Origin of the sequence: Methylobacter psychrophilus, assembly GCF_025583945.1 — a bacterium.
In the GTDB taxonomy this organism is placed as follows: Bacteria; Pseudomonadota; Gammaproteobacteria; order Methylococcales; family Methylomonadaceae; genus Methylobacter_C; species Methylobacter_C psychrophilus.
Window position 1 is genome coordinate 1 of sequence record NZ_JAOEGU010000022.1, and the last position, 57,671, is coordinate 57,671.

Sequence of the window (57,671 nt, forward strand, 5' to 3'; positions counted from 1 at the left end):
AAGTATATGGGGATTATAAATTGGGGGCTTATTGATTGCGAGTTGCCTAAAGGCCGGAGTACAAACCTAGGTTTGTACTCCAAATTATCAAGGTGTCAGGTATTGTCACTGCCATTAAGTTAAGTATATGGGGATTATAAATTGGGGGCTTATTGATTGCGAGTTGCCTAAAGGCCGGAGTACAAACCTAGGTTTGTACTCCAAATTATCAAGGTGTCAGGTATTGTCACTGCCATTAAGTTAAGTATGTGGAGACTATAAATTGGGGGCTTATTGATTACGAGTTGCCTAACCAGGCAAATCGAAGTATCTGTAACTGGTTACGGCTAGCGCCTAAACTGACTTACCCGGCTGATTTTGTAAAAATTATAATCGTTTTATTTCTTCTGCAAGCACCTGAATGGTTTTCTCAATTTGTGCTTCAGTATGTTCACAGGATATGAAAAAACGCAGGCGGGCAGATTTTTCGGGTACTGCCGGATAGAGTATGGGTTGTACGTTGATGCCTCGTTCAAATAATGCCGTCGATAGACGCACAGCCTTGATAGAGCTGCCGGTAATCGCAGGAATGATGGCCAGACCGGTGCTGGGGCCGGTCTCAATGCCTATTGCTTGTGCTTGTTCCAGAAAAAATCGTCCGCGCTCTTGTAGTGCAGTGACACGCTCAGGTTCCTGTTGTAAGGTCTTTAAAGCTGCCAACGAAGCGGCAGCAACCATGGGTGACATACCTACGCTATAGAGGAAGCCGGGAGCAAGAAATTTGAGGTTTTCAACTAATGCCATTCCTCCGGCGATGTAACCACCACAGCCGGCAAGTGCCTTGCTCAGCGTACCCATCCAGATATCTACGTCATTGCCTTTGAGATTAAAATGTTGACGGATACCCAGACCGGTCTTGCCCATCACTCCAAAGGAATGAGCTTCATCTACCATCAAAAATACCTTGTGTTTGTTTTTGATATCAACAAAAACAGGTAGGTCAGGATAGTCGCCATCCATACTATAGATACCTTCTATTACGATTAGTACCCGTTCAAAGTAAGGCCGTTGTTCGGTAAGAATAGCATCCAGCGTAGCGCTATCGTTGTGTGGAAAAGGCAGGCGCTTGGCACCCGAAAGCGTTATTCCTTGTAAAATACTGTTATGAACAAGTTCATCGTGAAGAATGAGATCTTTTGGTCCGAACAAATAGCCAATTGATGTTACGTTGGTGGCATGTCCGCTAACCAAAACGATCGCATCCTCAACGTCATAGACTTTGGCGATAGTTTGTTCAAGTTCTCTATGAATGGGGCGTTCGCCAGATACCAGTCGACTTGCAGAAACTGAGGTGCCGTATTGGTCGATGGCTGTTTTAGCGGCTTCATTAGTCGCCGGATGGCCAGAAAGTGCCAGATAGTTATAACTGGCGTAGTTGATATACTCTTGGCCGCCAATTTGGGTCGTTGCTCCGGCAATACCTTCGTGTAGTTTAAAAAAAGGGTTACCAATACCCAGCCGCGCTGCGCCATCATTCATGATGCGAATTTGCTGGTAACCTTGATGTAGATGGAATCGGTAATGTTGTTCGGGGGTGTTAACCACCTTGGCAGATATGGCTATGGGGGCTTCGGGAGTACTGCTACGCTCTACCTGACGAAGCCTGCGTTCAAGAGCCTGTTGGATAAGTTTGTCTTTTATTTGGGCGGTCAGGCCGGGAAGTCCTTTTTGAGACATATTAATTAATTATCCTGTCAAGTGAAGTCGCACTTTGAGTTTGTATATCATTTACCAAATTTGTGATTAATTGGGTAGGATTCTCGGCCTCATGTTGTGAAACTATTTGTCGGGTTCGCGCAAGAAGTTCGGTTTTATCCGAGACTGTTTCCAGTTCACTATTACCTTTTAGCTGTTGAATAATACGTTCCGCCAATTTTGTGATTGTTGGGCTTTCACTCAATGCCATAACGGGGAGTCGGGTACCAAAACGCGATTCAAGGGCAACAATTAACTCAACTCCCATTAGAGAATCCAGACCCATATCGTAAATTGATCGGGTTGGGTCAATCTTGTCCGGTGAAACCCGAAGAATTTCACCGACTTCGCTTTTGATCATGCCTGTCAATGTTGTCAATAGATCGGCGTCAGAGAGTTCTAAAAGCAACTGTTGAATATCTTCAGCGTTATCATGTTGACCATCGCTGTCATTAGTATGTCGGGCTAGTTCGCTAAACTTTGGGCTGTTTGCACTGGGCAGAAAACGGGATAGCGCTTTCCAGTCAAGTTCCATTACGCCAAGATTGGAACGATCTGTCATTAACATACTTTCCAGAACATCAAGAGCGATGCCAGAGTTGAGCGCTGATCCACCCATGCGGTTTTGCAAGGCTTCCTTGATTTTTTTATTACGAGCCAAAAATCCGACATCATCAATAGCACCCCAAGCTATGCAGGTAGCCGGTAGCCCGTTAATCCGGCGCTGCTGTGCCAAAGCTTCCAGGCAAGCATTGGCAGCCACATAATTACCTTGGCCAGGATTACCGAACAGAGTGGTTGCAGATGAAAACAGAATAAAGAAGTCCAGAGGCATATCAATAGTCATTTCATGCAGATAATAGGCCCCTAATGCTTTTGGTTCGAGCACGCTTCTAATCTGCTTCGCGTCCATATTACGTATCAATCCGTCATTGATAACGGTGGCGGCATGGACAATGCCTTTTATTGGTGGAAGGCTATTTGCTATTTCAGTGAATAATACTGAAATAGCCTTTTTGTCAGTAATATCGCATGAAGTGGCGTAAACTTTTACGCCTTGTTTCTCGAACAGGTCTATGGCGATCTTGGCTTCATCAGAACTGGGGCCGCTACGGCTGATTAAAACGAGGTTACGAGCACCTTTACTGACCAGCCATTGTGCCGTTCTAAGTCCAAAGCCACTTAATCCTCCTGTTACCAGATAAGATACATTAGCCGGGAGTACCAGTTCTTTCAGGGTTTCTTGATTTGGGGTATAAACATTGTTAATACCATTTCGATAGGTAATGACTATCTTGCCAATCTGCCTGGCCTGCTGCATGTAGCGAAAGGCGTCAACAATATCATCGGCTTCAAAGGCATGATAGGGCAAAGGATGAAGAATACCTTCGCTAAACAAGGCCATGAGTTCAGTAAATAATCGATGAGTCAAGCCGGAATGTATCTGTAATAACTGGTCAGCATCAATACCAAAGTAGCTAATGTTATTACGAAAAGGGCGCAGGCCTATTTTGGTGTTTTCGTAAAAATCCCGTTTACCAAGTTCCAGAAAACGGCCAAAGGGTTTAAGTATCTGAAAATTTCGATTGATGGCTTCCCCAGCCAGAGAATTAAGTATGACATCGATGCCTTTTCCGTCAGTCTGAGCCATAATTTCATCAGCAAAGGCTAGCGAACGAGAATCAAAGATGTGCTCAACACCCAATAGTTGAAGGAAATCACGTTTTTCATCTGAACCTGCGGTAGCGTAGATTTCCGCACCCATCCATTTGGCGATTTGAATGGCTGCAATACCGACACCACCGGCTGCGCCATGGATAAGTATCTTTTCACCGGGCTGCAATCTAGCCAGATGATGCAGCGCATAATAGACAGTGAAAAAGGTACTTGGAATGGTTGCCGCAGCTTCAAATGAGATGCCTGGTGGTATAAGAGAAATAGCATTGGCTTGGGTAATTACCCGGTTACCGAAGCTGGAGGGGCCAAAGCCAACAACCCGATCTCCCAATGAAAATTCACTGGTTTTACTGCCGACAGCTTGTACAATCCCGGAAAATTCCAGGCCCAAGGTAGGGCCTGAAAAACCATTTTCTATGGCTTCGTCGGAAAGCAGGCCAAGGGCGTACATGACATCACGAAAATTAAGGCCGGAGGCATGGACTTCAACTTCTATTTCATCTTCAGAGGTTATGCGGCGTGGCTGTGCTTCCCAACGCAGATTACGTAACTGACCGGGGAATTGAAAGCCAAGATTTATGGTTGGGGATTCAATTTCCTCATGTTCTCGGGAGTCGGGTCCTGGCTCAAGATACAGTCTTGGCGCATAGCGTGCACCACAGCCGGTCAGAATAATTTCCTGTTCATCGTCCGGTATATCAAATTCTTTAGCTAAAGAGGTGACAACAGTATCAATAAGCAGGGGATTTTCCAGATCAATCAGACGGACATTAGTGGTTGAAGCTTCGTTAATCAACGTTCGACCAAATCCCCATAGTGCAGCATCTACACAGATGATAGCGGATGCCGGAACCTTGGAGGAGCTACGCTTGGGCAGTAAATTGGTGGCAGCACCAGTAGTGATTAGCCAGCAGGTCGTGTTGGTTTGAGTATTTTCACAAGCCTGAATAATGTTGGCGGCAGTGGTGCATCTACTCACCTGCTGATCAAGAATGGCTTCAGCCTTGATCAGGTTTGATTGGGGTACAAGACCTGCCAGATAAATGATGCCATCGAGTAGTCCGTAGTTGGCTCTGGTATTTAACAGCAAGAGCTCAATAGTGTCAGTATCGTCAGGACATGCTTGTATGACCAGATCACCTTGCACTTGTAACTTCGCAGTTAAGTGATTTGATAGTTCTGCTGAATAACCGTTTTTATCCGCCAGTATAATCCAGCTACGTGGTGTTATCTCAGGTAACAGGCTTGTCGGCAGCACACTTTCATCGCGTTGGGCTACCAATAAACAGGAGCCGGAAAAGGTGTTTGGCGAGAGTTCAAAGGTTTCTATATTGGAAAAATTGAGTTGTTGTAGCTGTAATTCCCAAAACAGATTTGTACGTTGATTAGATAACCAACTGTCATTTTTTGCCGGATACCAGTGGTTATATTGCCCGCCAAAAACAAAGTCAATCCACCGTGAAGGTTGATTTGCAACGATAATTAAGACGCCTCCAGGAAGGAGAGAAGCGCGAGCGTGTTCTAATGCTTTTATTGCGCATTCGAGTGCATTGAAATCGAGTGTAATGATGGCGATCTGGCAAGTAGCTGCTACGATTGGTTGTTCTGTGGCATTATCGATGAGGCGAGTGTCGATGCCGGGAAATTGTTCCTTGATCTGGGCAATATCTTCCAGTGTCGTTACCGAGGTACTGGCAAAAATGTAATCACAGCAGCTAGAGTCCATAGCTATGCAGGCATCCATGGCAAATGAAGGAGAGCCATCACTGATTTCAATGAGCCCCAAACGCTGGCCTTCAGACAGTTTATTTATGCCCTTGGTAATTAAATCGCGCAGAACCAAACCGATTTTTTGTTTACACTTGGCACCGAGTATCTGGCGTGTCAGTGTTGTTAGTGATGATTCCTGAGGGCAAATTTTAGCTAGTGTCAGGCTACCATCCAAAAGTGATTTCAGATGCATCCCGATACGTCCTACCGAGTGTATTATTTGAAAATAGTCAGGGTAGTCTGCAACCAGGCTGTTCCAAATGTCTTGGGCTGAGGCAAAAGTATCCTCATCGGGCAAAATTTCCCAGCCGTTATGGTTTAAGGCAATAACTTGATCTTCCTCGGCCATGGTTAGTAAATGACTAAGAAACGGTACTATTTCAGGATTAGTATTTTGACAGTCAAAAATATCCTGAGCGGATAGTTTTTTGCCATCTGCCGATAATAACTGTAATGCTTGTCGGGTAAATCGACTGCAAAGGCTATCCAGCAAAGGCTCTACTTCTTCTGTGTAGCGACGATAGGTACCTTTAAGTGTTGCACGTCTTGCCAAATCATCAATAGCTAACTTAACGTTTTCGAAAGTGATAACAGAAGTCGCATCCGGCGTAAAAGCGTGGGGTATTGGTATGCTGTGATAAGTCAGAAAACGTAAATGATCTGCTGCATTTTTGCTAAGGCGAATACTGCGAAACTGTACGCCTTTGAGAACAGCTATGGCTATACTGTCAGTATCAAAAATAGTAAATTCTGTAGTGAGTGAACGTTGGGTTTGACGTAATAAGGTGGCACGGGCAAATCCCGGCTTTGCCTTGCTGCTGCGGAAGGCAATTCTGCTTATTTTGGTAGGGACAAACGTAATGTCGGCATGAGTGCTGATATTGTCTTTCAATAACTGGAATATTAATTGAAAGGTACAATCCAGCAGGGCCGGATGAAGGTGAGTATGTTCCAGTTCCGCTTCAATACTGTCCGGTATTTTAAGGGTAGCCAGTACAGAATTACCCTTTACCCAGCCATAGTCAATACACTGAAAAGCCGGGCCATAAGTTAGTCCGTTTGCATCGGTAAGTGCTTTGTGGCTGGCACCGTTAAAGTCGGGTTGGTCAGCGGGTAACAAGAACTTTTCCTGGCGCAGTAAAATGTCTCCAGGCTTCGTAAGTATACGGCCTACAGCATGCACCGTCCAAGGTTCTGTACTACCATATTCTCTTGCCTTTATGGTTAAGCTACCATCTTGCGCTTCAATCTTAAGGCGAACGACTTTGGTGTGATCGGCGCTTAGCAATAACGGTGAGTGTATTTCTAAATCCTCAATTTCGGCGTAATCATCAGGATGCCAAGCCAAGGCAGCAGCCAGAGCCAGTTCAGAAAAGCCTGCGCCCGGAAAGACAATAGCTCCTCCGACCACATGATCAGCCAAGCTTGGATTAAGTTTTGTATCGAGTTGGTTTTCCCATGTGAGGTCATGTTGTTGTAATGGGTAGCCCAGCAGAGGGTGAATTTTGTGGCGATAAAGCAAGCCAATTGATTCGGGTGTTACCGGGTGCCAATGACGCTCACGTTGCCATGGATAGTTTGGTAGTTGGATAAATTGACCTGGCGTTGAAAAAACAGGCGACCAGTCGAAATTTATACCGGCAATCAGTGCTTGGCTACCTGTTTTCCAGACCAGTTCCGGGTTATCATTGTTCCGGTTAATTGTTGACAGAATTCGACTTTCTGTCTCCAGGTCTTTTACGCAGTCATTGATATAACTGCGTAAGACGGCATGAGGACCGATCTCAATGAAAATATTGATATCATTGCTCAGGATGCTTTTGATGGCTTGCTCGAACAATACGGGTTTGCGAATGTTGTGCCACCAGTATGTTGCATTAAGCTCTGTTCCGTTTAACAGTGCTCCGGTTACCGTCGAGTAAAAGGGGGTGAGGGTTTCCTGCACGTGGAGTTCTGCCAGCGTCTGTTTGATACCGCTTTCGATTTCATCCATGATCGGGCTGTGAAAGGCATAATCAAGATCCAGTCGCCTATTGAAGATGTTACGTTCGTTTAAAGCCGATTCAAGGCAACCAAGCCGTTGTGGACTACCGGCGATGGTCACCCCACGGGAGCTATTGATTCCTGCAATGGTCAATGTTGAAGCAAGATTTAGTTCGTCAAGCAATTGTTGAGTCGCTTCATGGCTTAGCGCTACAGCAGTCATTGCTCCTTTGCCTTTGGTCATTCCTTGTAGCTCGCTACGGTGATAGATAACTGCCACTGCCGCCTCTAGCGATAATGCACCTGATGCCCAAGCTGCAGCAACTTCGCCTACACTGTGACCGGTTACAGCGACAGGCATAATACCCTGGCGCTGCAACATTCGTGTAATTCCAACTTGAAGCGCGAACAGGGCAGGTTGCGCAATTTCCGTATATTGGTAACGATCTTCGCCATTCCTGCCTGCCAGCTCATCTTCCAGTGAAAAATCAGCATAGCGACTAAATATGGCATCAATTTCCCTGATCGTATCCCTAAACAAGGAATCTTCTTCCAGAAGTCGCTTGCCCATTCCTGCCCACTGGGAACCATTCCCTGAATAGATAAAAGCCGGGCCGGAAGGTGCTTTTAAGGCTGATCCTGATACTACCAAGTGTTGTCCTGGTTCATCATTGGCAAAATCAAGCAGTTCTTTGGCGAGATTTTTTGTTGTGGTGCCATAAACTATTGCACGGTGCTCATGCCATTCTCGACTAAATACGGCATTGTAGGCAATGTTGTAAAGTGCAGACTCGGGTTGGTTCTTTAGAAAGTTGGAAAAATCGAGGGCTGCAGCTTTTAGCGCGAGAGGATCTTTGGCCCAGAGAATGATCGGCAGAAGGGAGGTGTTGGTCTGTTCGGGTGAGGATAATTTAACTGGTTCATGACTTTCCAGAATTACATGGGCATTGGCACCACCAAAACCAAAGGAATTTATACCAATAACAAGTTTTCCGGTTTTTTTAAGAGACTGTTTTTTGGTAATAACTTCAATGTTCAGCTCATCAAAAGGAATATTTGGGTTGAGATTTTTAATACCGATAGTTGCCGGGACTAACCGATGCCGTATGCAATAAAGTGCTTTTACCAAGCCAGCTACAGCCGAAGCTGCTTCAAGATGACCTAAATTGCTTTTTATCGAACCGATACGTAGCGGGTTATTAGACGGTCGTAGCTTTCCCAGTGCTTCGCCAATTGCGCGTACTTCAACCGGGTCACCTACTGCCGTACCCGTGCCATGGGCTTCGATGTAATCTATCGTCGCAGGATCAATTCCGGCCTGACTGTATACCTGATTTAGTAAGGCAGCTTGGGTTTTGGAATTAGGTAAGGTAAGTCCTGATTTTTTGCCATCCGTGTTAATCGCAGAATTTGCAACAACGGCCAAAATAGGATTGCCATCGGCTATCGCTTGATCATAATCTTTAAGAAAAAAGACCCCTCCGCCTTCGGACCGTACATAGCCATCAGCATCAGCATCAAACGGATTGCAGCGTCCTCGAGGGGACAGCATGGAGGCTTTGGCAAAGATAATAAAGCCATAAGGATGCATATGCAGGCTAACGCCACCGGTCAACGCCTGGGTACTTTCACCTGACAAAATAGAGCGGCATGCCTGGTGAAAGGCCACCATGGACGATGAGCAGGCAGTATCAATTGCCATGCTGGGGCCTTGCAAATCAAGAACATAAGAAATGCGATTAGCAGCAATGCTTAAGTTGTTACCTGTAGCGACTGATGCATCAATGGCGGCAAGATCATCGGCTGACCGATAGGCGTGATCTGTGCCGGCAATGCCGATAAAAACGCCACATTGACTGCCACGAATAGTGGAAGGCTTAATGCCTGAGTTTTCCAGTGCCTCCCAACTCATTTCCAGTAATAGCCGTTGCTGGGGATCCATCTGTATGGCTTCTCGTGGAGAAATGCCAAAGAATCCTGCATCGAACGTTGTAATATCTCCGATAGAGCCGGCAGCGAAGGTGTAGCTGGTTCCTGGGTGATTTTTATTGGGATGGAGGAAGCTGTCCTTTTCCCATCGACCTGAATTAACTTCTGTCACCAGATCGCGTTCGTCAAGCAGATCTTGCCAATAATCGCTGTTGGTTGTGCCTGGGAATCTGAATGAAAAGCCGGTAATTGCAACTCGTTTTGTCATTGTTCTTGTTTATTTTTATTATGCTAAAAGCCTCAGACAAAGCCGGAGACTTGAAAAGTGAATCGCTCAATGCGAACCGATTATTGTACCGCGAAAATCATAGTGGTTTCTGAAAGATTAAATTTGATGTCCACGTTCTCGGTTTGGTAATTGTGATCAGTAATTTGCCAAATGACATGATTTAATCTCCATAATGACTCAATATAATCCCGCGAAAATGAAAAGTTAATTTAGCCTTTATCCAGTTCTTGCAAATGCCTTAGCTTTTCCTTGATTTTTATTTCCAGGCCTCGATCGACAGGTTGGTAATAACGGGTTCCGATAAGCTGATCGGGGAAATAATTTTCACCGGCGGCATAGGCTTCCGGTTCATCATGGGCGTAACGGTATTCTTTACCATAATCCAGCGATTTCATGAGTTTGGTGGGTGCATTTCTTAAATGCACAGGTACACCCAGACTACCGCTTTGTCTGGCATCGCGCATGGCGGCATTATAAGCTTTATAAACGGCATTGCTTTTGGGGGCACAGGCTAAATAGACAATGGCTTGTGCCAGAGCCAGTTCACCTTCCGGACTGCCCAGACGTTCCTGCGCTTCCCAGGCATTAATGGCGATTTGCAAGGCTCTGGGGTCGGCATTACCGATATCTTCGGAGGCCATTCTGACGACACGTCTGGCCAAATAGGCCAAGTCACAACCGCCATCCATCATGCGACACAGCCAGTAGAGCGAAGCGTCAGGCGAGCTGCCTCTTACTGATTTATGCAGGGCTGAAATCTGGTTATAAAATTCTTCGCCCTGATTATCAAAGCGTCTAACGCCACCAGATAGGACTTCTTTGGCACAGGCTTCATTAATAATGTTGCTATGCTTTGCGGCGGCAAGCTCTACTCCGATTTCCAGTAAATTTAACAGCCTTCTGGCATCGCCATCAGCGGCTTCGGCAAATTGTCGTTTAATATCCTCGGCCATTTCAATGCCAAGACTACCCAGTCCTTTATGACTATCTGTCAGTGCCTTGTTTAAAACATCTTGTAAGTCTTCACTGGTTAAAGCATTAAGCACATAAACGCGAGCTCGTGACAACAGCGCATTGTTGAGGGCAAATGACGGGTTTTCAGTTGTTGCACCAACAAAATAAACCGTGCCATCTTCAACATGGGGCAGGAAAGCATCTTGTTGTGATTTATTAAAGCGATGGACTTCATCGACAAATAAAATAGTGCGCTTATGCTGTTCAAGTTGGATTTTTTTGGCGGCGCTAACCGCAGCTCTGATTTCCTTAACACCTGATAATACCGCAGAAATCGGCATAAACTCGGCATCAGAGTGCAGGGCAATAAGGCGTGCCAGTGTGGTTTTTCCGGTTCCTGGCGGCCCCCAGAAAATCATGGAATGCAGTCGCCCGGATACCACGGCTTCATAGAGTGGTTTACCGGGTTTTAGAATATGTTGTTGTCCCACATAATCGTCCAGCGATTGTGGCCGCATTCTATCAGCTAATGGCTTGGTCAAATCATCAAACATTGAGGGCAGGTGCAAGAAAAAAGGTTAAAGGCTTGTGGCTTTAGTTTAAAAGCTTTTCACCACGAAGACACGAAGGACACTAATTTTTTTCTTTCTTCGTGATCTTCGTGTCTTCGTAGTGAATAAAAAAGCTCCTAATCAGAAAATACATCAGCACCCTTAGGGGCTTTAAATTCAAATACGGTGGGTTTTATGGGGGGATTTAGTAACACATTGGAAAAATAGATGCGCGTTAGCTGACCAAAATTATCATTCAACTCCATACCTGCCAATGAGCCTTTATTCAAGCCTATCAAAATGTATTTAAAGCTGCTTTCCTGATTCTTGGGCAATAATTTAACCCACTGTAAATCCCCTTCGCCGCCCTGGTTTTCCATAGTGAAATTATCATTCAGAGATATATTGCCGCTTAACAGTAATGCGGGCGTTGAACCTACTGACTCATCGAGTTTTTTAACAGTAACTTGTTCTAAATCTGCATCATAAAACCAGACTTTTCCTGAAGTAGAAACAATTTGTTGTTGAAACGGTTTTAAATAATCCCAGCGAAATTTACCAGGCCGTTGCAGGTAAAAAATCCCGGAGCTGGTTTGGTAAGGATCACCGGCCTCATTAATCAATACCTGTTTAAAATCAGCAGTTAATGACTTGGATGCTGTTAAAAATGCCTGCAATTGTTTGATAGGTTCATCTGCGGCATAGCTGGCACTATTGCCAAGAAAGAAGACCAGAAAAATCAGGCGAAAAACAATTATTTTATTCATAGATACTCTTTTGTAATTCATTGGGGTTGAGGCTCACTTTGATTCGGCATACTTTTATTTTGACCTGGTTCAGTATCGCCCTCGAAAAAATCTTCGAACCATGATTTATCCTGGTCAAGAACTTCTTGGCCACAATTTGAGTAGGCAGTTGGCTCTGAGCCTGATATATAGGGATATTCCTTGCCGCCTCCGCAGCCTTTACGCGTTAATAAACCACTACCAGGCTCAACCCAGACCAGATTGACATTATCAGGTGGAATCAAATTAACAGGTTGGGTTGATATCTGCTGCATTAACGATGTCCAGATAGGCAGTGCTCCTGTTGAACCGGTTAGTCCAATCGATTTATTATCATCCCGGCCTATCCAAACTACTGACAAGTAATCTCCGGTATATCCTGCAAACCAGCTATCCTTGGCATCATTAGTGGTGCCTGTTTTACCTGCCAGACCATAGTTTTCAGGGAAAGATGAGTAAGCTGATCGTCCGGTACCTTCGTGCATGACTTCCTGCAACATGGTATTAACAATATAGGTTGCCGCTGGATCTACGGCCTGTTTGACAGTGAAGGGATAACTTTGTAATTGTTTACCTTCGGTATCAACGACTGCTCTAATACTTTTTATGGGCGTTGAAAAGCCATCTCCGGCTAATGTTTGATACATCTGGGTAACTTCAATAGGTGTCAGTGACGCCGCTCCCAACAACAACGAAGGGAACAGATCAAGTGATCTGGTGACGCCCATGTTTTTTAAGGTGTTGGCTACTTTGGCTACGCCAATATCCATGCCTACACGGACGGTGGCCAGGTTGTAAGACTTTGCCAAAGCTGTATGCAAGGCTACACTGCCATGTTCTCTATGATCGTAGTTTTTAGGTATCCAGTCGGTACCATTTTGTCCTTTAACGACAATGGTTGAGTCGCTAACTCTTGTGGTGATGGTGTATTTTTCAGGATATTCCAGAGCCGTCAAATAAATGGCGGGCTTGATCAATGAGCCGATAGGACGTACTGCATCCAATGCGCGATTGAAGCCACCAGCCAGGTTTTCACGACCACTGGTCAATGCAGTAACCTCGCCGCTATCCCTGCGGGTAACGATGACCGCTGTTTCAAGGTTATTGGCGTGAGGCGTCTTTTCCAGTTGATTTAGCTTGGCGTCAACGGTCTTTTCCAGAACATCCTGAATCTGGGTGTCTAGTGTAGTAAAAATTCTCAGACCCTGAGACGTTAAATCTTCCTCGTGATAATCCTGCTTTAATTGCCGTTTAACGAGATCAAGAAAGCCGGGATAGCGATTGGACGAACGCTGCATGCGCGGAATTATACTTAACGGCTTGGCTATTGCTGCATTTGCCTCGTTCGTAGTTATATAGCCTTCTGTTGCCATTTCATTAAGTACCAGATTGCGTCGTTGTAGGGCGCGATCAGGAAAGCGTCTTGGATCATATTCAGAAGGACCTCGGACCAATGCCACCAAGGATGCGACCTGTTCTAACGGGAGATCTTTTAAGGTACTGCCAAAATAGAATTCACTGGCCAGACCAAAGCCGTGAACAGCACTTGAGCCATTTTGGCCTAAATATATTTCATTCAAGTAAGCTTCAAGAATTTCATTTTTAGTGTAGCGATATTCTAAAATTAGCGCCATCAAGGCTTCTTTGACTTTACGGGACAAGCGTCGCTCATTGGTTAAATAAAAGTTTTTGACCAATTGTTGGGTTATGGTACTGCCACCTTGTACCATACCGCCAGCACGAACATTGGTCCACATGGCTCTGGCAATACCTTTCAGTGAAACGCCAAAATGTTGATAAAAATCCCGATCTTCCGAGGCAAGCAAGCCTTTGACCAGTGTATCCGGTGCTTCTTCCAGCTTGATGAGTACTCTGTCTTCTTTAATAGTCGGGTAAAAACTGCCTATTTGCACGGGATCCATACGGATAATGGCAACATCCTGAGTCGTTGTTAAATCAGTGATTTTTCCTATGCCTGACTCGATAAAGCTCAGTTGCATCAACATACTGGGTTGATGCTGATCCCAAAAAGCGAAAGCGCGTGTTTTTACCGTAATTTCTGCACCTTTTTTAAAGTAGCTTCCTTCGGCAGATAACTCGGCATCCGGGCGGTAATGTAATATTTTTAAGAGCGCTTCAAATTTTCCGGCCGACAAGGCATGGCCGGCATAAAGTTCAACAGGGCTGGCATAAACTCTGGCAGGAATGGCCCAGCGCTTGCCTTCAAATTGATTGCGAACGTTATAATCCAGATAACCCAGATAACTGACAAACATAAATAAACCAACCGCTGAAAAAATCAGAAACAGGTTTCTAAACCAATGATTAGTCGATTTTTTTTTGTTGTATCGAGAGTTGCGCCTGTTTGTTTTTTCTGCCATAGCCTTTTATAGTGTCATTATTCTAATTATCCCTATCTTTACCGCCTATTATACATAAATCAGCATAGCCGGATTTAGTTAGGATGACTCTATCGTTATAAAATGAACATCAAGTGAACGAGTTTCTTGGCTTGTGTATATTTAAATAGATAAAACAATTTTTCCGGTCGTATGTCCGGTTTCAATTAACTGGTGAGCAATAGCCGCCTCTTTGAGGGGCAGTTGCTTACTGACATGGAGTTTTAACAGGCCTTGATCAGCCCATTGTGCACAGTTATTTAATATATTGATATGCTTGTCTCTTGCTTCAGGCAGGTCTCTGAGCATGGGTGTCAGCATCAGCTCAAAGCCGATTAATAAATTCCGCATTCTGGCTTCGTTCAAGTTTAATTCACCGGGATCCAGTAACGTTATTAAACGGCCAAAATGGGCGGTCGCCGCGATACTCTTTTCAAATACAGCGCTACCGACCGTATCAAAAACCAGGTCAGCACCTTTGCCGTCGGTAAGCTCATTTACCGTAGCGACAAAATCCTGCTGTGTATAAATAATAGCCTCATCAGCACCCAGATTTTTAACAAAGTCGGCTTTTTGTGCGGAACTCACCGTCGTAATGACTTTGGCACCTTTTAGCTTTGCCAGTTGTATGGCGACATGTCCGACGCCTCCTGTTCCGGCGTGGATCAACACAGTTTGACCTGCCTGCAAACCGCCCCTGTCAAACAAAGCCCCCCATGCGGTAATTAATACCAAGGGCGCTGCTGCGGCTTCAATAAATGAAAAAGTTTTGGGGCTCAGGCTAACCCAGCGCTCATCGAGTACAGTGTATTGCGCATAATTCCCCTGTTCGCGGCCCAGTCCACCATTGCAAAACCAGACCTTATCGCCGACTTTAAATTGACTCACTGCGGTACCTGTTTCAACAACGATCCCTGCACCATCACAACCTAAAACTGCCGGTAAAGGCTGATCAAAAAACAGGCCATTATGACGGACTTTAGTATCAACAGGATTAACACCTGCCGCTTGCAGTTTAATTTTAATTTGCGTTGTTTCTAAAATTTCCGGCTCAGGAATGTCCTGATATTTTAAAACATCGATTTTGCCAACGGCAGTCATTAGTATTGCTTTCATGGGTAAATTCCTGAGGTGTTAAATAGAATCAATCAGCCAGCCATTGCTGACGATAATCCTGGTAAGAATAGTGTTTTAGCTTTTTTAGACATAGCTCTTGATAGCTATAAATATCCGGGAAATTGTAGCCGTTAAAGCGATTGGCTTTGATCAGGCTGTAAGCGCCAATGTTTTTAAAAGTAACTTTATCACCAACAGTTAGAGGCTTATTGAATTGATATTCTCCAAACACGTCACCTGCCAGGCAGGTACATCCCGCTAAAATTGTAGAATAATTGCCCTTGGCGTCGTGTTCATGTAGCTCAGGTTGGCGCTGATATTCAAATACTTCGGGATTATGATTGACCGACGTATCCAATATGGCAATAGTTTTACCATCACTGACAAAGCTGTCAATAACCGTGCTTACCAGATATCCGGCACTACCGACGACTGCTTTGCCCGGCTCAATATAAACATCAAGATTAAAATCTTTTTTTAGCTGGCTTGCCAGATCAATAAAGGGACGATGATCCGGTATCTGATTAAATAAATAACCGCCACCCAGATTCAGCCATTCAAGTTGAGCCAGGCTTTTGCCAAAATAACTACGCAGTTTCTCTACTGTTTTAATGAGTGGTGTAAAGTCGGTAGCCGAAAAAACATTATGCACATGCAGTCCCTTAACTTGATCAAGACAAGAGGATTGCCATAACTCATCAATATCGATTCCCAGTTTTGAATAAGGTCGACAGGGATCAAACCGGTCATCTTTAAGAAAAGACAACTTGGGATTAACCCGTAAACCAATTGATACCGATGTTTTCGCCGTGCCTGAAAAACGCTGATACTGTGTTGTCGAGTTAAAACTGAGATGGGTCACCAAACGCCCAATTTCGTCCCATTCATCCGGTTTTATACCTGGCGTTGTTAAATGAATATCACCTTGTCCTGCCAAAATTTCATTTGCCAGTCGTGCTTCAAATAAAGAACTGGCCGAAAAGCCGTCAATAAAAGGCTTTACCAGTTCCAGAACCGGGGCTAAAGGTAATGACTTGATTGAATATAGCACCTTGCATCGAGATCGGTGGCGTAGGGTATTTAAAACTTTTAAGGTGCTGATAATCTCATCTGCATCCAAAATAAATGCAGGTGAGGAAGAAATACTGTCTTTTATGAGTTTAAAATCCATTAATTAGAAAACGTGTAGTCCTAAAAATAAGTTACCCAGATAATACACAGATTGACTGCTTTGGTAAAAAGCAATATTTATTGTAACTACCGCATACTATTAAAGTATGCGGGTTAAAATTATTCAAGAGGACAAATTCCTTCAATTTAATCTGTGAAGCTGTGAAATTTTTTTGTCGCTGAGTAGATCGGTATTTTTACCGCGATTTAATCAACGGTTATTTCTCTGAATTATTTATTTAAGATTAAAGATATCAACAGTTATCTGGCGTGTTTTGAGGATGATGGTATTTGATTTACACAGCTTCTGGTGTGATTAAAGTCCAATAGACGAATAGCCACTGCGGATATTCGTCATTAATATGATACTAATAAGAACTATTGTTAAATAATAGCGTCGGATCCGATAAAATTTATTTTATTGTTTTTAAATCAGCTGCTTATGGTTATTTTTGGCGTCTGATAATTAGCCATAATTATCAATTTTTCAGGCGGTAGTTTGCTATAAATTTAAAAATAGTCATATAACAGACTTGTTAATCCTATATGATAAGAACTGGAAAGGATTTTCTTTTCACGTATTTATTGACGAATACTACCGATCAATTACATAAGAGGATTTTTAAATATTATGAATTTTATTAAAAAAACAGCATTAACTTTGTTTATGGCAATTTCTTTAGGTGCAATTAGCACGACTGCTTTTGCAGAAGAAGCAGCTGCTCCTGTTGCTGATTCAGCGACAAGTGTTACCCAAACTATTGGTCATGTTGAAGCAGCTTTAGCTCAAGCAAAAAAAGGCGATCTTTCTGCATCTCTGTTGCACATAAAATCTGCACGTGAATCTGCTGAAAGCATTACTGGCAATGAAGATGTTTTAAAGAAAGCCAATGCAACTATCATCCTGGGTCAAATACAAGTTAAACAGGGTAATAGTGAAAAATCAGCTGTTGAATTGGCAAAGGCGTTAGAGCTGTATAAATCACTATAATAATCAGTAGATTTAAGGGTTGTTAATATTCAACCTTGTTTGTAATCTAGTCCAGACTGTTTCGGGTGTGCATCTATTTTCTATAGTGCTCACGCGTAATGGCAGGATTGGGTTGCTACAACACTTATAACCAAGATACGCCATTCATATAACTTCTAACGTTTTTTGGTTTCCTCGTTATAAGATAGTGACTTAAGTTGACATCAGCTTTATTAGTCGTTCAATCAATTCATTTCTCGCGCTGGTTTTCCGCCAAATCCTACCAATAATATGCCAAGAACCAGCTCCACAAAAGAGATATAGCAAATATCATCAGCAGGTTAATTAATGGCAATTTTTGGCATAAACGTTATTCGTGTTCCTGCTCTGACTATTTGCCTTAACGTTCCAAGTCCTGTCACTCTCATCTTCTGCTGTTATTCTGCACCGTTTAACGGACAAATTTTTAATGTTTGGTCACGCAAGCAATCCTCTTCATCCAGCAATAATAACTATTGATCAACCGACTTTGCTTGTTCCATAATATTTTTGATGCTGACGCGTTATCAACGGCTATGGCCAGAGAGAACTCATCTTTAAAAGACCTCTCTACGCAATATTTCGGCGAATTTTGACAGATCGCTTTATGGTGATGATCAAGGCAGAATAAAGTTTGGTAATGTCCCGGCAGACGGTCAAATGCAAGGTGGACAACCAGAGTAGCATAGCGGCGACGCTACACAGGCATCAACAAACTCTTATGAGCGATAACGTACTGACTACCATCAGTTTTTCGATTAGAGTGCTTTTAAGCTTTTGACGAAACTATGGTTCTTGGTTAATATGGCTTGCTTATCTTTGGCCACGAAATAGTGCAATAGTAAATCAGTATAAAAGAATGGTTTTTTAATGATTATCACAAGAGAGAATGGTTATGAATAAAAATACTTATCTTGGTTTGGCCTTGGCTACTTGTCTGGGTGTTGTTTCTGCACCTTTGTTGGCAGAATTGTCATCTGCTCCTGAATATAATGAGCCAATACCTACCTTTAATGAACACCAAGAGCCTTCCGAGCTACAAAGACAAAAGGCGGAGCGTAACAGGCCTGCTATAACTGCACCGGCAAGAATATCTGTGGAGCAGCAACCTGCTCAAACCAATGAACAAATACCTACATTTAATGAACATCAGGAGCCTTCCGAACTTCAAAGACAAAAGGCGCAGTAAAATAAAGGTGTCGCTAAATAAAAACCGTAAGGTTAATGGCACGATAACAGGCTACTAATTTAAAACGGGACAGATAAATAAAATTGGCCTATTGATTCCGGGAGCGCTGAGCCCCAGCTCGGCGTAGTCACCAATAGCCAGTAATCGGTTTGATTATCCCGTGCCGAGCTGGGGCTCGGCGTTCCCGGAAAGTTATCTGTTCCGTCTTAAGTTGGTAGCCCACGATAACATCAAAAAGCAGTGGCAATTCACGAAATAAAAACTCAAGTAATCTGATAATCGCTTACTTTATTGGCGTTTGATCAGGACAGATATTTGAGCTGTCCTGATTTCTCATAGCGTTAATCGCATGGGTGGAGTCGGATTAACCCCCCATTTATCAAAATCCTCTTCTGTAAACGTAATTAAGACATGTCCTGTTAGTGGCTCTTTTTTGATTAGGCCGGTCAGGGTTGAGTGCTACCCTGACCGGCTGTCAACTATCCGGCAAGCTGATTTTGCCGGATTAATTTCTCTAAACCAGCTTTATCAGCCAGGCAGCGATGTAAATTGACGTTTAACATGGGCACTCACGGTCTATCTATGTAGGTTATCTTTGATCAATTTGGCATTCAGGGCTCGTAACCCTAGCGCAAAGCCAAGCGCAATTAGACCGGCAATCAACAGGGTTTCTGGTGATGCGCCCAGCCGTTCAAACCACTGTGTGTAGAAATGTATGCCGCCAAAGACGGCTACTACGTTAACTAACCATCGTCGATTGCATTGCCAAGCCCAAATACCGGCACTTATCAACGCAATTGCCCAAAAACTCGCAAAAATCCAATCAGCGATGACAATTTCGCCGCCTTGGCTACGATCACCCCATAAAGAACCAATCCAAAAGCCAAAGTTGATAAGAAATACTCCTGTTCTTGTCGCGGCGATGGCAATGTCTTTATAGTTTGCAGCAATTATCTTCGATAATTGATAAGTCGCGATCGAGAAAATAGTGAACAAGATTACAGTTAACGTAGGTTCTTGAATCCCAAGAAAGTACGTGGCGTGTAAATAACCCGTCCTCGCGCCGAGGCACGAGGAAAGGGCAAGTACCGCCAGAACAGTCAGCAGCGAACTCCGTGCGAAAATACCCGCACTCGCAAATACTGTGGCAATCAACAAGTAGGTGCCGGCAGCTCCCTCTTCAGCGCTGATAACGCCGCCCCCAAACAAAAGCGCTCCTACCACGACACATATGTTGGCAAGAACTATCCATTGCTCATGGTGCGTATATATCATTACAATTCCAGCGGCACCGATCATTAATCCAAGGGAGATAGCCGTCGCAGAGGTTGGCAGAAGGGCAAGGGTAGCGCCGCCGACGGCGATGACACCGAAGCCAACGAGAATGTTGAAGGCGAGGGTAGCCGTGCTGTGAGCAGAAAGCAGACTGAATTTTTCATATTCAGTCTGATTGATTTTCCTTTCCTCCAGAAGCTTATCCAGGTCAAGTGTTACTTTCATTGTGGTCTCCTCTGTTTCAAGCCTGATAAATAAAACGATAGTTTCCGTAAATATTCTTAATTGGTACACTTTAAGCCGTAATTATCCGTAATCCTAAATCTATATCTTCTCGTATCGACAAATGTATGGTTTTTTGTTGATGCACTATTGACCGATTAACCAACCTTGTTGAATCAATACTGCCCGCTTTCTTGTCGGATATTTTACCCCTTGATCAATAGCAGTAGATCGGCTTTGGTCTGTTGCTTGAATAGCTAAAATCGGCAAAACCGGACGGTTAATACTGTAAATGAGGCTATTTGCCGCCAACCTTTTTAAGGGCTGTTTTATCTTATATCCGATTACTGTATTTGGTGCAATATAAGTAAGATTGTTGAGAATTTCTGCTGTATAAAGCGTAATATTGCCCCCATAATTCCTATCCATGAATCATACCAATTATGAATAATTATCCTGTTGTGCCGGCTTCTGAGGCTTTTAGACTTATTAGCATGAATGGCAAGATGTCTTTTATTGATGTCAGGTCGCAGGGGGAATATGAAAAAGCTCACTTTGGAAATACGGTAAATATTCCCATACTTTCAAATTTACATCGCCATGAGGTAGGACTTACCTACAAAATTGAAGGCTCTGAAGCGGCAAAGGCGCTTGGGCATAAACTCGTCAGCGGCGATTACAAAGAACAACTGATTCACCAATGGTGTGAGTCGATTAGAAATCATCCTCAACATCCTGCTTTAATCTTTTGTTGGCGGGGTGGACTACGATCCCAATTGGCCCAGGATTGGGTGTACCAAAATGGCTTTGAAGTTTTTCGTGTTGATTCCGGTTATAAAGGTTTACGACATGAGGCCCTTAAGGCGTTGGAAAATCCTGCTCCCTTTATTATTCTCTCTGGAATGACGGGATCCGGAAAAACCCGCTTGATTCATAAACTCCGCAATTTTGTTGATCTTGAGGGCCTTGCCAAGCATAGAGGCAGTGCTTTTGGAGCGCATTTTGGAGAAAGCCAACCGCAACAAGCTACGTTTGAAAATAAGTTGGCGCAAGCTCTTTATCAAGTTGCTGAGACTTACGTTCTTGAGGATGAAAGTCCTAATATTGGTCGATGTCACTTGCCTGACAGCTTTTATGCCCGGATGATTCCTGCGCCCATGGTGATGATTGAAACACCGGTTCGACTGCGGGCATTTGAAATTTATAAAGAATATATTCAAATGCCTCTTAAAAACGGGAGGCCGTTGTGTGAATTGGAACAGAGCTTTGCCCAAAATATAGAAAGAATTAGAAATAAGCTGGGTGGCCTTGAGTGCGATAAAATTAAAAGTATTCTGAGGTTAGCGTTCAAAGCTGAGGCAATGGATGAAGATAATATTGCCATTCATCTTGACTGGATTGAACGTTTGCTCTCACATTACTACGACAAACTTTATCAGCATTCACTGTCTTTAAAATCACGAAAGACCTTATATAAAGGTTCCTGGCAGGATTGTTTGGATTTTTTAAAGAGTTTGCAAAATGAATAAAAACTCAGCGCCGATTGTTTCAGATTTGGTTTTACTCGGCGGCGGGCATGCCAATATCCAGGTCTTAAAAATGATGGCCATGAATCCCATTGGCGGCCTTCGAATCACCTTAATATCCGATCAAACCCATTCGCCTTACTCCGGGATGATACCGGGCTATTTGGCCGGCTTTTATGCTTATGAAGACTGCCATTTTGATTTAAGAAGACTCTGTGAAGAATTGGGTCTGCGCTTTATCAAGGCAAAAATTATCGGCATAGATCCGCAAAGAAAAAAAATTCAGTTGGAGAATAGGGCGGAAATCGGTTACGACTGTGCATCTATTAACGTCGGTATTGAGCCCAAGAGCATAGAAAAATTCTCACAGGAATCGGTTTTAAAAATTATCCCGCTTAAACCGATTTCACAATTTATTGCGCATTGGGATCAGTTAATTTCAGATTTGAAGGATTATAAAGGCAGTGATTTCTTACCACTGGCAGTTGTTGGTGCTGGTGCTGCCGGTGTTGAAATCTCGATTATCCTGAAATTGTTAATCAATCAAAATAAGTGGAATGCCAATGTAAGCCTTATTCACCGACATGACTATTTGGTTTCAGAAAAAGATCATCAAGCCCGAAAACAGCTACTAAAAACCCTTAAAAAATTGGCTATAAAAGTCTACAAAAATACTGATGTACTTGAAGTGCAAGAAAACGCTTTGGTGCTTAAAGATGATAAAGGGCTTATTCGTAATGAAATTTTTTACAGGGCGCTCATCGCTACACAGGCTTCTGCACCTTTGTGGTTTAAAAATTCAAAGCTTCCGGTCAATCAGGAGGGTTTTGTAAAGGTTACCGAAAAATTACTTGTTGAAAATGAAAAGGCACTTTTTGCTGCGGGAGATTGTATTCACTTCTCGCCTTTGCCTTTGAAAAAGGCGGGCGTTTATGCAGTGCGGCAGGGCATGATTCTTGAGCATAATATACGCGCCTTTTTCACCCGGAAGTCCACGTTAAAAACCTTCCATCCTAAAAAAAATGTGCTGTCTTTAATTACCATTGGCGATCGGAAAGCCCTCGTTCACCAAGATAGTATTTGCATCCTAAGATGGCTATCACCTTCACTTTTATGGACCGTTAAGGACTGGATCGACAGACGTTTTATGTCTCGTTTTCAGGCCAAGACTTTTAGCATAAAACCCCTGCATTTTAATAAAGTCATGCCGGTACCCAAAAGCACTCTTGTTCCGGAAGATTGGCAAGATAACACGTGCGGTGGCTGTGGCAGTAAATTAGCAGCATCCACGCTGATACAAAGTCTGAATAAGTTGACGATTCCACAAGATGACTTTGTGTTGCTGGGTGTGAAGGAGGCAGAAGACTGTGCGTTGACTCAGGTTTCCGAGCATACTTTATGCTTGCAAACCATTGATCAATTTCGGTCTTTTATTTCAGATCCTTATTTGCTGGGTCAAATTGCAACCCAGCATGCTTTAAGCGATGTCTATGCCATGGGCGGCGTTGCCAAGACTGCGCAAGTTGGCTTAACGCTATGCGCGGCTAACGGGAAGATTCATAGGGAAGATATTTTTCAGGTAATGTCAGGTGTGCTGGATATCTTGACTAAAAGTGCTGCTTCCCTTGTTGGCGGCCACACCGGTGAAGGCTCCGAGCTTTCAATTGCCATTGCCGTTCAGGGTGAAGTAGCGCCGAAGCAAGTTTTAAGAAAACAACTGACACAACCCGGAAACCAATTAATTCTCACCAAACCCATTGGTACGGGAGTCATCTTTGCCGCTAATATGCTGGCCCAAGCCAATGGCAAACTGGTGGATGAGGCGCTTTCAAGTATGCTTCAATCCAATAAAATAGCCATGGAAATTATCAGAGCTTTTGATATTTCTGGTTGCACGGATATTACCGGTTTTGGCCTGTTAGGCCACGCGTTTGAAATGTTGGGCAAAAATAGTGATAACGCTTTAGGCATTAAAATCGACTATAAAACAATCCCCTTATTCGATGGCGTTAGCGAATTATTTGAAAAAGGTTATTTTGCCTCTATTGCCGGTAATAATTATGAGACGTTAAGTTCTGTTCTTGGCGCTGAGGTGAACAATCAAAACTTTCCTGCACTTTTTGACCCGCAAACAAGCGGAGGCCTTTTGTTTTCAGTGTCTTCTGTCCAGACCAAAGACTGTCTAAAAGCTCTTTATAAAAAGGGCGTTAAGGCTTGTGTTATTGGTGAAGTTATCGATAAGAATCAAATAATAATTTTTTGATTCAACTTTGGATTTTATCCGTAAACAAGCCGTTAATAAAATATTTAGGTATGCAAAAATTACGGTTTTTTACTATCCGTCGCCGTGATTGTTTTTCGTAAAATAAAACGATAAAACCAACCTGATGTCGAACTGGCTTATAATGATTTTTAATAGAGACCATAATCAAGTCGCCACACAAGAAATAAACTTATGCGTATTCTCAGCTTTCTCGCTCTTGTGGTGATCTCGATTATTGAGGTCGGCCCTGTTCCCATCACTCCGATAGTATTGGTTTGGGTGGTGTTATTCAGACCGTTATGGTTTTATGAATGGATGCTAAAAATATATAATAAAAAATAGAGTCTCTTCTATGCCATAGGTTGATATAAAGCCTTGGCTTAAGTCTCGTCTTTAATCTTGACGGGATTCAGCATGGCATGCAGTTTTTGCTCATCCAGTTCATTCTCCCATTTAGCCGCAACGACTGTGGCAACGCCATTGCCGATGATATTAGTCAGTGCGCGAGCCTCAGACATAAATCTGTCGATACCCAGTATCAATGCCAAGCCCGCGACAGGAATAGTCGGAATGGTTGAAAGCGTTGCCGCCAGCGTAATAAAACCGCTCCCCGTTACCCCGGCAGCGCCTTTTGACGTCAATAGCAGCACGCCGAGAATGGTTAGTTCCTGCATCAGGGTCAGAGGTGTATTGGTAGCTTGCGCAACAAAGATGGCCGCCATTGCCAGATAAATTGAAGTGCCATCCAGGTTAAAAGAATAGCCGGTTGGAATCACCAAGCCGACCACTGACTTGGAGCACCCCAGGTTTTCCAGTTTGGTCATCATGCGCGGTAGTACTGATTCTGATGACGACGTGCCCAGCACGATTAACAGCTCATCTTTTATATAAATGATAAATTTTAGTATGCTAAAGCCGGTAAATCGGGCGATTAATCCCAAGACAATAAAAATAAACAACAAGCAGGTTAAATAAAAACTGCCCATTAATTTTGCCAGTGGTGCCAAGGAAGCAATACCGTATTTGCCAATGGTAAAGGCCATCGCGCCAAAGGCACCAAGGGGTGCCAACTTCATGATGGTTTCGACGATACCGAATAATACCTGCGAAAATTTACTGATAAAAATTACCACTTCAGAGCCGGTTTCTTTCATCGCTGCCAGTGAAAAACCGAACAGCACCGAAAACAGCAATACTTGTAATATATCGCCTTTGGCAAAAGCATCAACAACGCTGGCTGGAATAATATTCAGTAAAAAATCAACGGTGCTGTGGGTTGTTGTCGCATTGGTATAAACGCTCAGGCTTTTGGTATCCAGCGTGCTGGCATCGACATTCATCCCCACTCCCGGCTGAATCACATGCACGACAAGCAAGCCAATAATCAATGCCAACGTACTGACTACTTCAAAATAGAGCAGGGCTTTAACGCCAACACGTCCGACTTTGTCCATATCCTGCATACCCGCAATACCGGTGACTACGGTGCAGAAAATGATCGGTGCGATAATCATTTTAATCAGTTTGATAAAACCGTCACCGAGCGGCTTCATTGTTGTGGCTGTTTCAGGATAAAAATAGCCCAGAAAAATACCGAAAGTGATAGCGGTCAGCACCTGAACATAAAGATGTTGATAGATTTTTTTAGCGGGTTTAGTGGTTTGCATGGTGATCTAAAATGACTATATGGTTGGTATGATTAAAACCTGAAAGCATCTATGGCACAAACTTAAGCGTGACAAGATTTGCAACCTCATCACTCACGTTTTAAAAGTCTCCAAACGTTGCGGTCGGGGTTACAAACCCCGACCAGCATTGTGCTTTTATCTTGGCTTTTTCTTCGTGCTCTTCGTGCCTCGGCAACTGCTCCCTGCGTCTCTTAAGGAGCCTACTGTTGGTGCTCTACCTTCTGCGTCCATGCAGTCGTTCGTGGTGCAAAGCTTTCAAATTATCCAGCTATTTCAACGCCTTTTCCCACTTGCTAACCAACGCTGCTGCAATACTATTGCCAAATACATTGGTCGCACTACGGCCCATATCCAAAATCTGATCAATACCCAGCAATAGTAATAAGCCGGCTTCAGGAATATCAAACATGGATAAGGTTGCGGCGATAACAATTAATGATGCTCTGGGTACGCCTGCCACGCCCTTGCTGGTGAACAGCAAGACCAGCAACATAATAAGCTGATCACCTAAAGCCATATCAATACCATAAGCCTGGGCAATAAATAAAACCGCAAAAGTCATATACATCATGCTACCATCCAGGTTAAATGAATAACCCAATGGCAAGACCAATCCACAGACTTTTTCATCGCAACCAAAACGTTCCAGTTGTTGTAACAACTTGGGATAAGCGCTTTCGCTGCTGGCGGTACCAAAAGCCAGCAACATGGGTTCGCGGATATGTCGTAGCAAAGACAAAACCCGGCGACCCAAAAACACAAAGCCAACGCAGCCGAGTGCAGTGCATAAGAGCAACAGACCCAAATAAAACTCGCCGATAAATTTGCCATAAGATAACAAAATACCGATACCTTGTTGGGCAATAACGGAAGCCATCGCGGCAAACACGGCAACCGGTGCAAAGTGCATAACATAGCCGGTAACTTTCAGCATAATGTGCGCGATTGAATCAAGTAACTTTACGGCAGGTCTGGCGAGTTCGCCAATCGAAGCGCAGGCGATGCCAAAAAACATGGAAAATACCACAATTTGCAAAATTTCATTGGTCGCCATCGCTTCGACGATACTTTTAGGAAATATATGCGAAACAAAATTGCCCAGTGTCGGCTTAACCAGTGTTAAGCCGGTATCGGTGCCTATTGGTGGTAATGCGATATGCAAAGAACTTCCCGGTTCAAAGACATTAACCAGCAACATCCCTAGCAGCAAGCTAAAAATGGATGCTGAAAAAAACCAGAGCAGTGCCTTGATGCCGATGCGTCCGACCGTTTCAATATTGCCCATTTTAGCCATGCCCACCACCAGCGTGGAAAATACCAGAGGGGCAATAATCATTTTGATCAGCCTGAGGAAAATATCGGTTAAGCTGGAAAATACCTCAATAACCGGGCTTAATGCAGGGCTTGGCCCAGTACTCCCCGAGTTACCCAAGGTCAGATTGAGCACTTCGCCCACCGCAATGCCGAGTACCAAGGCAATAGCGACATAAAGCGTCTGGCGATTGGGTTGTGGTTTCTGATGCGGGGTAGTCATTAATGAAGCTCCCTAAATAATGATGAAATTGCCTGTATGCAGGATTCAGGGTACCCAAGCATAACGCTGTTTGCAACCTCTGGCTGCAAAGTCTACAAAAAGAAAAGCAGAGTCCACGAAAAACACGAAAAACACGAAAAAAAAGCAGACTTATTTATTAACACCTCAACATTACTTGTCTTTGGAGTGTAATGAGGTTTGTAACTCCTCTACTCACGTTTTGAAAGCTATTGAAGTCTTTAGCTGTTTCAGTCGGGGTTACAAACCCCGACCGGCATTGGAAAAATATTTCTAAAAAGCCCATATATAGAGCGTTAGATAAAACATTCAAACGGTTAATTTTTTAATCTATAAACTTTCAGAAGCTAAATCCCCATATTGTTCTGTTAAAGATTCTTTAAAATCAGGGCTGTTGGAGTAAGACTTGAAAATTATTCATCTGAAAATGTATGTTTTTTTGCTTTTTTTCGTGCCTTTCGTGTTTTTCGTGGACTAAATGCTTGGCTTTTTAGTGGTCATTACTTCTCTTTTAGCAGTGCAAGCCAATGACTGAAAAGCCGCCTCGTGGTATTATTTCTCTTTTTTTTAGTTAACTGCCATGCCTGATAATTATTCCATGGAACGTGATTATTCACTTGATGCCATGAAGGTTCCACCCAATTCCATACAGGCCGAGCAATCAGTTTTGGGTGGTTTATTGCTGGATAATCAAACCTGGGATGCCATTGCCGACAAAGTCATTGAAAAAGATTTTTATCGCCGTAGTCACCAGCTTATTTTCAAAAAGATTGAAGAGCTAGCCGAAAAGCAAATTCCTTTTGATGTTATCACCCTGTCGGATGGCTTAAAAGCCGTCGGTGAATTGGAGAATGTTGGCGGGCTGTCTTATTTGATCATGCTGGCAAAAGATACACCCAGTGCGGCCAACATTGTCGCTTATGCCAATATTGTCAGAGATCGTTCGGTTCTTCGTCAACTGATTCATATCGGCACTGAAATCTCTGATTCGGCTTTTAATACCGAGGGTCGTGATACCGCTGAATTGCTTGAAAATGCTGAGCGGCAGGTGTTTCAAATAGCAGAACAGCGACAAAGAGGACAGGCTGGCGGCTTTATATCCATAAAATCATTGCTGGCTAAAGCGGTTGATAAAATTGAAACACTGTTTGAGCAAGAGGGCTCTATCACCGGTGCCAGCACCGGATTTCCGGATCTTGATGAGTTAACTTCCGGTTTGCAACCTGCCGATTTGATTATTGTTGCGGGTAGACCGTCGATGGGTAAAACCACCATCGCTATGAACATAGCCGAAAATGTCGCGCTAAAAAGCGATAAGCCGGTGGCGGTATTTAGTATGGAAATGCCTGGCGACTCTCTCGCCATGCGGATGATGTCATCATTGGGTCGCATAGATCAGCATAAAGTCAGAACCGGCAAACTCGAAGATGATGATTGGCCACGCTTGACCTCAGCCATTAATTTACTGGCAGGTACACAACTGTTTATTGATGATTCACCTGCGTTATCACCGACTGAAGTACGTGCCAGAGCCAGGCGCCTGGCGCGTGAACATGGTCAGTTGGGCTTGATTGTGGTGGATTATTTACAATTGATGCAATCACCCTCCAGTGGCGACAATCGGGTACAACAAATTTCTGATATTTCCAGAGGTTTAAAAGCGCTTGCCAAAGAATTAAACGTGCCGGTCATCGCCTTATCGCAGCTTAACCGAAACCTTGAACAACGCCCCAACAAACGCCCGGTAATGTCCGATTTGCGTGACTCGGGTGCTATTGAGCAGGATGCCGATTTAATTATGTTTGTTTATCGCGACGAAGTGTATAACGAGGATAGTCCCGATAAAGGTATTGCTGAACTTATTATCGGCAAGCAACGTAATGGTCCACTGGGAACCGTCAGGTTGACCTTTCTGGGGCAATATACAAAATTTGAGAGTTTCACTGGAGCGGCTTATAACGCGGGAGATTATGAATGATACCGGCAGCCTATGCTGAATTAAATCTGGAAGCTTTACAGCATAATTTGGACCGGGTTCGCCATTACGCACCGGATGCAAAAATTATGGCCGTTATCAAGGCAAACGGTTATGGTCATGGTTTGGTCCGTATTGCCCAAGCCTTGCAAAATGTCGATGGTTTTGCTGTGGCTCGGGTTGATGAAGGTATTCGTTTGCGTAATGCCGGGATTAAAAACCGGATTGCGATTTTATCAGGTTTTACCTGCGCCGAAGAATTGGATAAATTACTTCATTATCAACTGGATGCCGTCGTGCATTCTTTTTTTCAGTTGGAAATTTTGGAAAGCAGGGCAGAGCAAGACGCTTGTGAAGTTTGGTTAAAACTGGATACCGGCATGAATCGCCTGGGTTTTAAACCTCAAGAATTTAACGCCGTTTATCAACGTTTAAATGCCTGTGCCATCATCAAAAAACCCATTCGTTTGATGACGCATTTAGCCAATGCAGATGATATTCAGGATGCTTCAACACTTCAACAAATCAGTCTGTTTAAAGATACACTGGCAACACTCACTCCCAAGCTCCAGCTTGGGAACGGAGATAAATTTCATCTGGTTAACGAATGCAGCATTGCCAACTCGGCAGGTATTTTAGCCTGGAAAGAAGCCTTATCCGATTGGGTGCGCCCCGGCGTCATGTTATATGGTATTTCACCGTTTTCGGATAGTACCGGCGAGCAACTGGGCTTAAAGCCGATTATGAGCTTACATTCACGGCTAATTTCAGTAAAAACCCTGGAAAAAGGCGATAAAGTGGGCTATTCGGGATCATGGTTATGTGAAAAGCAGACCACGTTGGGCGTTGTCGCCATTGGTTATGCCGATGGTTATCCACGTTATGCCAAAGCCGGAACACCCGTGCTGGTTAACGGGCAACGTGTTCCGTTGATTGGCAAAGTCTCCATGGATATGATTACCGTTGATCTGGAAACACAACCTCAGGCAAAACCCGGGGACCCGGTAACGTTATGGGGCGATGGCCTGGCCGTTGAAGAAATTGCCCGGTGTGCCGATACCATACCCTACACCCTGGTGTGCGGCGTTACCCAGCGTGTTCATCTTGTTGATAAGATCGTATCGTGAAATTTAGCGAATAAAAGTATTCAACGTATAGACTTTCAGATAAATAATTTCGATGCTATCGGATACCATCCCTTTAAGGGATGTTATCCGTGTGAACTAAATTGTCATGTTATGGTAGTTTAATTTCTGAAAGACTATAGGTATAGCTATGAGCCTATTTTTCCGTCTCGGCAACTGCTCCTGCGTCTCTTAAGGAGCCTACTGTTGGTGCTCTCGATCGTTGTTCCAGACGCGATTCTACCTTCCACCATCCATGGCTATGTACCTTCTGCATAATCCACAGGGATGTGGTGAATGCAGAGTTTGCAGGAGCAAATATCTGTCCTTGCAGTCGTTGTAAATAAATAAAAATTCTGCACCACTTGGGACTATTAATTCTTGGATATCACCTTAAGGCCTGACAGTGACTAACCTTTAATCGCTTGCAAGGATGGTATCTGTAAAATCATCGCGCTTTAAGTTGGCTCAAGTGTTAGAAAACGCTTCGCCTAACGTGGCATGGAACAAGGCATTAAGCTGACCAAGTGGCTCCGGCTTTTGACCAGGTATGGGTACTATAGCTTCCAGACGCTCCAATTCAGCGACGATAAACGCATTGATACTGGCAAAGGGTTTTGATAGCCCCAACTCTACCGATGCGCTTTTCTTTTGTAGCAAGATTGCTATATCAGCCAGTAACTCAGGCTCTCCTTCAAGCAGGTGCAGTAACCTGGAAAACTCAATCGGTGCAGCAGTGCCATAACGCTCCAGCCAGCGTACCGATAATAACGGGCGCAGCACATAAAAATATTTTTTGAGTGGTACCAAGTCAGCACGCAAATAACCACGGTAGTTGGTTTTTGCCATGTTGCGGTAGTGATAAATCCCGCTTGCGCACGAATACACTAAAGGCAATAACGCTCTGGCGTTTTGTGCAAAGCCACCAGCCTCGCTATAGATAAATGGCGATTGCAGCCATTCCACAACAGTGGGGTTTGATTTCCATAACAGGCGTAGCGTTTTTCGCACATCCCAGCCATTAAGATCAATATCATCGGTGATGGCGTATTCAATCACATCACGCCGTTCTTCAAGATCCACTGCAAGATACCAAGCCGTTGGCCTGACATAAATAAAACGCACATCAAAATCGCTATTGACAGATGCAAAGCCCCACGCCCTGCTGCCTGATTCAACTGCCAGTAAAATCCGTACATCTTGTTCGCGCTCGGTTTTAGCCAGACGATGCATAATTTCAGTGTGAATGTCAGCAGGAATCATAGAGTGAGGGTAGTAAGTTATAGAGTCATGATTTTGTATTTTACATTATTCAGTCCCCTCTTTGAAAAAGAGGGGACAGGGGAGATTTTATTAGATAAATCTCCCTCAATCCCCCTTGTTTAAAGAAGGAGGTGAATCACTACCAATGACAAACGATGCGCTTCATTCCTCAGCACATCCTACGGCTAAATTCCAAGCGTGACGTGGGTTACAAATCCCGACCGGCATCGATAAAAGTAATTGTTTTTCTTCGTGTACTTCGTGTCTTCGTGGTGAATAATGTTTTTAACCAGCTTGGCTTAACATTTTTTCAGCGTTACACTAAAGATCCTTACTTATCTGCCGAGATAAATAACTGCCATGTTAAAACAGACGCCGCTTTGTGATCTTCATCTTAAGCTGGGTGCCAAAATGGTGCCTTTTGCCGGTTATCAAATGCCTGTGCACTATGGCCAGGGTATTATTCATGAACATTTGCATTGCCGCAGCCACGCGGGTTTTTTTGATATTTCCCACATGGGGCAATGCCTGATTTTAGGCGATAACGCAGCCAGTGAGCTTGAGCAGTTAACGCCCAGTGATATTACCGGGCTTAACATGGGAGCCCAAAAATATACCGTCTTAACCAATAATGAGGGCGGCATTATCGATGACATTATCATTACCCGTGTTGAGGCCGGGTTGATGATTATTGTTAATGCTGCCTGTAAAGATAAGGATTTTAGCTGGTTAAAAAATCGCTTATTCGGTCGATGTACGTTTAAAGACTTGCCTGATCAGGCTTTATTAGCGCTTCAAGGCCCGGCTGCTGCCAGCGTAATGGCCAAATTTTCAAAGGAAGCTGCGGGATTATTATTTATGCAATCTTGTGCAACCACCATTAACGGGCTGGCTTGTAGCATTAGCCGTAGCGGTTATACCGGTGAGGATGGTTTTGAAATTTCAGTCGCCAATCAAGATGCCGAGCAACTGGCTGGTTGGTTACTTGCAGAAGAAGACGTTGAGGCAGTTGGTTTGGGCGCCCGCGATACCTTGCGGCTGGAAGCGGGTTTATGTCTTTATGGACATGAACTTAATGAAGCCATCACGCCCGTTGAAGCCGGGTTGCAATGGCTATTTAAAAAAGGCCACAAGCACTTTCCCGGCGCGGATAAAATTTTACAACAGTTGCAGCACGGCCCTGAAAAAATCCGTACCGGCTTGCTGGTCGAAAGCAAAATACCGGTAAGAGAGGGCAGTGTTGTTGTTAATAACGACGATCAGGCGCTTGGTATTGTGACCAGTGGCAGTTTTTCTCCCAGTTTGGGTAAACCCGTTGCCATGGCATTGCTTGAGCGTAACGCCGCCAGTCTGGGCAATACGTTATACGCCTTGGTACGGGAGCGAAAGATTCCGGTTACGGTAACAAAATTGCCTTTTATTCCCCATCGCTACCTTAGGTAAACACTATGCCAATCTCTCGTGTTAGTCTGGATAAGTTAGAAATGCGCGGTAATTTTATTTACCGTCATATTGGCCCCAATCCACAGCAAACTCAGGAAATGCTCACTGAGCTGGGTTTAACCGAGCTGGATGATATTATCGAGCAAGCCATTCCTGCCAATATTCTTAATCATGAGCCGTTAAAACTTACCGAAACGATCAGTGAGCGTGCGGTTATCAAACTTTTGCGTGATATGCGCGGCCGTAATAAAGTGTTTACCTCAATGATTGGTATGGGTTATTACGACACGGTGATGCCGGCGGTGATTAAGCGTAATGTGTTGGAAAATCCTGGCTGGTATACCGCTTATACGCCTTATCAGGCTGAGGTTAGTCAGGGCAGGCTGGAGGCGTTGTTAAATTTTCAGCAGGTGATTATTGATTTAACCGGCATGGAGCTGGCCAATGCTTCGTTACTTGATGAAGCAACGGCAGCGGCAGAAGCAATGACTATGTCACGGCGCTTGTCGAAAAGTTTGTCCAATAATGTGGTTATCGATCAGCATTGTCACCCGCAAACGCTGGCTGTTATCAAAACACGCGCCCGTTCATTAGGTTATGAGGTTATTGTTGTTGATCCTTGTCATGAGCTGGAACAGCAGGATTTTTTTGCCTTGATCGTGCAATATCCGGGTACTACCGGTGAAATAAAAGACCTTGGCCATATGACGGTCATGGCTCATGACAAAGGTGCGCTGATTACGGTGGCGGCGGATTTATTAAGTCTGGTCTTGCTAAAGCCACCTGCGGCCTTTGGTGTTGATATTGTGGTCGGCAGTTCTCAGCGCTTTGGTGTGCCTATGGGTTATGGCGGCCCGCATGCCGCTTTTTTTGCCACCAGAGAGGCTTATAAACGCGCGATTCCGGGTCGCATTATCGGCGTATCCAAAGACAGCCACGGCGAGGTTGCGTTGCGGCTGGCATTGCAAACGCGCGAGCAGCATATTCGCCGGGATAAAGCGACGAGTAACATTTGTACCTCGCAGGTTTTACTTGCTGTTATCGCCGGATTTTATGCGGTTTATCACGGTGCCGAAGGTTTGCGGTTGATTGCCGGTCGTGTGCATCGCTACACGCAAATTTTGGCCGCAGGATTAACGCAGTTGGGTCATACGGTTGTCAGTGATTGTTATTTTGATACGCTGGTGATTTATGTGCCTAATCGGGCCAAACGTTTTGCCGCCAATGCCGCCGAAGCCATCATTAATTTTCGTATTATTGACGCAGACCACTTAGGTATTTCGTTAGATGAAACTACGACACGAAAAAATTTAAGAGACGTTTGGCAGGTTTTTGCCTCGGCTACCGCAGGCCTTCCTGATATTAACAGTCTTGATGCCGGTATCATTGATTGCATCCCGGCACGGTTATTACGCAGCGACAAAATTCTGCAACATCCGGTATTTGAGCGCTATCATTCGGAAACGGAAATGATGCGTTATATGCGCCGACTGGCCCGGCGCGATATAGCGCTGGATCGTTCCATGATACCGTTAGGTTCTTGTACGATGAAGCTGAATGCGGCCACTGAAATGCAAACAATTTCTTACCATGAGTTTAACGGCTTGCATCCGTTCGCACCGTTATACCAGACTCATGGCTATCAGCAAATGTTTGCCGAACTGGAAGAAATGTTATGCGATTTGACCGGTTTTGACGCTTTTTCGCTGCAACCCAACGCCGGTTCCCAAGGCGAATACACCGGCTTGCTGGTAATCCGTAAATATCATGAGGTTTCAGGTCAGGCACAGCGCACTATCTGCCTGATACCGGCTTCTGCACATGGCACCAATCCTGCCAGTGCCACATTGGCAGGTCTTGATGTGGTGGTGGTTGCCTGCGATGAAAACGGCAATATCAGTCTTGATGATTTACACGCAAAACTGGCGGAATATAAAAATACGTTGGCAGCTTTAATGATTACTTATCCGTCTACGCATGGTGTTTTTGAAGAAGCCTTTAGGGAAATTTGTGATCTTGTTCATCAGCATGGTGGACAGGTTTATCTGGATGGTGCCAACTTTAATGCTTTGGTGGGTTTAAGTCGTCCGGGCAAAATTGGCGCGGATGTTGCCCATCTTAATTTGCATAAAACATTTTGTATTCCGCATGGCGGTGGTGGCCCGGGTGTTGGCCCGATTGGTGTAGGTGCACATCTGGCGGCTTTCTTGCCTGATCATCCGGTGGTTGAGGGCGTTAATCCTGCCAAAGGCGGGCATGGTACTATCGGTACCGTGTCTGCTGCACCGTGGGGATCGGCCAGTATTTATACCATTTCGTGGGCTTATATCGCCATGATGGGGGCCGCCGGTTTAAAGCGTGCTACTTTGACGGCGATTTTAAATGCCAATTATATTGCCAAACGTCTGGCAGCTTTTTATCCAATTTTATATACCGGCAAAAATGGTTGGGTTGCTCATGAGTGTATTATTGATTGCCATGCTTTTAAAAAATCCTGTGGCATAACGGTTGAAGATATTGCCAAGCGCTTGATTGATTATGGTTTTCATGCGCCCACCGTGTCGTTTCCGGTTGCTGATACGTTGATGATTGAGCCTACAGAAAGCGAGGGTAAAGCCGAGGTTGATCGTTTTTGTGCGGCGTTAATTTCAATACGTCAGGAAATTAAGGCCATTGAAGAGGGTAGTGCCGATACTGAAAATAATGTGCTGCATAACGCGCCGCATACCCACCGGTTATTGTTGGAAGAATGGACGCTGCCTTACTCGAAACAACAGGCTTTTTTCCCTGATAATCATCAGCATGATGATAAATACTGGCCGCCCGTTGGCCGTATAGATAATGTCTATGGCGACCGGCATGTGGTGTGTAGTTGTCCGCCGTTATCGGATTATGAATGATTAATAGGGCCCGGCGTAGGCTGGAACAAGACCACCCAAGCCTGTCCTGAGCCTGTCGAAGGGCGTGGTGGCATTTCCGGCAATATCGTGCGGTGTGCCGGAAACGCTTGTTCTCGCTGATGCTCGAAAAAGACTTATTTCGGCCTACAGACCAAAAATTGACAGTATTAAAGTAAATAACAGGCAAAAAAAAGCCCTGGTTAATAATTAACCAGGGCTTTAATAATCAATCTAAAAAATCAGATAAATTATTTGTTAGGCAATGCAAACACAGTGAACGTACCACCTTGTTTTGTGAAAGACGCCAAGCTTGCGTAAGCGCCGTTAGCACCCAAGCCTTCTTGTGATATTTTAACAGCTATTTTTTCCAATGCCGCTTTTTTCTCTGGATCGGTTTCTGCAGCAGCCTTGGCTTGTGCTTCTTCCAACATTCTACCAAAGTCAGTAGCGATACCGATACCTGCCCAGCCACCAATACCGGAAAGAACGCCGACATATTGTTTGCCTTCAAATTTCCAGGTATTAACGTTGCCGATGATGCCGGAAGGTGTTTTGAATTTATATAATTCTTTACCTGTTTTAGCATCAACTGCTTTCAAATAACCTTCCAGTGTGCCGTAAAATACGACGCCGCCTGAAGTAGCCAATGAACCGGACCAAACCGAGAAAGGTTCTTTGTTTGACCAGGCAATTTTACCTGTTTTGGCATCAAATGCAGTGAATTGACCCAAGTTAGTGGTATTGTCCGGTTTTCCGGTCAATACATCCGCACCAGCAGGCATCATGTCCAACGTTGCGCCTACATAAGGCTGACCTGCTGTGTAAGTAACTTCGAAAGGTTCGTAGTTCATGCACAAATGGTTGGCTGAAATGTAGAACAAGCCGGTTTGTGGTGAGTAAGAAACCGGTTGTTGGTTTTTACTACCTAACGCAGCAGGGCAAACGCCTTCTGATTTAACGTCTTCGCCGTTTTGTTCAGTACTGTATTTTGCTACAACAGCTGGACGACCGGTTTTCATGTCGACGTGTGATGCCCAGTTAACTGATTTATCAAATTTCTCGGCAACCAACAGTTCGCCTGTTTCACGATCCAGGGTATAGCCAAAACCGTTACGGTCAAAATGCACGATGGTTTTGTGCATTTTACCTTTAACTTCTTGGTCAACCAGGACAGTTTCATTGATACCGTCAAAGTCCCACTCATCATGTGGCGTCATTTGATAGACCCACTTAACTTCGCCAGTGTCAGCATCACGTGCCCATAAAGACATGGACCACTTGTTGTCACCCGGACGTTGTGTAGGGTTCCACGTTGATGGATTGCCTGATCCGTAATAGATCAAGTTTAATTTAGAGTCGTAACTGGTCCAGCCCCAAGTTGTACCGCCGCCGATTTTCCATTGGTCGCCTTCCCAAGATTTTAAGCTTGATTCTGCGCCCACTGGAGTGACTTTGCCATTTTCCCAGGTAGTTGTTTTGGTAGGGTTTACCAGCATGTCCTTATCAGGACCAACACTGTAACCTTTCCATTTTAATTTACCGGTCTTGATGTCATAAGCGGCCAAGAAGCCACGAACACCAAACTCACCACCGGAAATACCGGTTAACACAGTATCTTTAACAACTAACGGTGCGTTAGTGTTGGTCATACCGAGTTTGGGGTCACCGTTTTGTACACTCCAAACCCGTTTACCGGTTTTGGCGTCTAATGCGGTCAAAACAGTATTAGCTTGTTGTAAGAAAATCTTGCCATCGCCATAAGCCAAACCACGATTTACAGTATCGCAACACATAACCGGAACCGTTACATCAGCATCTTGTGTTGGTGTATATTCCCAAATAACAGACTGGGTTTTTTGGTTAAGTGCGTAAACCGTATTTGGAAAAGGCGTTTGGATGTAGATAATATCATCAATAACCAATGGTCCACCTTCGTGGCCACGTAAAACACCTGTTGAAAAAGACCATGCAGGTTGCAAGTTCTTTACGTTGTCAACATTGATATCATCAATTGTACTGTAACGAGTACCGGCGTAATCTCCACCCCAAGTGGCCCAGTTAGCTGGATCTTTGGTAAGGGTTTCAACATTACTGTTAGCAGTTAAAATTGCTGGTGCAGCTAATAATGCCGCTACACTTGAAGCAAGTAGCCAATTTTTTAAAGGCTTCTTCATATTATAGTTCTCCTGGTACCCTGTTAATTAGACAAAATACTGATTATGATTTTTTAAGACTAATATTAGTTTTTTGGCTGATTCTTCGTTCCTAAAAGGCAGGAATTTTTCACGCCAAGCGACTAGATTTAATGATTTTGCCTAAAAAGTCAACTTTTAATAGACTCGGTGTTGAAGAGTTAGGGCAAAATGCGCTAGCAATCAGGCTTGTCTGCTCTTTAACTACGCACCTGAGATACTATTTTTTCAGCTATTAACTTAATGCATAATAATTCAAAGTCAACTATTTCAAGGTCGATTTTTGGTTATCTTTTAAGAGCCGGTAAGAGGAGCTTAGCGGGATATAAATGACTTAACTGATCTCGTGTTTTAACCGGGTGAGCCGGTTTTTTTTAAATGCTTTCCAGTTGATAGCCGTTGCTGTTCCAACATAATAATCCGCCAGCATCTTTATTCCATGCCGGCAGTACAAAGCGTTGTGCAGAGTGACCGTTTATTTCAAAGTTATGAACGTCAGGGCGGTGTGTATGGCCATGAATCAAGCGTAAGGTTTGGTGTTCATGCATCACTTTAATCACGGTATCCTGATTGACGTCCATAATGCTTTGAGATTTTTTGCGTTTATGAAAATAGCTACGGATTCGGTACCAGCGAGCAACCAACAGTCTTAGCAGGAGCGGTTTGGATAAGACTGACTGTTGCCATTCGGGCGTATGCGATTTAATACGAAAGGCTTGATAAGGAAGGTCGTCGCTGCATAATAAGTCGCCATGGGTCAGTAGTGTTGGCGTACCTTGTAAATCAATAACCACATAATCATCGAGTAGGGTAACACCGGTATCCAGGCAGAATTGTTTGCCTAACAGGAAGTCCCTGTTACCTGGCTGTAAAAAAACCGGCGTACCGGAAGTAGTTAATTGTTTGAGTTGTTTGCGGATTTTATGGTTTGGCGGCGTAGGATCATCATCACCTATCCAGGTATCAAAAAGATCGCCTAATATATAGACAGCCGCCGCTTTAGGAGCTCTATTTTGCAGGAAAGCAAGAAATCGTCGGGTGATTTCAGGTTTTTCCAGTGTAAGGTGTAAGTCTGAAATAAACAGGATTTCTTGGTTCAATGGGGTGCTCGAAGAGGAATAGATGGATGGAGGTACAAGGCGAAAGTGGAATATTTTCGCCTTGTACTTTAAGGCTTTATTCTACAACTTCAGCCTTTTCAATAACGATGTCTGTTTTAGGTACGTTTTCATGGCCACCACGATTACTGGTCGCTTGTTTAGCCATTGCATCGACAACATCCATGCCTTCAATCACTTCGCCAAATACGGCATAGCCCCAGCCACTGGATGTTTCGCTGGTGTGATTTAAAAATGAATTATCTTTGTAATTAATAAAAAATTGGGCAGTAGCGGAATGGGGATCATTGGTACGAGCCATTGCCAACGTACCACGGGTATTTTTCAGGCCATTGTTGGCTTCATTTTTGATCGAGCCATGAACGGCTTTTTGATCAAATTTGACATCAAAGCCACCACCTTGCGCCATAAAATCCGGAATGATGCGGTGAAAGATAGTGCCGTTGTAAAAGCCTTCGTTAACATAAGTTAAAAAATTTGCCGACGAAACGGGAGCTTTTTCAGTATTTAACTGAATAATAATTTCCCCTAGTGTAGTGGTTAATTTAACTTTTGTTTGTGTATCAGACATATTGTTTTCCTTTGAAAAAGAAAGTGTTGAGAATAAAAACAGCATCATGATAAGAACGACTTTACGCATTGGTTTTTCCTTACGAGTGATGCAAATGATAGATTTTATGTGTTTTTATCTTGAAAGAGAAGTAGGCGCTTGGTAAATTGTATCGTTTTATTGCTTAAGCGACCCTTAGCGAGGGTGATTTTTTGGTTAAAAGGGTGCTGTGTGCAGATCCTGCCTAACCGTTTACTTTATAAATATATGTTGAAAATATATAACACCTTGTCCCGAAAAAAAGAATTGTTCCAACCCCGAGTAGAGGGCAAAGTCGGCATGTATGTTTGTGGTATGACGGTTTATGATTATTGTCATGTTGGTCATGCACGCGTGATGGTGGTGTTTGATACGGTTGCACGTTATTTTCGCCATTTGGGTTATGACTTGACCTATGTGCGAAATATTACCGATATCGATGACAAAATTATTCAGCGCGCCAATGACAATGGTGAGGTTTTTGGTGAATTGACCGAGCGCTTTATTAATGCAATGCACGAAGATGAGCGTGCGCTTTTTGTCTTACCGGTAGATATTGAGCCCAGAGCTACACAATCTATCCCTGATATTATTGCCATGATTGAGACATTAATTGCTAAGGATCTGGCTTATGTTGGCAGTAATGGTGATGTGTTTTACGCCGTCACCCAATTTAAAAATTACGGACACTTATCCGGCAAAAATATTAATGACTTGCAGGCAGGGGAGCGGGTTGATGTTGACTTGGCAAAGCGTAATCCACTGGATTTTGTGTTATGGAAAATGGCCAAAGCAGGCGAACCTGCCTGGTACTCGCCATGGGGCTTGGGTCGTCCCGGTTGGCATATTGAATGTTCAGCAATGTCGACTTGTTGCTTGGGCAATCATTTTGATATTCATGGTGGCGGTATGGATTTACAGTTTCCCCATCATGAAAATGAAATCGCCCAGTCTGAAGGCGCAACGGGTGAGAAATTTGTTAATTTCTGGATGCACAACGGTTTTGTGCGGATTAATGAAGAGAAAATGTCTAAATCGCTGGGTAATTTCTTTACCGTGCGTGAAGTACTGAAACAATATAAGCCTGAAATAATTCGTTTTTTTATTCTCTCCAGTCATTACCGAAGCCCTTTAAATTATTCAGATGAACAACTGAATGATGCCAATGCCGCTTTAACGCGGCTTTATACGGCTTTACGTGGCTGTGACGGTACAAGCGCCGATATGGATGCGGATTATGATGCGGATTATAAAGCCCGCTTTGAACAAGCGATGAATGATGATTTTAATACCCCTGTTGCCGTGTCGGTATTATTTGATTTAGCCAGGGAGCTGAATAAATCCAAAGAAACTGATCAGGAAAAAACGTGCTTGTTGGCGAGTACCTTAATACACTTAGGTGGCTTGTTGGGGATGTTGCAGGATGATCCTGAGAGTTTTTTAAAAAGTGGCGTTATTAATGACGAAGACCAAGATACCGTTATTGAGCAGCAAATACAAGCACGTCTGGAGGCAAAAAAAGCTAAAAACTGGGCGTTGGCAGATAAGGTTCGTGATGATTTAAAAGGGCAGGGCATCATTTTGGAAGATGCACCTGATGGCACAACCAGTTGGCGTCGCGAATAGTTTCGAGTATCAATGAGTAGGTCGGGTTAGCATAGCGTAACCCGACAATTACAATAACTTTAACCTGTCTGCAATCAATAATAAAAAATTACCTGATGAGCGAAATTAAAGATAAATCAATCCAGCAATTCCTTGACGAATTGGCCAGTAAATCGGCAACGCCCGGCGGTGGCAGCGTCTCCGCACTAATGGGCGCACAGTCTGCCGCATTAACCAGTATGGTTTGTAATTTAACCATTGGTAAGCCCAAGTACGCAGAAGTCGAAGCCGAAATGCAAGCCTTACTGCAAAAATCAGAGGCGTTACGCGAAAAACTGACAGGCTTGATTAAAGCGGATATTGATGTATTTAACCGCTTAATGGCCGCTTACGGTTTGCCTAAAGAAACCGAGGAAGAAAAGCTAGGGCGTACCGAGGCGATACAATTGGTATTAAAAGTCGCTACTGAAGTGCCTTTGGAATGTGCTCGCGCGTGTGCAGAAGCCATTGAGTTGAGTCGTTGTGCCGCAAAAAAAGGCTATATTGGCGTTATTAGTGATGCCGGTGCTGCGGTAATGGCGGGTTACAGTGGTTTAAAAAGTGCAGCCCTTAATGTTTATATTAATACCGGCAGCCTTAAAGACAGACCGTTTGCAGAGGCTAAACTCGCTGAATTAAAAACGATTTTGAAGGATTTTGATGATACGGTTGTAGAAGATATTTACCAGCTGGTTAAAGCCAAACTGTAACTGATTTTGCTTTTAGCGAAAAAAACAATTGACGAGATATAGATGTGTCGTCATAATAGACAGCTCTTCAAGGGTGGTTTGCAAATTTGGCAAATCAGTCTTAAAAGAGATTTCGGGATGTAGCGCAGCTTGGTAGCGCGCCTGCTTTGGGAGCAGGATGTCGGGGGTTCGAATCCCTCCATCCCGACCAGTTTAGCGCTTGTAGCTCAACCGGATAGAGCACCGGCCTTCTAAGCCGGGGGTCGCAGGTTCGAGTCCTGCCAAGCGCACCATTACAAGAACAACCCATTATTATGGTGAGCGTAGCTCAGTTGGTAGAGTCCCGGATTGTGATTCCGGTTGTCGCGGGTTCGAGCCCCGTCGCCCACCCCAAATAAATCAACACCTTAGCCGTTTATTAGTTAATTATTTTTAAGGCATTGTGGTAAAAATGTCTCAACTTAATGATGTAACTGTATTTTTCGCGGCATCAGTTACACTGTCACTTTTCTTCGTACTTACATTTACAGTATATTCCTTCAGTGATTACTGCTTAAATGTGCATAGCGCAAGACCATCTTCAAATTGGCCCAACCCCCAAGTTCTTTTAGTACATGAAGAGGCATGCCATTTTGTAAATGCCATCTGAAATCACTAATACCCACACGCTCCAAGGCTTTATGCCATGCCGCAGTGTTTGGGCGATTCACTGGCAAGCCTTGATTAGTAAAAATAAACTCATTATTTTTACTAATCTGCGAACGTATAACCTCCAGGGCATCCGAATTTAGCGGATAACCAATCGATTTATTAGACTTCGCTTCATCAGCATGTACCCAAGCGCATTTGCGCTGCATATCCACTTGTGACCATTTTAAGCTTGTCACATTGGATTCCCGTAAGCCTGTTTTCAAGGCAAAGCTCATCCAGTTGTTTTTCGGTAAAATCTAGTGTGATAATAAAAAGACGCTCCGGTTTTAGCAGGTTGTTTTTATACTTTTTATTATACTTTTACATAAAATAAAACCAAAAAATTAACCGCTCGGAGTATATACTAAGGCGGTTCCACAACAATCTTTGCGCTTCGCCTTAAGTGGGTAACAGGTACAATAGGCTGTAAGTTGGTTTTTTACCCTGGATTAATAAAAATGGCTAAACAAGAAAAAACCCTAACAATGACAGTGCTGATGACGCCCGATATGGCAAACTTTTCGGGTAATGTACATGGTGGTTCGTTATTAAAATTATTGGACCAGGTGGCTTATGCCTGCGCGGCAAAATATTGTAAAAATTATGTAGTGACAGCGGCATTGGATCAGGTTTTCTTTAAGCAGCAAGTTAATGTTGGTGAGTTGGTGACTTTTTATGCCCATGTTAATCATGTCGGCCGCTCATCAATGGAAATCGGCGTGAAAGTGGTTGCCGAGCATTTAAGGACTAATGAAAAAAGGCATACGACTTCTTGCTATTTTACTATGGTGGCTATCGATGAAGAAGGTAAGTCTTTCGAGGTGCCTCGTCTGCTACTGGAAACTGATGCAGAAAAAAAACTGTATGCAGAGGCTGAAATGCGCAAAAAAATGCGTCAGCAAAGTTTGGAGAAAAATCGCGCGCTCCATGTTGAATTATCAGAGGAAACGTTTTAAGTGGGACTACAAGAGAATTTTGAACGACTGCCTTTAAAGGATTTTGCCGAGAAAGCCTATCTGGATTATTCCATGTACGTTATTCTCGACCGGGCTTTACCGCATATTGCGGATGGCTTAAAGCCGGTGCAACGGCGTATTGTTTTTGCCATGTCAGAGCTGGGTTTAAACGCTCTGGCCAAGTATAAAAAATCTGCGCGTACGGTCGGTGATGTGTTGGGTAAATACCATCCGCATGGTGATTCTGCCTGTTATGAAGCCATGGTTTTGATGGCGCAGAGTTTTTCTTACCGCTATCCATTGGTTGATGGACAAGGTAACTGGGGCTCACCGGATGATCCTAAATCATTTGCCGCCATGCGTTATACCGAATCACGCTTGACCGCTTACGCCAATACGTTGTTAAGTGAATTAGGGCAGGGCACGGTTGAATGGTCGGATAATTTTGATGCCACCCTAAAAGAACCGGTGTTGTTACCGGCGAGATTACCCAATATCTTGCTTAACGGCACGATGGGTATTGCTGTGGGTATGGCAACCGATATACCGCCGCACAATCTTCGCGAGGTGGCGGCCGCCTGCCTGCAATTATTGGATAAACCGGAAAGTACTTTGGATGATCTGTTCGAGCATATCAAAGGTCCTGATTATCCAACAGATGCTGAAATCATCACGTCAGCTGAGGATATACAAAAAATGTATCTCAGTGGTGGTGGCTCGATAAAAATGCGGGCTATCTACGAGCAGGAAGAAGGTACTATTGTTATTACCGCTCTGCCGCATCAGGTATCGGGGGCTAAATTGATGGAGCAAATAGCCGCGCAAATGTTGGCGAAAAAGCTGCCTATGATTGAAGATTTGAGAGATGAATCAGATCATGAAAATCCTACTCGTTTATTAATCATTCCAAAATCCAAGCGTATTGATGTTGATGCGGTTATGTCGCATTTATTTACCACGACTGATCTGGAAAAAAGCTATCGCGTTAACATGAACATGATAGGCATGGATGGCAAGCCAAAGGTTAAAGGGCTCAGGGATATTCTGGTTGAATGGCTGGCCTTTCGTACTGAAACGGTACGCCGACGATTACAATATCGATTAGATAAGGTACTGGCCCGATTACATATACTCGATGGTTTATTAATTGCCTATCTAAGTATTGATGAAGTGATTGCCATTATTCGTAATGAAGAGCACCCCAAGCCAGTTTTGATGGCGCGATTTGGACTTAGTGATATTCAAGCCGAAGCCATACTGGAATTAAAGTTAAGGCATTTGGCCAAGCTTGAAGAAATGAAGATTCGGGGTGAGCAGGATGCACTGGAAAAAGAACGTGCTGCACTGGAAAAAACCTTGGGTTCGCGGTTGTTATTAAACCGTTTGATCAGAAAAGAAATTGAGCGTGATGCCGAGCAATATGGCGATGATCGTCGTTCGCCAATTGTTGCAAGAGTAGCCGCCGTTGCGCTGCAAACTACCGCGTTAATCAGCAACGAACCTTTAACTATTATTTTGTCAGAAAAAGGCTGGATAAGAGCGGCAAAAGGTCATGATATTGAGGTGGATAGTTTAAGCTACCGCTCGGGTGACAGTTTTCTGGATGCAGTAAAAAGCCGCTCAACACAGCCTGTTTATATCCTTGATTCGACTGGTCGGGCGTATAGTACCTCTGCTCACGATTTGCCTTCAGCGAGAACACAGGGGGAACCCTTAACCGGACGGCTTAATCCACCGGCGGGTTCAATGTTTACGCATTTACTTGCCGGTAATCCGGATGATTGGATTGTCTTGGCCAGTCATTTTGGCTATGGTTTCAGGGTTCAGCTAAAAGAACTATCCAGTAAAAATAAGGCGGGTAAAGCGCTTATTTCCCTGCCCAACGGTGCGAAAGTTTTAAAGCCAGCGTCTGTCCGTAATGAGTCTGATTTGTTGGCAGTCGTTACCTTGCAAGGCCGTTTGCTGGTTTTCCCTGTGGCCGATTTACCGGCGCTTGCGCGAGGCAAAGGCAATAAGCTGATACAGATTCCTCCTGCTGATCTTGCGGCGGGAATTGATAATGTGGTCTCAGTGTTATCAATACCTGAAAACAGCTCGTTAAAAGTGGTTTCAGGTAAACGAACTTTAACGTTGAAAACCTCCGATATAGAGCATTACACCGGCAGTCGTGCCAAAAGAGGTTTACATTTACCTCGCGGGTTTCAGCGGGTTGATGGTTTGGAAGGTGAGTAGTCTTTGTATCGATACAATTAAAGCTGTGTAGGGTGTGATAGCGGCAGCATATTGCGTCGTAGCGGAATAATCCAACATACGACGCAATAAAGTAATCGGCTATTGCGCCCTATCGATTACAGTTTGGTTTAGTTGGTAACAATGAGATCAATCTACGTTGTAAATCGGTGTTGCGGCTATGCGGGCATCGATTTGTTTTGATAGTGCTTGGTAAGTGGGGCTATCAACCGACTGGTAGCGCTGTTTAAATTCAGCTTCGTCCATGTGCTCGGGAAGATCAGTAGGGTCAGGCATAAAGTCGCTGTAACTTTTTATTTTCGACATGGCTTTTTGAATCTTGCGTGCATTTTCTGGCGATGATGTTGCCAGTTCACCGAAGCGTGTGCCGGCTTTATCGGCTGCCAAGTCAATAAAGCTGAAACCACTCCCGCCCTGTGCATCGCTTAATTCTTTCTCTTCACCGACTACTTTGGCTACCTGGCCATTAACAGAAGCGGTAATGGCCGCAGAGCCTATGAAATGCTGGGCAAGGTCTATTCTTTTGTATAAAAAAGTGGAATAGCGTTTTTCTGCCGTTAATTTGGAGGCAGGAAAAGACAGGAGTTTTTTGGTTTCTTTTCGATTAACGTAATTATTAACCGCCATAATTGCCAGCTTGTTTTCTTCAATCGCATTTTCTACTGTGGAGCGTTGAAGGGCTAGCTCAAATAAGGGTTTTAATAAATCGGCCAGCGATAAACGCCAGGCAGGATCATGCTTGGCGATGATTTCGGCAAGTTTTTTCTGGTATATGTCGAGATTGGCATTATCTCCCCCTTGAGTCAGGAAATTTCGTGCCTGAATAAGGGTTCCCATGCTGGAGTAATAGCTAATGGTAGCTTTTTCTTGGTCAATTTGAATGCTTCTAATGGGCCGGGTTGCCAGTATAAAATACTCATTCAGCGAGGTATGTCTAATAATGTTGTCGATAACAAAAGCGGCAAATTTGGCTGGTAGCAATAATTTACCGGCTTTAAATTTTGTAAGGCTGGGTATTTCGCTCTGGTTTTCGTTACCCAATCTAAAGCTGATATTCAAATATCGACCCAAGCTGTTACTTGGCAGTGTCATGGTGACATTAAATCTTAAGACGTCCTGTTTTAGTTCTATTTGTACGGCACTTTTTCTATACCGATTTAACAAATAATTGGCGGCAAGATTAAGATCGGCTTGCGTTAGCTCTATGGTGTTAATTTCATCAGGTTTGGTTTTAGAGCCTTCATAAAGAATTTTTTTGGCTCTGGTAATATCATCATGAGTGAGCGTCCACGCTACTGCAAGGTCAGGTTTGTCACTAATGCCAAAAAAAATCAGCAGGGTGCATAAAATTAGCAAGGCACCCAGACAGAGTAAAAAAATGCGCGAGAGAACTTTCATAAGGCAGTGATCATGTAAATTCCAGCTTGAAGCCGGCAGCTTTAAGATAATCTGCTTCCTGAAGTAAATCAGCATGAGTCAGTGGCGATTGTGATAGCCACTCACCGGGGAATGTTAAGTAAATTTTGGTTTTTATAATAGCGATCTTAAAGTCAGGCAATTCTTGTTCAAGGCGATTACGGTGGAGTAATACGGCCAGTCGCAAAACAAGCGTCAGGTAAGGCGCGAAGTTATTCCAGGGTGATGGTAAGTCTTGGAAAAGAGCTTGCGAAAATTTGCGTCGATGTGCTCTGATAATCGATGCCAGCAACAGTTGATCCTGGTTGGAAAAACCCGCTAAATCACCATTTTCAATAATATAGGCGCTGTGTTTATGGTATTGGCTATGCGCTATATCAATGCCAATTTCATGTAAATCAGCGGCCCAATCCAAAAATTGTACACAGTCTTCATCAGTAGCCCAGTCGTGATGGTCGCTTAACTGGTTCAAAATGATATTAATGGTTTTATTAATCTGCGCCGCATGTTTTTTATCGGTGTGATATCGATCGGCGACAGACTGAACCGTTACCGAGCGCATGTCTTCATTATAAATGCGGCCGACCAAGTCCTGTATGAGACCTTCTCTTAAGGCGCCATCAGAAACTGTCATTTGTTCTATGCCCAAGCTTTTAAAAGTAGCATAGATAATAGCCACGCCGCCCGGAAAAACCGGTAGGCGTTCTGGATCAAGGTCGGGTAAATTAAGATTATTAATATGATCGCATTGGTTTATATGGGCAACCAGTTTCTCCAGACCTTGCCAGGTTATGCCGTTATTACTCCAGTTAGTCGCTTGCAGAACTTTTGCAATTGAACGCAAGCTGCCGGATGCACCAATGGCTTCATCCCAGTTTGAAGTATAAAATTTTTTCTTGAATGGCTCCAGTTGTTGTTCGGCAAACAAGGTTGCCTGAGCAAAGGCATGTTTTGATAAGCGGCCCTCTTTAAAAAAGGCATTGCTCACTGAAACACAACCCATATGTAAACTCTCTTTCTCTTTGGGTGTTTCGCCGGTGCCGATGATGTATTCGGTACTACCGCCGCCGATATCGATAACTAGGCGTAGTTTGGCGTTACTGCTCAAGCTATAAGCGACTCCCAGGTAGATCAGGCGAGCTTCTTCTATCCCGGAAATGATATGGATGGGATGGTTTAAAGCCTGTTCGGCTTTGATAAGAAACTGTGCGGCATTTTTAGCGGTACGCAGGGTGTTGGTGCCGACAATGCGTACACTGCCAGGCGGGAAGTGACGGATTCTTTGGCCAAACCGTTCCAGGCAGGCCAGCGCCCTATTTTGAGTACTTTCATCCAAAATGTTGTTGGCATCCAGTCCGGATGCAAGCCTGACCATTTCCCTAAGTCGGTCAATTGTTTGTGGTGTACCGTTGTTTAAATTGCATACAATCATGTGAAAACTATTGGAGCCCAAGTCTACGGCAGCAACAATTTCTGGTGGTTTGTTAGGCACGTATTATCCAGTTTTGTCTACGAGGCGTGTTAATGTCTGATAAAATAACACAGTTTTCTGTGGTCCATTTAAGCTTTTTATTATGGATTACATTTGTCTAATTTAACTTATTTAAAGGCTCCCGTTAAGTGTTAGTTTCAATATGAATGCATTATCTATTCGTAAGCTTCGAAAAACTTATAATAATGGTTTTGAGGCCTTAAAAGGTATTAATCTTGATGTTGAGGAAGGTGATTTTTTTGCCTTGCTCGGGCCTAATGGTGCCGGTAAGTCGACGGCGATTGGCATTATAAGCTCGTTGGTTAATGAGTCCAGTGGCTCGGTTAGTATCTTTGGTCATGATTTAAAAACCGATCGATCAAGAGCCAAAAGTTGCTTGGGTCTGGTTCCGCAAGAAGTTAACTTTAATCAATTTGATACGGTCAAAAGTATTGTTATTAATCAGGCAGGTTATTATGGACTGCCCCGTAAACTTGCGCTGCAAAGAACGGAGCATTGTCTTAAGCAGATGGATTTATGGGATAAGCGTGATACGGTTTCCCGGCGTTTATCCGGCGGTATGAAGCGCCGGGTTATGATTGCACGTGCCATGGTGCATGCGCCCAAGTTGTTGATTCTTGATGAGCCGACTGCCGGTGTTGATATAGAAATCCGCAGGTCCATGTGGAAAATGATGGAGGCTGTTAATCAGGAGGGCACAACGATTATTTTAACGACGCATTATCTGGAAGAAGCCGAAAGCCTGTGCCGTAATATTGCGATTATTGATCAGGGTTTGATCGTCGAAAATACGGATATGGCCAGTTTACTGGCAAGATTGCATGTTGATCACTTTATTCTCGATCTGGCAGAGTCGTTAGCTAATGTTCCCGTCATTGCCGGCTATCAGATTGAGCGTATAGCCGAAAAGATACTTAGCGTTGCTGTGCCAAAAGAATTAGGGCTTAATCAATTATTCAGTCAATTAAGCGCACATAACATCAAGGTGATTAGTCTGAAAAACAAGAGTAATCGTTTGGAGCAATTATTTATGGATTTGGTCGAATCAAAGTCCACAGGTGCTGAGTAATGAATTATTCTATTGCTTTAAAAACGTTGGTGATAAAAGAAATCTCCCGATTTGTGCGTATCTGGCCACAAACTTTATTGCCACCGGCGATTACCACGGCATTATATTTTTTAATTTTCGGTAAATTGATTGGCGGTCGCATTGGCACCATTAATGGCGCAAGTTATATGGATTATATTGTCCCCGGCATTATTCTTATGTCGGTAATCAGTCATTCTTATGCGAATGTGGTTTCCTCTTTTTATTCGACCAAATTTCAGCGTAATATTGAAGAGTTGTTGGTAGCTCCCGTACCCAACTGGGTGATTCTTGCCGGCTATGTCAGCGGAGGTATTATTCGTGGTTTGTTGGTCGGTTTGGTGGTCGCATTAATCTCGCTTTTATTTGCCGATATTGTCGTCAATAACGTGTTGATTACTTTATCCATGGCTTTATTGACTGCGACTTTATTTTCTTTGGCCGGTTTTATTAATGCGGTGCTTGCAGAAAGCTTTGACGATATTTCCATTATTCCCAACTTTATATTAACGCCCTTAAGTTATCTGGGGGGCGTTTTTTATTCGGTAGAGATGTTGGAGGGTGTCTGGAAAACTATTTCCAGAGCCAATCCCATTTTGTATATGATTAATGCCTTTAGATACGGGTTGATAGGCGTGACGGATGTTAGTATCCAGTTGGCTTATATGATTACGGGGGGATTTATTGTGGTATTAATGTTTTTCAGCTTGTTTTTATTACATAAAGGCATTGGTATCAAGAATTAAATGACAGGCAGGTTTTTAGATAATGATAATTTTTCAGACAAACGACTGGCAAATCGTTATCATATTTTATTTTTTAACAAGCAATAAGGTTTTATCATGCAAGTAGCTGACAACATGGCTGTTTCTATTCATTACACCCTGACTAATGATGAAGGGGAAGTACTTGATAGTTCGATAGGTGAAGAGGTATTGGTTTATCTGCAAGGCAGCGGAAATATTGTCCCCGGTCTTGAAAATGCTCTCGTTGGCAAAGTTATCGGTGACAAATTTACTGTGCGTATTGCTCCTGAAGAGGCCTATGGCGAACTGATGGACGATATGATTCAGGTGCTTTCACGGGATATGTTTGAAGGTATCGATAATATAGAAGTCGGTATGCAGTTTCATGCCGATGTTAGTGAAGGTCCCGGCGTAGTCACTGTGGTTAATATTGAGGGTGATGAGATTACTATTGACGGAAATCATCCGTTGGCAGGTGTTGCCTTAAACTTTGATGTGGAAGTGATTGATGTAAGACCTGCCACAGAAGAAGAAGCGACTCATGGTCATATTCATGGCGAGGGTTGCCATCACTAAATATGGCAAAATAGATTCCAGGAAAATGACGAAAAGATTGGCTTGCTTTATCGTCTGCCAATCACTCAAGTGTAGCCGGGCTTTATAGTTATTGAAGTTCTCAAGTGTTCCGGTCGGGTTGAATGCCCGACCGGAATCAAAAGTTCCCCTGTCCTTAATTATGTATCCAGTATCTTTTGTATTTTCCTGCGGATCAGATTTTGTTTATCTACATCATCGATAGGCTTTAATTGCTGATCGGTGATGTAAAACATATCTTCGGCACGACTGCCTATGGTGGTTATTTTTGCACTGAGCAGATTAACCTTCTGTTCGAGGAAGGCGCGTCCTATTTTCGATAAAAGTCCCGCATGGTCTGTCGTGATAAGTTCCATTATCGTATGCCTGTGTAATGGATCTGATAAAAATTTGATGCTGGTAGGAATAGGAAAATGTAAGGCTTGTCTTGATTTTGATCGACGATGGATGTTGATATGGCCTTTTACGTCCCTGTTTAGCAGATTGTTGCGGAGTGACATACAAATATGAGCCACTCTACAGGATTCGTTGATGGGCTCTCCTGATTGCTCAAGTACCTGAAAGCTGTTAAGCACATAATTATCCTGAGTGGTCATTATTCTGGCATCAAGAATGGTCAGGCCTAGCTGATCAAGTGTGGCGGTGATAATTGAGAAAATAGGGCCTTCGTCTTTAGTGTAAACAAACACTTCAGCGCTACCCAGTTGGGTTTGCTGGCGCAATAAAACCAGCGGCAAGTCGGCTTCTTTGGAGGCGACTATGGTTGTTGTATGCCAAACGATTTCATCGGCAGAATAACGTAAAAAATAATCATCGTTGGTGTGTTGCCATGCGCTATAAATGATGGCTTCCGATATTCCAAGTTTAATCAGTTCGTCTTTGGCTTCCTGTTTATTTTCACGCAATCGGTCGGCAAGAGTTGCAGGATTTTGGAGTCCCTGGATCAGGGCGTTGTAAGTGGCAGAATAAAGCTCTTTAAGTAAGGCATCTTTCCAGCCATTCCATAGTTCCGGATTAGTGGCCCGTATATCTGCGACGGTTAATAAATACAAGTGATTAAGATATTCGATACTGCCGACTTTTTGCGCAAATTCATGAATAACATCCGGGTCGCCGATATCTTTTCGCTGGGCTGTCATGGACATAACCAAATGGCTCCGAACCAGCCAGGTGATTAGTTTGGTATCGTGAGCGGAAAGATCATGTTGAATACAAAAATCTCGGGCAATGTTTTCACCTATAGCTGAATGGTCGCCATTTTGACCCTTGGCAATATCATGAAAAAGCGCGGCAATATATAAGATTTCCGGTTTTGTGATCAGCAGAAAAACGCTATTGCAGAGCGGGAATTCATCCCGGTGTTCTTCCAATGAAAAACGCCGCAAGTTTCTAACCACAAAAAGCGTATGTTCATCTACCGTATAAATGTGGAACAAGTCATATTGCATACGCGCAACGATGTTGGCAAAGCTGGGTAAGTAGGCAGCTAATACGCCGTATCGATTCATGCGTCTTAATTCATGGGTCAAGCCGCGTGGCCTGCGAAAAATTTCGATAAAAAGGCAATTGGCGGTTTTATTATTACGGAATTCAGCATCAATCAAATGCAGGTTTTTTCTGATCAGGCGTATGGTTGTGGCTCTTATACCTGATAGTGACGGGTTTACTTGCAGCAGTAAAAAAACTTCCAGTAAAGCCAGTGGCTGTTGTTCGAATAGCGACTCGTTGATTGCCTCAAGATAACCGTTGATGGCAATAAATTTGTCGTTAACCGGGGTTTCTTTGCAAAGCATCTCACCGGCGACAAAGCGCTCATTAAATAATTGCAGCAACATTTCATTGAGTCGTTCAAGTCCTTGTACGGTTTTAAAATAAAACTGCATAAATTGTTCGACATCTTGATTATAGTGCTGATCCTCAGTGCTGAAGCCAAATTGCTGGGCAAGTTCACGTTGATAATCAAAAACGAGCCTATCTTCCGCCCGGTCAGTTAACAGATGTAGCGCATAACGAATTCGCCATAACACATCGCGGGCTGAAATGAGTTCTGCATATTCGGACTCAGGTAAGAAGTCGTATTTAATCAGCTCCTTGAGTGTTGATGAGTTGTAATGACGTTTAAATACCCAGGCAATAACCTGCATGTCCCGCAATCCACCAGGACCTTCTTTAATATTGGGTTCAAGGTTATAGGCGGTATCGTGAAATTTGGCGTAGCGGAGTCGTTGTTCCTCCATCTTGGCGGCAAAAAACTGATCGGATGGCCAAATTTTATCAGGTGTTATACGCAGTTTAAGCATTTCATAAAGCGTATTGTTGCCGGCAATCAGGCTGATTTCCATCAGACTGGTCATGATAGTTTGATCATCAAGAGCCACGGTAACGCATTCATCGATAGTGCGTACGCTATGTCCCGGTTTTAAGCCGATATCCCACAGAAAAGTAAACAGGTTTGCCAGTGCTTCCTGATAAGCTGAGGTGTCGTCAGAATCCAATAGAACAATAATGTCGATATCGGAATGAGGAAACAACTCTCTTCTGCCAAAACCACCGACGGCGCATAAGCTTAATTGCTCTGCATGTGGGCCCAGAAAATGCTGCCAACAACAGCTTAAAATCAGATCAATAAAGTCTGATTTTTCTTTAAGTAGATCTGAAACTGATTGGTGTGGGTCGAATTTTAGTTTTAATTCGATGTTTTTTTGTTTTAGCAGGTGTTTAAACTGTAGCAGGCTATCAGGTTGTGAAAAAAGTGTAGGATTGATATATTCATCTATAGCTGTCACATTTCCTCTTTACGCAATGTCAAGATTTCATAGCCCTCAGTAGTCACTAAAAGGGTGTGCTCAAATTGTGCGGATAGACTCCGGTCTTTGGTAACGGCTGTCCAGCCATCAGCTAATACTTTAACGTCATATTTGCCCAGATTAATCATGGGCTCAATGGTTATTATCATGCCAGCCTCAAGGGTTATTCCTGTTCCTGCTTTACCGTAATGCAAAACTTGCGGTTCTTCATGGAATTTTTTACCGATACCATGCCCGCAAAAGTCTCTAACCACTGAGTAACGATTACTTTCGGCGTGTTTTTGTATAGCGTGGCCAATGTCGCCTAAAGTAGCACCGGCTTTGACTTGTTCTATGCCAAGGAACATGGATTCCTGGGTTACTTTAATCAGGCGTTTTGCATGTTGACTCACTTCGCCGACGCAGAACATTTTACTGGTATCCCCATGGTAATCATCTTTAATGACGGTGATGTCAATATTAACGATATCTCCCTCTTTTAGTTTTTTTTCGCAGGGAATGCCATGACAAACTGTCTGGTTAATGGATGTGCATATTGATTTTGGAAAACCGTGATAATTGAGTGGTGCCGGGATGGCGTTTTGTACATCAATGATATAATCATGACAGAGTTTATCAAGTTGTTCGGTGGTTACGCCAGGAACAACGTAGGGTTCAATCATTTCCAAAACTTCGGCTGCCAGTCTTCCGGCGATACGCATTTTGGTGATTTCACTGGGGGATTTAATGATTATGCTCATGGGCGGTTCAGGAATTAGGGTTTAGGGTTCAAGGTGTAATGTTAACTTAACATACTCTAATTTTGCACCTTTTGCCTGTAATAGCGCAAATTTTAACAGACAGTTGCTTGTTGTAAAAAGTAAATTATGGTATAAAGTGAAGTTCATTTTTGTAAAAAATACTCACGCTTATCGTCACGTTTGGTAGGGTGCCGACTTCATTTGCTGAAGTGGGTTACTAGACGGGATAGGCGGAGGCACAACCCAACTCGGAATAAAATATTCCGACTTTAAATCTTAGGAGAAATAAATGGCAGCAGTATCCATGCGTCAAATGCTTGAAGCGGGTGTTCACTTTGGACACCAAACTCGTTATTGGAATCCAAAAATGGCAACATATTTGTTTGGATCACGTAACAAAATCCATATCATCGATTTGGAAAAAACGCTTCCAATGTTCAATGACGCAATGAATTATCTGAGTCAGATGACAGCAAACAAAGGTACTATTTTGTTTGTTGGTACTAAAAAAGCAGCACGTAAAGTTGTTGCCGAAGAAGCCAAGCGTTGCGGCATGCCCTACGTTAATCATCGCTGGTTAGGCGGTATGATGACCAACTTCAAAACTATCAAGAAATCGATTAACCGTCTTAAGGAACTGGAAGCAATGAAAGCTGACGGTACGCTTTATCAACGTTTCGGTAAAAAAGAAGCGTTAGGTATGGAGCGTGAACTGGAAAAACTTGAGCGTAGTCTTGGTGGTATCAAGGATATGAAGGGCGTTCCTGACGTTATTTTCGTATTGGATGTCGGTTATGAAAAGAATGCCATTAGCGAAGCAAAAAAATTAGGTATTCCGGTTGTTGGTATTGTTGATTCCAACAATTCACCTGAACTAATTGATTATGTTATTCCAGGTAATGACGACTCAATTCGCGCTGTCAAGCTCTATTGTGAAAGCGTTTCTGCAATAGTGCTGGACGCCAAAACAGCCGGTTTAGGCTTGTCAGCCAAGGCCGATGATTTTATTGAAGAAGCAGCGGCAGAATAACTAATCTTTATATTTATACAGGTTTTCTGTGTAAGTAAAAAGTTGGATTAGGCCAAAAAACGCCTCCTTACGGGGGCGTTTTTACAGTGACGATATTTTGAGGAAACACAAGCATGAGTATTACTATCAGTGCAGTAATGGTTAAAGAACTGCGTGAAAGAACAGGCTCCGGTATGATGGAGTGTAAAAGAGCATTAGTTGAAGCTAATGGTGACATGGACTTGGCTATTGAAAATATGCGTAAATCCGGTTTGGCAAAAGCTGATAAAAAATCAGGTCGTATTGCGGCTGAAGGTATTATTGGCGTTAAAGTTAGTGATAGCGGAAAATCGGTAGCGATTGTCGATATAAACTGTGAAACTGATTTCGTTGCCAAAGCAGATGATTTCGTTGGTTTTGTTAACAGCGTAACCGTTGCTTTGTTGAATGCCGGAAACATTGAGTCAGAAGAACAATTGTTGGCAATGCCGTTGGAAGATGGCGTTACTGTTGACGAAATGCGCCGTGGCTTGATTTCAACATTGGGCGAAAACATTACTATCAGACGTTTTGAAAAATTTGAAACCGCTGAAGGTGGCACTTCGTGTTATTTACATGGCAGTAAAATTGGCGTAATTGTTGAATTAGCCGTAGCAGACCAAGAATTAGGCAAAGATATTGCCATGCATATTGCGGCCAGCAAGCCACATTATGTTTCTGAAGATCAAGTGCCGGTTGATACTATCGAAAAAGAAAAAGAAATTTTCTTGGCGCAACAAGAAGAAAAAATCAAAGGTAAACCAGCAGAAATTGTGGCAAAAATGGTTACCGGTCGGGTTGGTAAATTTTTGGCAGAAGTGACCTTGTTAGGCCAGCCTTTTATTAAAGACGACAAAATGACTATCGCTCAATTGGTGTCATCAAAAGGCAACAAAGCTATTCGTTTCATTCGTTTTGAAGTGGGTGAAGGCATAGAGAAAAAAGAAGAAAACTTTGCTGAAGAAGTAATGGCGCAAGTTAGAGGCAATTAAGAATGATCTGGTTGAATTGCCTTTTTTTGGCAGTTCAACATAAGTGACTATGACTGTTGGCTCATGATAATCAACCTACTAAACTGACCCCCGATACTACTATGACTAAACCGATTTGCCAGAGAATTATGCTTAAGTTAAGTGGTGAGGCTTTAATGAGTGAGACAGGCGGTAGTATTGATGCCGATATAGTTAAACGACTAGCTACTGAAATAAAAGAATTATGCGAGGTTGGTATTCAGGTTGGTCTGGTTATCGGTGGCGGCAATATATTGCGTGGTGCTGAAAAAGCTGCTGAAGGTCTCGATAGGGTGACCAGTGACCAAATGGGCATGTTGGCTACGGTCATCAATGCTTTGGCCATGCAGGATGCACTGGAAGCTCACGGTCAGCAGGTCAGGGTTATGTCGGCGCTTAAAATTAATCAGGTCTGTGAAGATTATATTCGCCGTCGTGCGGTCAGGCATTTAGAAAAAGGTCGCGTGGTTATATTTGCTGCCGGTACCGGTAATCCTTTTTTCACGACTGATTCGGCTGCAAGCCTTCGAGCGATTGAAATCAATGCCGGGTTAATGATTAAAGCCACTAAAGTTAAAGGTGTATATTCAGCAGATCCCGAGAAGGTTAAGGATGCTGTATTTTATTCACGCTTAACCTATGACGAAGCATTGGATCAGCGTCTTAATGTTATGGATACTACTGCATTGGTATTATGCCGTGATAATAATGTACCGATGCGTGTTATGAATATTTTTGAGCAAGGTGCTGTCATGAGATTAATGATGGGCGAAGAGATTGGATCTCTTATTGAACGAGGAACAGAGTTATGATTAGT

Annotated in this window: 39 protein-coding genes and 3 tRNA genes (1 of these 42 running past the window's edge); 22 read left to right on the plus strand and 20 right to left on the minus strand. The window is 43.6% G+C overall.

Translation table 11 applies throughout. The annotated features are described in order from the left end of the window. Positions 1-366: 366 nt before the first annotated feature. From N7974_RS11640 to N7974_RS11670, 7 genes are all read right to left on the minus strand, one after another. The gene (locus tag N7974_RS11640; RefSeq protein WP_262965782.1) at positions 367-1,716 is read right to left on the minus strand and encodes an aminotransferase class I/II-fold pyridoxal phosphate-dependent enzyme; all 1,350 of its coding nucleotides are present in this window, start codon (positions 1,714-1,716) and stop codon (positions 367-369) included. 1 nt (position 1,717) lies between these two features. Then, complete coding sequence (locus N7974_RS11645) at positions 1,718-9,361, minus strand: type I polyketide synthase (RefSeq protein WP_262965783.1); 7,644 nt, start codon at positions 9,359-9,361, stop codon at positions 1,718-1,720. A 230-nt stretch (positions 9,362-9,591) separates the two neighbouring features. Further along, positions 9,592-10,890, minus strand: coding sequence for a replication-associated recombination protein A (locus tag N7974_RS11650; RefSeq protein ID WP_262965784.1), 1,299 nt, complete (start codon positions 10,888-10,890; stop codon positions 9,592-9,594). Positions 10,891-11,024: 134 nt separating this feature from the next. Beyond that, positions 11,025-11,654: an outer membrane lipoprotein chaperone LolA gene (gene lolA / locus N7974_RS11655; RefSeq protein WP_262965785.1), complete on the minus strand. Its 630-nt coding sequence runs from the start codon at positions 11,652-11,654 to the stop codon at positions 11,025-11,027. Positions 11,655-11,671: 17 nt separating this feature from the next. Beyond that, complete coding sequence (mrcB, locus tag N7974_RS11660) at positions 11,672-14,053, minus strand: penicillin-binding protein 1B (RefSeq protein ID WP_262965786.1); 2,382 nt, start codon at positions 14,051-14,053, stop codon at positions 11,672-11,674. Positions 14,054-14,194: 141 nt separating this feature from the next. Next, a complete protein-coding gene (locus tag N7974_RS11665; protein ID WP_262965787.1) occupies positions 14,195-15,187 on the minus strand; it encodes a zinc-dependent alcohol dehydrogenase family protein in 993 nt (330 codons plus the stop codon). 28 nt (positions 15,188-15,215) lie between these two features. After that, entirely contained in the window at positions 15,216-16,358 is a 1,143-nt protein-coding gene (locus N7974_RS11670; RefSeq protein ID WP_262965788.1) for a type III PLP-dependent enzyme domain-containing protein, read from the minus strand. A gap of 630 nt (positions 16,359-16,988) precedes the next feature. On the opposite strand from N7974_RS11670, the gene N7974_RS11675 reads away from it, so the two are divergent. Both N7974_RS11675 and N7974_RS11680 read left to right on the plus strand, forming a co-directional pair. Further along, entirely contained in the window at positions 16,989-17,348 is a 360-nt protein-coding gene (locus N7974_RS11675; protein WP_262965789.1) for a hypothetical protein, read from the plus strand. Between the two features lie 913 nt (positions 17,349-18,261). Beyond that, positions 18,262-18,555, plus strand: a complete 294-nt coding sequence (locus N7974_RS11680) for a hypothetical protein (protein ID WP_262965790.1) — start codon at positions 18,262-18,264, stop codon at positions 18,553-18,555. Between the two features lie 576 nt (positions 18,556-19,131). Here the strand turns inward: N7974_RS11680 and N7974_RS11685 are convergent. Both N7974_RS11685 and N7974_RS11690 read right to left on the minus strand, forming a co-directional pair. Beyond that, positions 19,132-20,055, minus strand: a complete 924-nt coding sequence (locus N7974_RS11685) for a hypothetical protein (protein ID WP_262965791.1) — start codon at positions 20,053-20,055, stop codon at positions 19,132-19,134. 144 nt (positions 20,056-20,199) lie between these two features. Further along, the gene (locus N7974_RS11690) at positions 20,200-20,481 is read right to left on the minus strand and encodes a hypothetical protein (protein ID WP_262965792.1); all 282 of its coding nucleotides are present in this window, start codon (positions 20,479-20,481) and stop codon (positions 20,200-20,202) included. Positions 20,482-20,495: 14 nt separating this feature from the next. Between N7974_RS11690 and mnmH the strand changes: the two genes are divergently transcribed. Together mnmH and selD are read left to right on the plus strand one after the other, a co-directional pair. Then, positions 20,496-21,581, plus strand: a complete 1,086-nt coding sequence (gene mnmH, locus N7974_RS11695) for a tRNA 2-selenouridine(34) synthase MnmH (protein WP_262965793.1) — start codon at positions 20,496-20,498, stop codon at positions 21,579-21,581. After that, positions 21,574-23,841: a selenide, water dikinase SelD gene (selD, locus tag N7974_RS11700; RefSeq protein ID WP_262965794.1), complete on the plus strand. Its 2,268-nt coding sequence runs from the start codon at positions 21,574-21,576 to the stop codon at positions 23,839-23,841. Before mnmH ends, selD begins: the two co-directional genes overlap by 8 nt. A 380-nt stretch (positions 23,842-24,221) precedes the next feature. Here the strand turns inward: selD and N7974_RS11705 are convergent, their stop codons facing one another. Further along, entirely contained in the window at positions 24,222-25,508 is a 1,287-nt protein-coding gene (locus N7974_RS11705; RefSeq protein ID WP_262965795.1) for a dicarboxylate/amino acid:cation symporter, read from the minus strand. A gap of 289 nt (positions 25,509-25,797) precedes the next feature. Beyond that, a complete protein-coding gene (locus N7974_RS11710; RefSeq protein WP_262965796.1) occupies positions 25,798-27,063 on the minus strand; it encodes a dicarboxylate/amino acid:cation symporter in 1,266 nt (421 codons plus the stop codon). Positions 27,064-27,661: 598 nt separating this feature from the next. Here N7974_RS11710 and dnaB point away from each other — a divergent pair. Both dnaB and alr read left to right on the plus strand, forming a co-directional pair. Continuing rightward, the gene (gene dnaB / locus N7974_RS11715) at positions 27,662-29,059 is read left to right on the plus strand and encodes a replicative DNA helicase (protein WP_243219267.1); all 1,398 of its coding nucleotides are present in this window, start codon (positions 27,662-27,664) and stop codon (positions 29,057-29,059) included. Then, positions 29,056-30,183, plus strand: a complete 1,128-nt coding sequence (alr, locus tag N7974_RS11720; protein ID WP_262965797.1) for an alanine racemase — start codon at positions 29,056-29,058, stop codon at positions 30,181-30,183. Before dnaB ends, alr begins: the two co-directional genes overlap by 4 nt. Before the next feature lie 465 nt (positions 30,184-30,648). On the opposite strand, the gene N7974_RS11725 is transcribed toward alr, so the two are convergent. Then, the gene (locus N7974_RS11725; RefSeq protein WP_262965798.1) at positions 30,649-31,443 is read right to left on the minus strand and encodes a nucleotidyltransferase domain-containing protein; all 795 of its coding nucleotides are present in this window, start codon (positions 31,441-31,443) and stop codon (positions 30,649-30,651) included. A gap of 360 nt (positions 31,444-31,803) precedes the next feature. On the opposite strand from N7974_RS11725, the gene gcvT reads away from it, so the two are divergent. Both gcvT and gcvP read left to right on the plus strand, forming a co-directional pair. Then, the gene (gene gcvT / locus N7974_RS11730) at positions 31,804-32,886 is read left to right on the plus strand and encodes a glycine cleavage system aminomethyltransferase GcvT (RefSeq protein ID WP_262965799.1); all 1,083 of its coding nucleotides are present in this window, start codon (positions 31,804-31,806) and stop codon (positions 32,884-32,886) included. A gap of 5 nt (positions 32,887-32,891) precedes the next feature. Further along, positions 32,892-35,786: an aminomethyl-transferring glycine dehydrogenase gene (gcvP, locus tag N7974_RS11735; RefSeq protein ID WP_262965800.1), complete on the plus strand. Its 2,895-nt coding sequence runs from the start codon at positions 32,892-32,894 to the stop codon at positions 35,784-35,786. 248 nt (positions 35,787-36,034) lie between these two features. Here gcvP and N7974_RS11740 read toward each other — a convergent pair whose 3' ends face one another. The 3 genes from N7974_RS11740 to N7974_RS11750 form a co-directional block, all read right to left on the minus strand. Further along, positions 36,035-37,960 (minus strand): PQQ-dependent dehydrogenase, methanol/ethanol family, encoded by a 1,926-nt coding sequence (locus N7974_RS11740; RefSeq protein WP_262965801.1) that lies wholly within the window; start codon positions 37,958-37,960, stop codon positions 36,035-36,037. Between the two features lie 392 nt (positions 37,961-38,352). Then, positions 38,353-39,078, minus strand: coding sequence for a UDP-2,3-diacylglucosamine diphosphatase (locus N7974_RS11745; RefSeq protein ID WP_262965802.1), 726 nt, complete (start codon positions 39,076-39,078; stop codon positions 38,353-38,355). A 76-nt stretch (positions 39,079-39,154) separates the two neighbouring features. Then, positions 39,155-39,736: a peptidylprolyl isomerase gene (locus tag N7974_RS11750; RefSeq protein WP_262965803.1), complete on the minus strand. Its 582-nt coding sequence runs from the start codon at positions 39,734-39,736 to the stop codon at positions 39,155-39,157. Positions 39,737-39,913: 177 nt separating this feature from the next. On the opposite strand from N7974_RS11750, the gene cysS reads away from it, so the two are divergent. The 5 genes from cysS to N7974_RS11775 all read left to right on the plus strand — a co-directional run bounded on the left by cysS (position 39,914) and on the right by N7974_RS11775 (position 42,411). Further along, positions 39,914-41,311, plus strand: a complete 1,398-nt coding sequence (gene cysS / locus N7974_RS11755; protein ID WP_262965804.1) for a cysteine--tRNA ligase — start codon at positions 39,914-39,916, stop codon at positions 41,309-41,311. Positions 41,312-41,406: 95 nt separating this feature from the next. Next, the gene (fchA, locus tag N7974_RS11760) at positions 41,407-42,039 is read left to right on the plus strand and encodes a methenyltetrahydrofolate cyclohydrolase (RefSeq protein ID WP_262965805.1); all 633 of its coding nucleotides are present in this window, start codon (positions 41,407-41,409) and stop codon (positions 42,037-42,039) included. Positions 42,040-42,152: 113 nt separating this feature from the next. Next, positions 42,153-42,229 (plus strand) — tRNA-Pro (locus N7974_RS11765). 5 nt (positions 42,230-42,234) lie between these two features. Then, positions 42,235-42,311, plus strand: a tRNA-Arg gene (locus N7974_RS11770). 24 nt (positions 42,312-42,335) lie between these two features. After that, positions 42,336-42,411: transfer RNA gene (locus tag N7974_RS11775), tRNA-His, on the plus strand. Between the two features lie 146 nt (positions 42,412-42,557). On the opposite strand, the gene N7974_RS11780 is transcribed toward N7974_RS11775, so the two are convergent. Then, the gene (locus tag N7974_RS11780; RefSeq protein ID WP_394813113.1) at positions 42,558-42,944 is read right to left on the minus strand and encodes a tyrosine-type recombinase/integrase; all 387 of its coding nucleotides are present in this window, start codon (positions 42,942-42,944) and stop codon (positions 42,558-42,560) included. A 222-nt stretch (positions 42,945-43,166) separates the two neighbouring features. Here N7974_RS11780 and N7974_RS11785 point away from each other — a divergent pair, with 222 nt between their 5' ends. After that, a complete protein-coding gene (locus N7974_RS11785; protein WP_243219239.1) occupies positions 43,167-43,664 on the plus strand; it encodes an acyl-CoA thioesterase in 498 nt (165 codons plus the stop codon). Continuing rightward, positions 43,665-45,896 carry a DNA topoisomerase IV subunit A gene (parC, locus tag N7974_RS11790; protein WP_262965807.1) on the plus strand — a complete coding sequence of 744 codons (2,232 nt, stop codon included), beginning with the start codon at positions 43,665-43,667 and terminating at the stop codon, positions 45,894-45,896. A 147-nt stretch (positions 45,897-46,043) separates the two neighbouring features. Here parC and N7974_RS11795 read toward each other — a convergent pair whose 3' ends face one another. Beyond that, complete coding sequence (locus N7974_RS11795) at positions 46,044-47,312, minus strand: hypothetical protein (protein WP_262965808.1); 1,269 nt, start codon at positions 47,310-47,312, stop codon at positions 46,044-46,046. 10 nt (positions 47,313-47,322) lie between these two features. Continuing rightward, positions 47,323-48,822, minus strand: a complete 1,500-nt coding sequence (gene ppx / locus N7974_RS11800) for an exopolyphosphatase (protein WP_262965809.1) — start codon at positions 48,820-48,822, stop codon at positions 47,323-47,325. A gap of 142 nt (positions 48,823-48,964) precedes the next feature. On the opposite strand from ppx, the gene N7974_RS11805 reads away from it, so the two are divergent. From N7974_RS11805 to N7974_RS11815, 3 genes are all read left to right on the plus strand, one after another. Next, positions 48,965-49,891, plus strand: a complete 927-nt coding sequence (locus N7974_RS11805) for an ABC transporter ATP-binding protein (protein ID WP_262965810.1) — start codon at positions 48,965-48,967, stop codon at positions 49,889-49,891. After that, positions 49,891-50,655, plus strand: a complete 765-nt coding sequence (locus N7974_RS11810) for an ABC transporter permease (RefSeq protein WP_262965811.1) — start codon at positions 49,891-49,893, stop codon at positions 50,653-50,655. The genes N7974_RS11805 and N7974_RS11810 overlap by 1 nt, the downstream gene beginning before the upstream one ends. A gap of 96 nt (positions 50,656-50,751) precedes the next feature. Beyond that, positions 50,752-51,231, plus strand: coding sequence for an FKBP-type peptidyl-prolyl cis-trans isomerase (locus tag N7974_RS11815; protein WP_317451604.1), 480 nt, complete (start codon positions 50,752-50,754; stop codon positions 51,229-51,231). Positions 51,232-51,389: 158 nt separating this feature from the next. Here N7974_RS11815 and glnD read toward each other — a convergent pair whose 3' ends face one another. After that, positions 51,390-54,026 carry a [protein-PII] uridylyltransferase gene (gene glnD, locus N7974_RS11820; RefSeq protein WP_394813114.1) on the minus strand — a complete coding sequence of 879 codons (2,637 nt, stop codon included), beginning with the start codon at positions 54,024-54,026 and terminating at the stop codon, positions 51,390-51,392. Positions 54,027-54,031: 5 nt separating this feature from the next. Next, positions 54,032-54,796, minus strand: coding sequence for a type I methionyl aminopeptidase (gene map, locus N7974_RS11825; protein WP_262965813.1), 765 nt, complete (start codon positions 54,794-54,796; stop codon positions 54,032-54,034). Between the two features lie 289 nt (positions 54,797-55,085). On the opposite strand from map, the gene rpsB reads away from it, so the two are divergent. The 4 genes from rpsB to frr all read left to right on the plus strand — a co-directional run. Beyond that, positions 55,086-55,826 carry a 30S ribosomal protein S2 gene (gene rpsB / locus N7974_RS11830; RefSeq protein ID WP_243219220.1) on the plus strand — a complete coding sequence of 247 codons (741 nt, stop codon included), beginning with the start codon at positions 55,086-55,088 and terminating at the stop codon, positions 55,824-55,826. A gap of 113 nt (positions 55,827-55,939) precedes the next feature. Continuing rightward, a complete protein-coding gene (tsf, locus tag N7974_RS11835; protein ID WP_262965814.1) occupies positions 55,940-56,836 on the plus strand; it encodes a translation elongation factor Ts in 897 nt (298 codons plus the stop codon). Positions 56,837-56,937: 101 nt separating this feature from the next. Then, on the plus strand, positions 56,938-57,666 hold the full coding sequence (gene pyrH / locus N7974_RS11840) for a UMP kinase (RefSeq protein WP_262965815.1): 729 nt from the start codon (positions 56,938-56,940) through the stop codon (positions 57,664-57,666). Continuing rightward, positions 57,663-57,671, plus strand: partial view of a ribosome recycling factor gene (gene frr / locus N7974_RS11845; protein ID WP_262965816.1) — the start only. The gene runs 549 nt beyond the window's last position; only the first 9 of its 558 coding nucleotides appear in the window; its start codon is at positions 57,663-57,665; the stop codon falls past the right edge of the window. Before pyrH ends, frr begins: the two co-directional genes overlap by 4 nt.

Coding starts and splice junctions, on each gene's coding strand:
- N7974_RS11640 (WP_262965782.1), bottom strand. CDS start 1,716: ATGTCTCAAAAAGGACTTCCCGGCCTGACCGCCCAAATAAAAGACAAA.
- N7974_RS11645 (WP_262965783.1), bottom strand. CDS start 9,361: ATGACAAAACGAGTTGCAATTACCGGCTTTTCATTCAGATTCCCAGGC.
- N7974_RS11650 (WP_262965784.1), bottom strand. CDS start 10,890: ATGTTTGATGATTTGACCAAGCCATTAGCTGATAGAATGCGGCCACAA.
- lolA (WP_262965785.1), bottom strand. CDS start 11,654: ATGAATAAAATAATTGTTTTTCGCCTGATTTTTCTGGTCTTCTTTCTT.
- mrcB (WP_262965786.1), bottom strand. CDS start 14,053: ATGGCAGAAAAAACAAACAGGCGCAACTCTCGATACAACAAAAAAAAA.
- N7974_RS11665 (WP_262965787.1), bottom strand. CDS start 15,187: ATGAAAGCAATACTAATGACTGCCGTTGGCAAAATCGATGTTTTAAAA.
- N7974_RS11670 (WP_262965788.1), bottom strand. CDS start 16,358: ATGGATTTTAAACTCATAAAAGACAGTATTTCTTCCTCACCTGCATTT.
- N7974_RS11675 (WP_262965789.1), top strand. CDS start 16,989: ATGAATTTTATTAAAAAAACAGCATTAACTTTGTTTATGGCAATTTCT.
- N7974_RS11680 (WP_262965790.1), top strand. CDS start 18,262: ATGAATAAAAATACTTATCTTGGTTTGGCCTTGGCTACTTGTCTGGGT.
- N7974_RS11685 (WP_262965791.1), bottom strand. CDS start 20,055: ATGAAAGTAACACTTGACCTGGATAAGCTTCTGGAGGAAAGGAAAATC.
- N7974_RS11690 (WP_262965792.1), bottom strand. CDS start 20,481: ATGGATAGGAATTATGGGGGCAATATTACGCTTTATACAGCAGAAATT.
- mnmH (WP_262965793.1), top strand. CDS start 20,496: ATGAATAATTATCCTGTTGTGCCGGCTTCTGAGGCTTTTAGACTTATT.
- selD (WP_262965794.1), top strand. CDS start 21,574: ATGAATAAAAACTCAGCGCCGATTGTTTCAGATTTGGTTTTACTCGGC.
- N7974_RS11705 (WP_262965795.1), bottom strand. CDS start 25,508: ATGCAAACCACTAAACCCGCTAAAAAAATCTATCAACATCTTTATGTT.
- N7974_RS11710 (WP_262965796.1), bottom strand. CDS start 27,063: ATGACTACCCCGCATCAGAAACCACAACCCAATCGCCAGACGCTTTAT.
- dnaB (WP_243219267.1), top strand. CDS start 27,662: ATGCCTGATAATTATTCCATGGAACGTGATTATTCACTTGATGCCATG.
- alr (WP_262965797.1), top strand. CDS start 29,056: ATGATACCGGCAGCCTATGCTGAATTAAATCTGGAAGCTTTACAGCAT.
- N7974_RS11725 (WP_262965798.1), bottom strand. CDS start 31,443: ATGATTCCTGCTGACATTCACACTGAAATTATGCATCGTCTGGCTAAA.
- gcvT (WP_262965799.1), top strand. CDS start 31,804: ATGTTAAAACAGACGCCGCTTTGTGATCTTCATCTTAAGCTGGGTGCC.
- gcvP (WP_262965800.1), top strand. CDS start 32,892: ATGCCAATCTCTCGTGTTAGTCTGGATAAGTTAGAAATGCGCGGTAAT.
- N7974_RS11740 (WP_262965801.1), bottom strand. CDS start 37,960: ATGAAGAAGCCTTTAAAAAATTGGCTACTTGCTTCAAGTGTAGCGGCA.
- N7974_RS11750 (WP_262965803.1), bottom strand. CDS start 39,736: ATGCGTAAAGTCGTTCTTATCATGATGCTGTTTTTATTCTCAACACTT.
- cysS (WP_262965804.1), top strand. CDS start 39,914: ATGTTGAAAATATATAACACCTTGTCCCGAAAAAAAGAATTGTTCCAA.
- fchA (WP_262965805.1), top strand. CDS start 41,407: ATGAGCGAAATTAAAGATAAATCAATCCAGCAATTCCTTGACGAATTG.
- N7974_RS11780 (WP_394813113.1), bottom strand. CDS start 42,944: ATGAGCTTTGCCTTGAAAACAGGCTTACGGGAATCCAATGTGACAAGC.
- N7974_RS11785 (WP_243219239.1), top strand. CDS start 43,167: ATGGCTAAACAAGAAAAAACCCTAACAATGACAGTGCTGATGACGCCC.
- N7974_RS11795 (WP_262965808.1), bottom strand. CDS start 47,312: ATGAAAGTTCTCTCGCGCATTTTTTTACTCTGTCTGGGTGCCTTGCTA.
- N7974_RS11805 (WP_262965810.1), top strand. CDS start 48,965: ATGAATGCATTATCTATTCGTAAGCTTCGAAAAACTTATAATAATGGT.
- N7974_RS11810 (WP_262965811.1), top strand. CDS start 49,891: ATGAATTATTCTATTGCTTTAAAAACGTTGGTGATAAAAGAAATCTCC.
- N7974_RS11815 (WP_317451604.1), top strand. CDS start 50,752: ATGCAAGTAGCTGACAACATGGCTGTTTCTATTCATTACACCCTGACT.
- map (WP_262965813.1), bottom strand. CDS start 54,796: ATGAGCATAATCATTAAATCCCCCAGTGAAATCACCAAAATGCGTATC.
- rpsB (WP_243219220.1), top strand. CDS start 55,086: ATGGCAGCAGTATCCATGCGTCAAATGCTTGAAGCGGGTGTTCACTTT.
- tsf (WP_262965814.1), top strand. CDS start 55,940: ATGAGTATTACTATCAGTGCAGTAATGGTTAAAGAACTGCGTGAAAGA.
- pyrH (WP_262965815.1), top strand. CDS start 56,938: ATGACTAAACCGATTTGCCAGAGAATTATGCTTAAGTTAAGTGGTGAG.